Origin of the sequence: Bradyrhizobium sp. SZCCHNRI1029, from assembly GCF_032487555.1 — a bacterium.
Taxonomy (GTDB): Bacteria; Pseudomonadota; Alphaproteobacteria; order Rhizobiales; family Xanthobacteraceae; genus Bradyrhizobium.
The window spans coordinates 396,715-454,385 of record NZ_JAUEUK010000007.1 but is presented as its reverse complement, the minus strand read 5'-3'; the positions used below and the strand labels follow the sequence as shown (position 1 = coordinate 454,385).

Genomic DNA, 57,671 nt, shown 5'->3' with positions numbered 1-57,671 from the left:
GCGCCTCCGCCTCGTCGGGCTCGTAGTCATGCGAGAGGGTGCGATAGGCCAGCGCCCAGCCGCTGCGCACCAGCCATTTCTGGATGTCCTCGCCATCGACGTCGCAGCGCGCGACCTGGCGGCCGCGGCGGTCGATCGAGCGCGGATGGCAGGTCCAGCTCTTGCCGTCGACGTACTTGATCAGCTCGTCACGCGCCGCAACGCCGCAGGTCCAGCGCTCGCCGTTCTTGTTGAGGCAGAGCTGATCCACGGAGGGCGCGTCGATGCCGCCGAGCCGGATGCGGGTGGTCCCGATCGTGATCCCATCGGCCTCACGGATCTTGGGAATCCCGGTGATGTCGGCCGCGGACGCGACGGAGGGCAGCAGCAGGAGGAGCGCAAGCAAAGCTGGTTTCATCGACATCAACGGGCGCGGGTCGTCCTTGGGGATGGGAAGGCTGGAGCAATTGTGCGGCGGATCGGCCCGCGGTTCCAGCGCCGTGATTGGCTGAGCCGCTCAACTTCGCGCGATGGCGGGCTGAGAGAAGGGCGACTCGAGCTATCACCTCGACGGCAGTGCGCTCCCTTTCCCGCAAGGGGGAGGGGAGCCGACCGCCATCACTCCCTCACCGCACGACGACCCGCCGCGCCAGCGCCAGGCCCATCAGCACGAAGGCAGATGTCACCTCAGGGCCGCCGACCAGGATCCGGGTCGGGGTCTTCATCTTGTTCCACTCATAGGCGCGGTACGGATGCCGCCGGCCACCCTCGCCGAACGACGTCACGATGCAATGCACTGCGGGCGCGAAGCTCGCCGCAGCGCCGCCGAGATGGCCGAGCGCGATCAGCGCCAGCGCGGCGTCGAACGGGTTCATCTCGCGGCCGACCAGCTCGTCCTCGACATAGGCCAGCACGCGCAGACGAATGAGCTCGAACGCGCCGTCGGGATCGATCGCCTGCCGCGCCGCCGGCGGCAGCGCCATGAAGGCGTGGTAGCAGCGGCCGAAATAGGCGCAGTACAGCTCCGGCAGATAATAGATGTGCGAGCGGGGGTCGGCGAAGGCGCCGCTCAGCACCAGCCGCTGCTGGAAGCCGACGATCCGCCTGACGACGTCGAGCCGGGCTTGCGTCTCCAGGATCTGCCAGCGCCCGAGATTGCGGAACGATACCTCGAGCACGTCGAGGTTCAACGTCGGATCGAGATCATTGCCGTAGGGCCGCTCGCCGGCCAGGCTGTCGATCCAGGTCGCGACACCGCCTTCATAGTCGATGTTGTCGTTGATCGGCACCGTCACGCGCGGCTCGTTGCCGCCGGCGCGCACCTGGTAGCCCGCATAGAAATCCAGCAGCGGCTGGCTCAACATCGGATCCTCCGAGCCGGCCTGCGTCGCCGCCGAGAACGAGCACGCCGTGGTGTCGCAATCCGGCACGTAGATGCCGAAGCCGAGGTCCTGCTTGATCTGGGTGAAGAAGCGCGAGAAGCGCGGATGCGGCGGCGGCGCCAGCGCGGTGACGACATTGTAGCTCTTGCCGTCGGCGCCGCGCACCTCCTCGCGGCTGATGGTCAGGCAGAACTCGACCATGGCGGCGATGGCGCTGCGCGCCGCGCTTGTCTGCTCCGATGACGCAAGGCCCGTCTCCAGATAACTCAGCAGCGCCTCGGTGAAGAACGCGTCGTAATAGGCCGAGCGGTGGCGGATCTGCACCGGCTCCCACATCGGCTCGGCGATGCCGCGCCACGGCGGATTGATCACCGCGGCCGCCGGCGATCGCGCGATGAAGACGCGGGCGAGGTTGAACAGCAAGGTCGAGTTCTTGTAGCCGCGGGCGTCGAGCCCCTGCAGCGCCATCTTGACCTCGCGGCCCTTCATGTCGGGATCGCCGATCAGGTTGAAGGCGGCATAGGTCGGGATGAAGCCATTGCGGCTGAACGAGCCGAGCAGGTCGGCGCCACAGGCCCGGATCACGCGATCGACCTCGCCGGCCGGCGGCATGGCCGCCGCCGCAGTCCGGCGCGGCGGGGCAGGGTGGTGCAAGGCGACGCTGTCGACCAGATCGGCGACGGGGCGGCCGACCTGCTCCCAGTCTGGCGTCGGATTGTCGCGGGCAAGGACCAGCGCGTCGCGCAGCGCATTGAGAACAGCGGGATCGTTCAACTCGGGCAGGCCGGCACGGCGCAGCAATGCGCGCAGCGCCGGGTTCCCGAGCGCGGTCCGGTAGAATTTCGACAGATGCGGGTCGCCGCTGCCGGGCCGGCGCAGGATGGGATCGCAGACCTCGTACAGCGAGGGCCCATCCTTCCGGGCCGTCAGTGCGCGACAGGCCGCGCCGGCGAAATACTGGAAACTCAAGCGAGGACTCGCGGGTTGTCGAAGGCAGGACGAGCGGCATGCGTTGCTCGAGACGCCCGGCAAACGGCGCGTCACGCGCATGCATTGGGCAAACTGACACGCTGGACGGCCAAAGACAACGTGACGGCGGTCACGGCGCGGGAGGCGGATTTGGCGGCAATGTGGTCTCCCGGCGGTCCGTCCGGGGCCGTTTGGAGATCGCCGTCATGGTTAAATTTGCGTTTCTCTTCAAGTGCTTGAAAAGTCAATGGTGTTCCGATGTTGCTTGGGACGCGGGTTCGGGTTAAGCCTTTCTTCGTTGCGGCGCCGCAATTTGCGCGCATTGAGACGACACATCGTCTCGCAACCCCTCAAACCTCAGAGGCGCCAGCGCGACCAAAGGGTGCACCCCTTTGGCATCGATGGGCAGGCTCGGACCAGGATTGACGTGATGACCGCAAGGCAGCCTTCTCTTTCCCGCCGATCGGCCGTGATCGCCGCCGCGCTTCTCTGCACGGTGTCGCTCGCGATCGGCGCGCATGCTGCCCTGAACAAGCGTTCGCTCGAGGCGCCCAAGGCCGCGGCCTCCGAGCAGAGCAGCGTGGCGACCGGCAACGGCGCGCGCCTCGCGCTCGTGATCGGCAATGGTCACTATCCCGACGCGAACGCGCCACTCGTCCAGCCGATCAACGATGCCCGTGCGCTGACCGGCGCGCTGCGGCGCGACGGCTTCGACGTCGATGTCGTCGAGGATGCCAACAAGGACGACATGGCCCGCGCGGTCGAGCGCCTGAAGGCCAGGATCAAGCCCGACTCGGTCGTGATGCTGTTCTTCGGTGGCTACGCCATCCAGGCCGGACGCGAGAGCTACATGATCCCGGTCGACGCCAAGATCTGGCGGGAAGCCGACGTGCGCCGCGACGGCACCAGCATCGAGCGCCTGCTCGACACCGTCCGCGAGCAGGGCGCGCGCGCCAAGCTGGTGGTGATCGACGCCGCCCGCCGCAATCCCTATGAGCGCCGCTTCCGCGCCTATTCGCACGGCCTGGCGCCGATCAATGCGCCGGCCAACGCCCTGATCCTGTCGTCGGCGACGCCGGGCAAGGTGCTGGACGATCCGAAGGGCCAGAACAGCGTGCTGGTCACCGAGCTGCTGAACCAGCTCGGCAAGAGCCCGAGCGCCGAGACCGTGTTCAACAAGACCCGCAACGCCATCGCCCGCAGCTCCGACGGCGAGCAGGTGCCGACCGTGTCGTCCTCGCTGGTCGAGGACATCCGTTTCAGCGCCGACGTCGCCAACGCCGGCAGCTGAGCTTAGCCTGTCCCGCGCCTGAGATGCTCCGCCCTCTCGGCGGCCTCCCACCCTCCCCTGGAGGGGGAGGGTCGCCTCACGGCGAGCGAAGCGAACCGTGGGGCGGGGTGGGGTGATCTCTCCACTTGCACCGTCATCCCTGGCTCCGCCCCACCCCGCCGCACGACGCTGGCGCGCCGCGCGACGACCCTCCCCCTCCAGGGGAGGGTGGGGCCGCGTGCCCCTCAGACCCCTGCGGCGTCGCGTCTTTCAATTGCTCGCCATCACCGGCCGCACCGGGTCGCCCTCGCGCAGCAGCGCGCCGGCGCGGGTGACGACGACGTCGCCCTCGGCGAGGCCGTCGCGGATCTCGACCTGGCCGCCGGCCATCAGGCCGATCTCGACCCGCTTGGTCTCGATCCGCTGAGCCCGGACCACCTGCACCACCGTGCCGTCGGGATCGTACAGCACGGCGGTCAGCGGCACCGCGACGCCGCAGCTCTGGCCGATCTTGATCACGGCGCGGCCGAACGAATTGACCAGCAACCGCGCCGTGCCGGTGATGCCGATGAAGGCCTGGCCGAGCTGGCTGTTCGGCTCGACGGTCGGCGCCACCCTTCGGATCTTGCCCTCGACCTCGCCGGCCCCGACGATGCGGATCCGCGCCGTCTGGTTGACCGCGAGCTTGCCGAGCTGGGCTGATGGCACCAGGCCGACGAGATCATATTCGTTGCGGGCGAGAATCGAGAACAGCGCCTCGCCGCGACCGGAGGCGAACGCCCCGATGGTGGCGCTCGACGACAGGATGGTGCCCGCGACCGGCGCCTGGATCATGATCGTGCCGCCCTCCGGCGGCGTCAGCCGCGCCAGGTTCTGTCCGGCCGTGACGGTGTCGCCGGCATCGACCAGCACCTCTGCGACCTTCAGGCCGGGACGATCGGGCCTGACGGCCGTCTCGTCGCGCGCCAGCACCATGCCGGACACCTCGACCGTGTTGTCGAAGCAGGCCTTGGTCGCCTTGAGCACGCTGACCGCGGCGCCCTTCGGCGCGCCGTCATCGGCTGCCGCAGCCTGGATCATCGCCAGCAGGCCGGCGGCGGCGAGCATCGGCATCCGGCGCATCGTGGCGGCAATTGCGGCATGTCCCATCCGAAACCGATCCTCGCGAACCCAATTCATTGCACGGCTGTCGCCGGGATAGCAGACGCACCGCCGCCGGGCCAGCCGACCCGCGTCCCTGGTAGTCGCGCCAGGATGCCGCGACGTTCAGCCGATGGTGCCGAACTTCTCGGCCGGGTCCACGTTGACGCTGCCGAATGTCAGCCGTCTTTCACCTGGGACTCACGACCATGCTTCGGCTCTGGATACCGCTTCTGCTCTGCGCCGTCGTCGTCACGCCTGCGCTCTCCGCCGAGCTCACCGCCGACGCCGTCAACAGCGCCGAGCTGCGCAAGCGGCCGCCTGCCGAGGAGAAGATGGATCCGGTGGCGATCCGCGCCCAGGTGCTGCTCGATCGCGCGCATGTCTCTCCCGGCGAGATCGACGGCCGCTTCGGCGACAATGCGCGCAAGGCGCTCGCCGCGTTCGCGCGCACCAAGGAGCTTGCCGGTGATGCGAAGCTGACGCCCGAGCTGTGGGAGGCGCTGCTGCGCGGCGACCAGGCGCCGGCGATCGTCTCCTACACGATCACCCGCGACGATGTGAAAGGGCCGTTCCTGAAGAAGCTGCCGCAGCACATGGAGGACATGAAGGACCTCCCGGCGCTCGGTTACACCTCGCCGCGCGAGGCGCTGGCCGAGAAATTCCACATGAGCGAGGCGTTGCTGTCGGCGCTCAATCCGAAAGCCAGCTTCGACAAGGAGGGCGAGCAGATCGCCGTCGCCAATGTGATCAGGCCGGACGAGAAGGCGCCGGAGATCATGCGGCTCGACATCAGCAAGGACGCCGGCACGGTGCAGGCGTTCGACCGGGACGGCAAGCTGGTGGCGGTGTTTCCCGCTACGGTCGGCAGCGACGAAAAGCCGACGCCCGACGGCACCTTCAAGGTCACCTCGCGGGATGCCGACCCCAACTACCGCTACAATCCGCACTACGAGTTCAAGGGCGTCAAGTCGCGCAAGCCGTTCACCATCAAGCCCGGCCCGAACAACCCGGTCGGCGCCTATTGGATCGGCCTGTCGGTCGGCAACGGCTACGGCATCCACGGCACGGCCGAACCGTCCAAGGTCGGCAAGTCGGAGTCGCATGGCTGCGTGCGGCTGACCAATTGGGACGTGCGATTCCTCGGCGACCACCTGGCGAAGAAGGCGAAGGTGGAGCTGCATTGAATGTTCACAATCATTCCGGGGCGGTTGGATTGCTTCGTCGCTTCGCTCCTCGCAATGACGGAGCACGTCAATCTGCATCTGCGCGTAGCGGCCAATTTATTCAGTCATCTCAACTTGATCTGGGCTGTCCAGATGTTCGGTAAAAAAGAAATCGCTTGTGCCGTCGGGCAAATCAGGTGGAGACTTCCGCCCGTCCCGCCTCGTTGAAGAGGGGCGCTTTCGCGAACGTCACGACGCGTTGAGGTGGGATGCGATGGCCGCGGCGGGGCGCAGCGTGAGAGCACGCGGACGTACGCCATGCTGCGGACGGTGAAGTCGCAGGGTCCTGGCCTCCCGACGCTGAGGTCCGCGCGGCGCGCGTGATGCGCGCGTCGTCGCCACGGTGACAAACAAGCCGGTCACCGAGGAGACTGCGTATAAATCGTAAAGCCATCGCGCAGGGAGGGCCGGGTCATTCCGGCTGTACCTGTGGTTCTGCCGCCTGCATTTTTTCTCGCAGGCGGACCGCAGGCCTCAGCCGAGGCCTGGCTCTCCCTGCGCCCTCTGTTCAGAAGAGGGTGTCTCGATGAGTAAAGCTCGGACGCGAAACGCGCCGCGAGACCGAAGTGTCATGTTCGCGCGGCGCTTCGTCGATTCAGGTGTCATCACCCGCTTCGGGCTAAACATCGAGCCGGGCGATGACGGCGAAGAAAATCAGCACCGCCTCGGGATGGCGGAAACGATGCTCATTCCTGTCACGTCACTTGGTCCTGCCGCGCCGCTATCTCGCAAACGACCGAGACGGCGCCACATGCAGTGCGTAGGCATCGGCCGCCTCGCTCACGCGCGGATAGAGTTCGGTCACCAGCGGATCGTGGCCCGGAATGAAGCGATCCGGATGCCCGGCGAGGCGCTCGATGATCTCCCAGCCCTGGATCATGTCGCCGATGTTGAGCACGATCGGAAACGGGCTGCGGCGCTGCAGGTTGGCGTAGTAATGCGCGGCGTCGGAGGCGAGCACGACCGGGCCGCGCGCGGTGTCGACGCGCACCACCTGCAGCCCGTCGGAATGGCCGCCGACCCGGTGCACGGTGACGCCCGGCGCGACCTCACCGTCGCCGTTGTGGAAGGTGACGCGCTCGCCATAGACGTGGCGCACCATCGTGGTGACGTGCTCGACCGTGAACGGGTAGCGCAGCATGCCGTTGCACATGCAGCGTCCGGTCGCATACGCCATCTCGCGCTCCTGCAGGTGAAAGCGCGCGTTCGGGAAGCGGTCGAGATTGCCGGCGTGATCGTAGTGCAGATGGGTCACGATGATGTCGCGGATGTCGGCCGCCGCGACGCCGAAGGAAGCGAGCGCATCGATCGGATCGCGCGTCAGGGTGCGATGGCGGATCTCGGCCTCCGCGGCGTTGAAGCCGGTGTCGACCAGGATGTCGCGCCCGTCACGGCGGATCAGCCACACGAAATAGTCGAGGTCCTGCGCCGTGCTGTCGTGCGGATCGGGCTGCAGGAAGTTCATGTGCGGCGTGCGCGGCGACATCGTCGCGTAGCGCAGCGCGTAGATCTCGGCGGCGTTCCCCATGATGGCCTTCTCGTTGGTTGGGCGCGGCAACCATCGAGCCATCGGCACGGATCGAGGTCAATCGCATCGAGGTCAATCGCGGTGCTCGTCGAACCGGACGCTGCGCTGCCGCGACACAGCGTGAGGCATCTCACATTTCAAGCCATTGGGATCGTTGCATGGTCCGCTCGTGTCATGGCCCGCAGCTCGCAAGAGGCTCCTGCGGGCGGTCGCCGCCTCAGACGATTCGTCAACCTCTGCAAGCGGTTGACGTGCCGTCACGGCGATTTGATAATGCCTGACGCGTGGGATATGGTCGCCGCGGCGCAAGCTGGACGGCGCCTGATTGCTGACCGCTGGACCGCCATCGTGATGACTTTCCGCCTGCTGTTGCCGCTCGGCCTGATGTTCTCCGTCGCGTTTTCGGCCGTTGTCTCCGGGCCCGCGCACGCGGCCGGCGACCGCTTCGCCCTGGTGATTGGCAATGCGAAATATCCGGATGCCGAGGCGCCGCTCAAGGAACCGGTCAACGATGCCCGCGATCTCACCGACGAGTTGAAGCGTGACGGTTTCAGCGTCGAGACGCTGGAAAATGCCGGCGGCGACGCGATGCGCCGCGGCCTCGATCGGCTCTATGGCAAGATCAAGCCGGGCTCGGTGGCGCTGCTGTTCTTCTCCGGCTACGGCATCCAGTCGAGCCGGCAGAGCTACATGATCCCGGTCGATGCGCAGATCTGGCAGGAGGCCGACGTGCGGCGCGACGGCATCGGCCTCGAGCAGGTGCTGCAGGAGATCAACAGCCGCGGCGCCGGCGTGAAGATCGCGCTGCTCGATGCCTCCCGGCGCAATCCCTATGAGCGCAGGTTCCGCACCGCCTCGGCCGGCCTCGCGCCGGTCATCGCACCGAGCGGTACTTTGGTGATGTACTCGGCGGCGCTGTCCGCTGTCGTGACGGATGGCGGGCGCGATCGCAGCCTGTTCGTGCAGGAGCTCCTGAAGGAGATCCGCGTTCCCGACCTCACCGCCGAGGAGACGCTGAACCGCACCCGCGTCGGCGTCACCCGCGCCTCGCGCAGCGAGCAGGTGCCGTGGATCTCGTCGTCGTTGGCGGAGGACTTCTCCTTCGTGCCGGGCAATGGCGGCGTCAGGCCGCCGCCGGCCGAGAGTAATGCCGCGCCGGCGCCTGCACCTGTACCTGCGCCGACCCCGACGCAGGTCGTGGTGGCGCCGCCGGTGCCGTCGCCGCTGCCGCCGGCTCCGCCCGCGCCGCAGCCGACGCCGGTGCAGAAGGTGGACACCCCGTCGCCCGCGCCGGTTGCTCCGGCGCCGCCGGCGCCCGCGCCATCTCCCGTGATCGCGAACGTCGCGCCCGCCGCGCCTGCTGCGCCCGCGGCCCCAGCAGCGCCCGCGCAGGATCCGTTCGCCGACGATCCGACGATCAAGAGCCTGAGCGCCAAGATCGCGGCCAATCCGGAGGATGCCGGCGCGCTGTACCGGCGCGGCCAGGTGTATGCGAGCAAGGGCGCCTACGCGCAGGCGATCCGCGATTTCGACGACACCATCCGAATCAATCCAAAGGACGTCGAGGCGCTCAACAACCGCTGCTGGGCGCGCACCGTCGTCGGCGAGCTGCAACCTGCGCTGCGCGACTGCAACGAGGCGCTGCGGCTGCGGCCGAATTTCGTCGACGCGCTCGATAGCCGCGGGCTGGTCAACCTCAAGAGCGGCGCGGTCAAGAACGCCATCGCCGATTTCGATGCGGCGCTGAAGATCAACCCGCGGCTGACGTCGTCATTGTACGGCCGCGGTCTCGCCAAACAGCGTAACGGCGCCGCGCAGGAGGGGGCGCTCGACATCGCCAACGCCAAGGCGATGGACCCCAACATCGTCCGCGAGTTCGAAGCCTACGGCGTGCGCTGATTTGTTGCGCGCGTCGGCCGGCCGGCTCGAACCATGCGGCAGGCCGGACCGACATAACAGCGAACAGCCGGGTGTCGCGCCGGGCGCGGCGGAGACCGGGACGATCAGTTCGCGTGAGGAGGGATTGGCAATGACCGCACCGAAAACGAATTCGACCATGACCGCCGGCCTGACGGCTCTCCTGGCCGCGACGGTCCTGAGCGCGGCCGCGTCGCTGAGCGCGATGCCGGCCTTCGCCGCCGATGATGTCAGTGAGGATCAGATCGTCCGCGCCCTGGCCGGGCCGAAGAGGCCGCTGACCCGGGGACTGTCGATGTCGCCGCCGTCGGAGGCCACACCCGCGGTCGCGCCGGAGCAGGACAAGTTCCTGCAGAGCATTCGCGGCCGCTCGACGCGGTCGCTGTCCACTGCCGAGCGCGAGGAGATCGCGGCGGTCGCCAAGACCAAGCCGAACATCGACCTCGAGATCACCTTCGACTACAACTCCGCCAACATCAGCCAGAAGTCGCTGCCGTCGGTGCAGGCGCTCGGCCGGGCGCTGACCAACGCCGAGCTGAAAGGGTCGACCTTCGTCGTCGCCGGTCATACCGATGCCGCCGGTGGCGAGGCCTACAATCAGGATCTCTCCGAGCGCCGCGCCGATTCGATCAAGCGCTATCTGGTCGAGAAGTTCGGCATCGCCGGCGCCGACCTAGTGACGGTGGGCTATGGCAAGAGCAAGCTGAAGGATCCGAGCCAGCCGCTGGCCGAGGTGAATCGCCGCGTTCAGGTCGTCAACATGCAGAGCAAGACGGCGGCGGCCAAGTAGCGCCGCGTCCATCGAGCGCCGTCGGAGGTCGCGTGGCCGGAGATCGAGGTGGCCGGATGCGTCCCGCAGGATTGCGGGGCGCATCGCCTTGTCGGAGCGCGCCGTGCCAAATTCGCAGCATCCATAACCCGCATCTCGCGCCGACCGGATCCCCCTGCCGATGAAGCTGCCAAAATCCCTCAAGTCCGCGGCCAGTGCGGTCGTCTTCGTGGCCCTGTTCGCCGGCTATTACTGGTATGAGCATCGTCCCCATCACACCGCCGAGGAGCCGCCAATGCAGGCCCAGGTGCTGGTGACCAAGGCGGTGAAGGCCTGCTTCTCAGATCTCGTGCGCGTCACCGGCTTCGTCGTGGCCCGCCGCGAGGCGGTGGTCGGCGCCGATCAGGAAGGCTCGCGGGTCATCGACGTTCTGGTCAAGGAGGGCGACACCGTTACCGAGAACCAGGAGCTGGCGCGCCTGACGCCGTCACCGCCGCAGCCGGGAGCGCCGGCGGCGGCCGCGAACCGGCCCGTGTCGCTGCGTGCGCCGGCCGCAGGACTCGTCACCGAGGTCCGCACGATCGCCGGTGCGCCGGCCTCGCCGCAGGCCGGTCCGATGTTCCGCATCGCCGTGAACAACGAGCTGGAGCTCGACGCCGAAGTTCCGAGCGTTCATCTCCTGAAGCTCGGCACGGGCGCGCCGGTGCGCATCACTCGCGACAACCTACCTGACATTGTCGGCCGCCTGCGCGTAGTGGCGCCGCAGGTCGACCGGACCACCCAGCTGGGCCATGTGCGCATCGCGCTGACCAGCAATCCGTCGCTCAAGCCCGGCATGTTCGCGCGCGCCAATATCGATGCCCGGCGGAGCTGCGGCGTCGCCGTGCCCAATACGGCGATCGATCATCTCACCATCCAGGTCGTGAAGGGCAACACGATCGAGACCCGCCGGGTGCGGGTCGGCCTGGTGTCGGATACGTCGACTGAAATCCTCGACGGATTGACGGAGGGTGAAATCGTGGTGGCCGACGCCGGCAGCTCGCTGCACGATGGCGACCAGATCAAGACCATGTTTGCCGAAGACATCGATCGCACGCGGGTACGCTGATGGCACTGAACATTTCGGCATGGTCGATCAGGAACCCGCTGCCGTCGATCCTCTTCTCCATCATCCTGCTGATCCTGGGCTGGATGAGCTTCACCAAGCTCGCGGTCACCCGGCTGCCGAACGCCGACATTCCGGTGATCTCGGTCGCGGTGGCGCAGTTCGGCGCGGCGCCGTCGGAGCTTGAATCCCAGGTCACCAAGATCATCGAGGACGGCGTCTCCGGCGTCGAGGGCGCGCGCCACATCCAGTCGCTGATCACCGACGGCCTGTCGGTGACGACGATTACGTTCGCGCTCGAGACCAACACCGATCGCGCCATCAACGACGTCAAGGACGCGGTCACCCGGGTCCGTTCCGACCTGCCGCAGAACGTCACCGAGCCGCTGATCTCGCGCGTCGACAAGATCGGCCTGCCGATCGTCACCTATGCGGCGATCTCACCGGGCAAGACCCCGGAGCAGCTGTCGTTCTTCGTCGACGACGTGGTCAAGCGCGAGCTGCAGGGCGTGCGCGGCGTCAGCCAGGTCGAGCGCATCGGCGGCGTCGAGCGCGAGATTCTGGTCTCGCTCGATCCCGACCGGCTGCAGGCCATGGGTCTCACCGCCGTCAATGTCAGCCAGAGTCTGCGCGGCACCAATGTCGACGTCGCCGGCGGCCGCGCCGAGATCGGCAAGAACGACCAGGCGATCCGCACGCTTGCCGGCGCCAAGACGCTGAACGAGCTGTCCAACACGATGATTCCCTTGTTCGGCGGCGGCGAGGTCCGGCTCGCCGATCTCGGGACGGTCACCGACACGATTGCCGATCGGCGCACCTTTGCGCGCTTCAACGGCGAGCCGGTGGTCGCGCTCGGCATCAAGCGCGCCAAGGGCGCCAGCGACGTGGTCGTCGCCGCCGCGGTCCAGAAGCGCATCGACCAGGTCAGAGCCGCCCATCCCGATGTCGAGCTGAAGCTGATCGATACGTCGGTCGATTTCACCAAGGGCAATTACGAAGCGGCGATCTCGACCCTGTTCGAGGGCGCGATCCTGGCCGTCATCATCGTGCTCTTGTTCCTGCGCGACTTCAGGGCCACGGTGATCGCGGCGATCTCGCTACCGCTGTCGATCTTTCCGGCCTTCTGGGCGATGGATATTCTCGGCTTCTCGCTGAACATGGTGTCGTTCCTGGCGATCACGTTGTCGACCGGTATTCTCGTCGACGACGCCATCGTCGAGATCGAGAACATCGTGCGCCACATGCGGATGGGGAAGTCGCCCTATCGCGCGGCGCTCGATGCCGCCGACGAGATCGGGCTCGCGGTCATCGCGATCAGCCTCACCATCATCGCGATCTTTGCGCCGGCGAGCTTCATGTCCGGCATCGCCGGACAGTTCTTCAAGCAGTTCGGCATCACCGTCTCGGTGCAGGTGTTCTTCTCGCTGCTGGCGGCGCGCTTCGTCACGCCGATGCTGGCGGCCTACTTCCTCAAGGACCACAAGCACGACGATCCGCCGCCGGGGTTCATCCTGCGTGCCTATCAGCGCATCGTGACCTGGTCGGTAAAGCACTACTTCGTCACGGTGCTGCTCGGCATCGGGATCTTCGCTGCCTCGATCTGGAGCACGACGCTGCTGTCGCAAGGGTTCTTGCCGGCGCAGGACGCGGCGCGATCGCTGCTCGCGATCGAGCTGCCGCCAGGCGCGCAGCTCGCCTACACCGAGAAGGTCACCGAGGACATCGTCGCGCGCCTGCGCAAGCGGCCCGAGGTCCGCAGCGTGTTCGTCGACGGCGGCCGGCTTCAGGGCGCGATGGAGGTTCGTCGCGCCGGAATGATCGTCAACTACACGCCGAAGACCGAGCGCAAGATCACCCAGAAAGAGCTCGAGCTCGAGATGACCAAGGATCTCGAAACCATTCCGGACATCCGTTTCTGGTTCACCGACGAAAATGGTCTGCGCCCGATCAAGCTGGTGCTGACGGGCTCGGATCCCAAGCTGGTCGACAACGTTGCGAGCGAGCTCGCCTCGCAGATGAAGCGGATTCCGATCATCTCCAACGTGGTGTCGGACACTTCGCTCGACCGGCCGGAGTTGCGGGTGCAGCCGCGCGCGGATCTGGCGGCACGTCTGGGCGTGTCGACCGAAAGCCTGTCGCAGACGATCCGCGTCGCCACGATCGGAGATGTTGGACCTGCGCTGGCGAAGTATGACGCCGGCGGCCGGCTGGTCCCGATCCGGGTACAACTCGAGGACGCGGCGCGCAGCGACGTGAAGATCCTCGAACAGTTGCGGGTGCCGCTCGGGCAGTACGGCGAAAAAGGCGGCGTGCCGCTGGCCGTCGTCGCCGACATCAAGCTCGACCAGGGCCCGACCAGCATCAGTCGCTACGATCGCGGGCGGCAGGCCACCGTCGCCGCCGACCTCGTCGGACTTGCGGCGCTCGGCGATGCAACCAAGCAGATCGACGAGCTGCCGGTCAGAAAGAGCATGCCGGCCAGCGTCAAGCTGATCCCGTCCGATGATGCCGAAAGCTTGAACGAGCTGGCGTCGGGCTTCATCACGGCGATCACGGCGGGCCTGATGATCGTCTACGCCGTGCTGGTGCTGCTGTTCGGCACCTTCCTGCAGCCGATCACGATCCTGTTCTCGCTGCCGTTGTCGATCGGCGGTGCGATCGCCGCGCTGATGCTGACGGGCAAGCAGCTCACCATCCCCGTCTATATCGGCATGATGATGCTCATGGGCATCGTCACCAAGAACGCGATCATGCTGGTCGAGTTCGCGGTCGAGGCGATCCATGCCGGCGTCAGGCGTGACGAGGCGATCATCGATGCCGGCATGAAGCGGGCCCGTCCGATCGTGATGACCACGATCGCGATGGTCGCCGGCATGATGCCGAGCGCGCTCGCGGTCGGTGCCGGCGGCGAATTCCGCTCGCCGATGGCGCTCGCGGTGATCGGCGGGCTGGTGTTCTCGACCGTGCTGTCGCTGTTGTTCGTGCCGGCGATGTTCCTGGTGATGGACGATGTCGGCGCGTTGTTCGCCCGCCTTGGCCGCAAGCTGATCGTCTCTTCCGGCGATGCCGCCGACGAGGCGCAGTCCGGCCATGGGCCGGAGGCGGCGCATCAGCCAAAGCCGCCGCCGTCGGCGATGTCGCCGGCTGCGGAATGAGATGACGTGCCGGAACGAGCTGTTTCAGTTCGCGGTCGAGGGCATGCGGCGGCGTGCGCTGAGATCGAGACCCCCGCTCGGGGCGCCGTCGACTGGCGCGGCGGTCTCAGGCGGCACGATCAGGGCAACGAAGCCCTGGCTGGCGCCTTCCAGGCCGAACAGCTTGGTCCGGAGCGTGAAATCGGCCCGCACCGAACGCCGCGCCTGCGCCGCCGCGGCTTGCATGCCGGAGATGCAGGAGATGTCGGTGTCGTAGCACAGCGCCGCCCAGCCCTGCGCAGTCAGCGCTTCGGACGGAGGTTGCAGCTCATGCGGGTGCACCAGCGCCATTTCATAGTGCGGATGGTCGGGACTGTAGAACGCTGCGGCAAAGGCGAGGCCGTCATCGCCGCCGACGGAGACAAGGGCGCCGTTCGATGCCGTCTGCCACAGGCGGTCCAGCTCGGTCACGGCCGGCTCGTAGAAGTTGCGGCCCTCGTTCAACGGAACGTAGTTCCGGTACACTGCATGGAGGGGCGCCACGACGGTGGCCGCGAATGCGGCGATCGCGATCGTCGCCACGGCGAGATTGATAGTGATGTCGCGGGGGGCGTGATAGCTCGCGCCACACACGATCACGATGACGAACAGGAAGACGCCCTGCAGGCCCCACAGCGGCGGCATGTCGGTGCCGAACACGATCGAGACCAGTGCGGGGAACACCACGGTCCCGATGCTGATCATCGCCAGCAGCCGGAGTCCGGAGTCGAGGCTGAGCGCATCGTTCAGCACGCGGGTGGGGCGAGGCCGCGTCATGGCGAGCCATATGAGGCCGGGGATACCGGCGATGCCGGCCATCGCCAACAGGAAGCCGCTGCCCTCGACCAGGGCGGCCACGGCGGTCTTGCCGACGTGATGCTCGATTGCATGCGAGAACGGCTGGGCGCCGGTCGTGGCCAGCCAATAGATATGAGGCGCCAGCGCGACCAGGCCGGACAGCGCCGCGATCCACGGCGCGGGCGAGGTGAAATAGGCCCGACGCTCGCCGTGGCACAACGCTGCGACCGCAAAGCTCGCGATCAGGAAGACCGAGTAGTACTTGCCGAGCATCGCGAGCGCCCCGGTCAGGCCGACCGCGATGGCCCAGCCGACGTGACGCGTCTCGAACGAGCGCAGGAAACACCAGGTCGCCAGCGGCCAGCTCGACAGCAGCACGGCGTTGGCGTTGAAGCGCTGCGCATGCAGTTGATAGACCGGCAGCAGCATGAGCAACAGCAGCACGACCAGCCGCTTGTCACCGCGCGCGAAACGCCGGGTGATGAGGTCGACGGCGAAGAGGCCGACGGCTGCGTTGGTCAGCGCCAGCAGGTTGAACGACCAGTTGGTCAGCGGAAACACGGTGGTCCAGGCCCACGCCGCCCAGCCCATCAGCGGCGGATGCTTGGTCGAACCCCAGTCGAAGCTGCGTCCAAGCGACCAGGTCTCGATCACGTCCTGGTGGAGATCGCCCCCGAGATAGGCGATCGAGAAATACACCATCCAGACCGCGACGAACCCGATGATCAAGGCCGGAACGGCCCAGCCGTCCTCCACGGCGTCGATCCAGACCGCGAGAGCTCTGCGCCAACGGCCAACAGAACCACTGGCCTCGATGGCGATTGCCGGCAACGCAAGACTCATGACGTCACTTCCAACCACGCTTGCCTGGCGCGCAAAGCTCCACCCCGCGCGCCGCCGCGCGCGAGCAAATGGAACTCTCCGCTGCCGGATTGAACCCTGTTAGAATTGTTAAAAAGAGTTCATGTCGCAAATTGTGAGGCGTGGTGGCCCAATTGCGATCATGTTTGGCCGATGCTGATACGAAACGATGCATGGCGGGCGGTTCCCGCCATGGACCGGACCCGCAATCGACAAATTTGCGGTGAGCGACGCTGCGCGCTCGGCCAATTAGTCGTTGCGTGCGATCGTGTTCAGCTTGGTCAGGTCATGCAGAAGGATGCGGCCGCGTTGCAGATCCAGGATCTTGTCCTTGCGCCAGGCCTGCAACTGGCGGTTCACGCTTTCACGCGCCGCGCCAACGAAGACGCCAAGCTGTTCCTGCGAGATATGAACCTCGGAGCCGAAATCCTCCGCCAGGGCGCACAGCCGGCGTGCCAGCCGGACCGGCAGCGGCTGCAGCACCGATTCCTCCATTCGCTCGCTCTGCCAGCGGATGCGCTGGCACAGCAGCTGAATGATCCTGATCGCCACCTTGGGCTCGCGTTCCAGGAAGCTGAGGAAATCCTCGCGGCGAAGCACGAACAGTTCGGTCGCTTCACCGGCGGTGGCGTCGGCCGTGCGCTCCTGCCCGTCGAGCACGGCGACCTCGCCGAACAGATCGCCGGGCCCCATGAAGTTGAGCGTCAGCCGGCTGCCGTCGGTGGCACCGGTCTCGATGCGAATCTGGCCGCGCCGCACCCCGAACAGGGCATTGCCGGGGTCGCCCTTCTGGAACAGCACCTCGCCCGACGACAGATGCTGGGTGTGGCACAGGCTCGAGATTCGCTGCAGCTCGTCCGCGCCGAGGTCGGCGAACATCGGGTTCATCTTCAGAATGACCGCAAATTCGGCCTGCTTGCTCATCACTATACCTTCGGCAACGGTTCAAAGCCTCAGTTACAGAAACCCCCCGGGCGGAAGTGTGTCATAAGTCACATAATGACGCACGGGCTTCCGACTATTTTGGTCGCGCTGGGAGCGGTCTTCGTTCCGAGAAAATTTCGGATTGAACCGGGTCGGCATTGCCGCACGCTAACCCGTGGAGACCGCTCGCGCCTCGCGCTTGGGACATCGACATGAAGGCATTGAAGATCGCAGGCGGTTTGATTGGCGCCGTCATCGTCGTGCTGGCTCTGGCGCTGGCTTTTGGACTTCCGGCGAGCTTCCTCACGGTGGCCATCCAGGACCGCGTCGAGCGTGACACCGGCTATCGCCTGAGCATCGCCGGCTCGGCGAGCGTCAGCCTGTGGCCGTCGCTGCATGCGACCCTGACGGACATCACCCTGCAGGATCCGAAGGAGCGTGACGGCAACAATCGGCTGACGATCGGCAAGCTGCAGGCCGACGTGGCGCTGTCGAGCCTGTGGTCCGGCCGGCCCGACATCAGCGAGATCATCATCGACAAGCCCACACTTTATCTGCCGTTGCTGCGCGAACGGCTGCGGGACAATGGGCCCCGCAGCCGTGCCTCGGCGAAGCCGGAAGCGGCGCTTGCGGCCCGGATCGAACGGGTCACCGTCAGGGACGGCGCCGTCGTCCTCTCCAACCCGCGCGACCGCGTCGAGAATCGGCTCGAGGGCATCGGCGCGACGGCGTCTCTGTCCGATGGCAAGGTCAAGATCACGGGTACGGCCCGGGCCGGCGACCGTCCGGTGACCTTCGACCTCACAGCGGCCGCGCCCGCGCTGCCTATTGAGCGCCAGACGCTGCCGGTCGATTTCAAGATCGACATGGCTTCTGCATTCCGCGGGAGTCTTGCCGGCCGCGCCGACGTTCGGCTGAATGGCCCGGTGGTGATGATCAACGGCCTCAGCGGCACGCTTGGCGACGGCGATTTCAACGGCTGGGCCTCGGTCGATCTGGCGAGCAAGCCGCTGGTGAAGGTCGATCTCGACGTTCGCCGGCTCGACTTGGGAGCGCCTGCCGCGCAGGGCTCTGCCGGCGCGTCGGGATGGAGCACGGCGGCAATCGACTTGCGGGGTCTGAACTACGTCGATGCGCGCGTGAAGCTGTCGGCGACGGATGTCGTTCTCTCCGGGGCTCGCCTCGGTCCGCTCGATCTCGAAGCCTCGCTGGCCGGCGGCCTGCTGAAGGCGACCGTCGCCAATCTCGGCGCCTATGAGGGGCAGGCCAGTGGCGAGGTCGTGATCGACGCCTCCACGGGCAATCCGGCCTATGCGATGCACTGTGATCTCGTCGGCATCCGGGCGCTGCCGCTGCTCTCGAGCGTCGCCGGATTCGACAAGCTCGATGCGCGGATGCAGGGCAAGCTGGCCTTGCGCTCCAGCGGCGCCAGCCAGCAGGCTCTCATGAGCAACCTGAGCGGCTCGGCGTTCCTGCTGTTCCAGGACGGCGCGATCCGCGGCATCAACGTTGCGCAGATGATCCGCTCATTGACGTCCAATCCGCTGTCGGGATGGCAGGATTCGAAGGAACTGACGACCGATCTCACGCAGCTCTCGGCCTCGTTTCAGGTCGAGCGCGGGCAGGCCGCCACCAGTGACCTCAACTTGGTCGGACCGCTGGTCAAAGTCACCGGTACGGGGACGATCGATCTGGGGAATCGGGCGCTGGCGATGCGGGTCGAGCCGAAGCTCGTGATGACGACCGAGGGGCAGGGCCGCACCTCGGAGCCGATAGGCCTCGGGATTCCCGTCGTCATCGACGGCCCCTGGAGTCAGCCGCGCTTCTACCCCGACATGGCCGGCATCCTCGACAATCCGGATGCTGCCTACGCCAGGCTCAAGCAGATGGGCCAGGGCCTGTTCGGCAAGGACGGGGTCGGGCTGAACAATTTGATCAACGGCATCGGCGGCCTCATCGGAAATTCTGCGCCCACCGGTGCTGCTGGTCCGAACGGCGCGCCGTCAACGGCAGCCCCGAATGCGCAGGCCCCGGCGGCCGGCCAATCCGACCTGCTCGGCGGCGATCTCGGATCGGCGATCGGCAATCTGATTCAGCAAGGACTGCAGGCCGCGCAGCCGCCAGCCAAGAGCCGCGGCCGTACGCTGGTTGCGCCTCAGGACGGCGCTGTTTCTCGGCCTCCGGGCGACGACGGCCGGGGCGCGGCGGAGGCAGCTCCCGCCGAGCCCTTGCAGGAGGGTGTGCAGGACAGCCAGCCGATGAACGACGTTCTGAAGCGCATCTTCAATAGGTAATATATAGCCGCGATCGACCGAGCCCGCGGAGAATCTCCTCGAGCGGTGCATGCGATTCAGGACCAGCCGAGCAATAACGAGTTGGCGCGGGGCGCCGGCATGGTCGCCGCTGTGCATGCCATTCTGTGCTAAACGGGTGCCGGCGACGGACCGTCTCGCACCCGAGCGGTCCCGCCTCCAAAGTGTTGCTGCCGCGAGGACGGCAGCGGACGCGCTTGTCCGAGGCTGACCTCGGCGATGATGCGCGTGAGGGGTCCGGATGAACGAGGTCGAGAACAGAGGCTGGTCGTTGCGGCAGGGCCTGTTCGCCAAATACGTCGTGTCGCTGGTCGGGCTCGTCGTGTTCGTCCTGGCCGTGAATGGCGCGACCGAAACCTGGATCAGCTATCAGTCCACCAAGGCGAGCCTGACCGCCGCCATGGCCGAAAAGGCCAACGCCAGCGCCCGGCGGATCGATCAGGCGCTCTCGGATCTGCAGCGACAGATCAGCTGGGTGACGCGGGCGAGCGCCAATACGCTGGAGCTCCGCCGCGCCGACTATGTACAACTGCTGAGTCAGGCGCCGGCTGTGCGGCAGCTGTATCAGCTCGACGGCCAGGGCCGGGAACAGCTCCGCGTGTCGCGCACCTCGATCTCGTTTGCCTCGGGCAACGACTTGTCACGCGATCTGCGCTTCACCGACACCGTCACGCACGGAAGCAATTTCTCCGCCGTGACCTTCAAGGGCGCGCAGCCGATGATGTCGATCTCGGTCGCGCATTCCGGCTTCAATGCCGGTGTGACCGTGGCCGACATCGACCTCGACTTTCTCGAAGACTTCATGACCGAGGCGCAGATCGGCAAGGTCGGCACCGCCTACGTGGTCGATCCGCGGGGCCAGGTGTTGGCGAGCTCGGCGAGGGGACCGGCGGTCGGTCAGGACCTCTCCAAGCTGCCGCAGGTCGCGGCGGTGCTCACGCCGGATGGCGAGCCGCTGGCCTCCGGCACCGACGGCGAGGGGCACGCGGTGCTCTCGGCGGCCGCGACGCTGCCCAAGCTCGGCTGGGCCGTGTTCTTCGAGCAGTCCACGGCTCACGCGCTGGCGCCGATCCGCGATCAGCTGTTGCGCGGTGCGCTGTTGATCGCGCTCGGCCTTGCGGTTGCGATCCTCGCGGGCTCGGTGCTGGCGCGACGCATGCTCATCCCGATCACCGCGTTGCGCGCCGGCGCGCGCAAGCTCGGCGCCGGCGATTTCGCCCAGCGCATCGAGGTGAGGACGCATGACGAACTGGAGGAGCTCGCCGATCAGTTCAACAGCATGGCCGGCCAGCTCGCGCAGTCCTATGCCGTGCTGGAAGCCAAGGTCGAGGAACGCACGCGGGATCTGGCCCAGTCGATCAATGAGCTGAAGGTGCTCGAGGAGGTTGGCCGCGCGGTGGCCTCCTCGCTCGATCTCAATGCGGTGCTGCCGACGGTGGCGGCCCGGGCGCTGGAGATCACCAAGACCGACGCCGTGCTGATCTATTCCTATGAGGCCGCCGAACGCCGCTTCAGGCTGGTGGAGGCCAAGGGCGTCGACCGGGACGGCCCGCACAATGTGCTGGACGAGCGGACGAGCCTGCTCTCCGACTCCGTGCGCAGCGGCGAGCCGATCGCGATCGCCGAGCTGGAAAACGCGCCCGATCACCCGCTGCGCGACGTCGCGGTCGCCGCCGGCTTTCACGCCGTGCTGTTCACGCCGCTGGTCGATCAGCAGGGCGTGCTCGGCGCGCTCGTGGTGCTCCGCCGGTCGGCCGGTACGTTCCCGCCGAACCTGATCGGACTGATGCGAACGTTCGCCAACCAGGCCGTGCTGGCGATGCGCAACGCACGACTGTTCACCGAGGTCGATCAGAAGGGCCGCGAGCTGGCGCTGACCCACGCGACGGTGCAGCAGCAGGCCGAAAAGCTCACCGAGCAGACCGAGCAGCTGCGCGAATGGAACAAGTCGCTCGAGGAGCGCGTCGAGAAGCAACTGGCGGAGATCGAGCGGATCAGGCGGCTGGAGCGCTTCCTGGCGCCGCAGGTGGCGCAGATCATCGCGTCGTCGGACGGCCATGATGCGCTGCTGGAAAGCCACCGCCGCGAGGTCACGGTGGTGTTCTGCGATCTGCGCGGCTTCACAGCGTTTACCGAGACGACCGAGCCCGAAGAGGCGATGAACGTGCTCCGTGAATATCACGCCGCGCTGGGCAAGCTCATCTTCAAATATGAGGGCACGCTCGATCGCTATGCCGGCGACGGCGTGATGATCCTGTTCAATGCGCCAATCCCGTTCGAGGACCACACGACGCGCGCGGTGAAGATGGCGCTCGAAATGCGCGACGAGATCGGCCAATTGACGGAGCGCTGGAAAAATCGCGGCCACAGCCTGGGGTTCGGCGTCGGCATCGCACTGGGATATGCGACGCTCGGCCAGGTCGGCTTCGAGCACCGGCTCGAATACGCCGCGATCGGCAGCGTCACCAATCTCGCCTCGCGGCTGTGCGACGAGGCCAAGGCAGGCCAAGTGATCGTGTCGCGCCGGGTGTTCGGCGTCGTCGAACAGTCGGTCGATGCCAGGCCGATCGATGACCTGCATCTCAAGGGCTTCAATCACCCGGTGCTGGCGATGGAGATCTTGCGCTGGCGGGGGGAGGGCGCCGACGTGGTCGAAGTCGAGGAGCGGCGGCGATCGTCGGCGACTAACAAGTAGGGCCGGCAAAGGCGCGTGGCGCCTTGCTCGTCGTCGACGGCAGTCTCGCGCGCCCCCGTGCCCATCGCTGTCATTTGACGAAGGATGGTGGGCACCGGTCGCCTTCGGCGCTTTACCCACCCGACGAAGCTCGGCTCAATAGGCCTGCTTCGCATCGGCCTCCTCGCTGGTCTGGATCAGATCGAGGCTTGCCTCGATCTTGCCGATCAGGCGGTCGAACGTCTTGCGCTCGTCGGCGGACAGGCATGCCATGATTTCGCGCTCGCGCTGCTGCAAACGCGGGATCAGCTCCTCGTACAGCGTCTTGCCCTTACGTGTCAGGCGCAGACGGAACTCGCGGCGATCCTCGGCGTTCTCGACGCGCTCGATCAGCCGCCGCTCCAGCAACGACGTCACGGCCCGGCTGATGGTCGATTTGTGCGTGCGGGTGCACGCTGCGACATATTGCGCGCTGCAGGCCTCGCGGCGGAAGCCGAGCGTCGCCAGCACGCGCCATTCCGGAATGTCGAGCCCGTAGCGCTCCCGATATTCGACGGCGAGCGCCGCGCTGACCTCGGCGGCCAGACGGTTGAGCCGGAATGGCGCGAACTTGAACAGGTCGAGCCGCTCGTCGTCCTGCGGCACTGCGGCATTTCGGTCATCCTCGACCGGCTTCGCCTGCCGCCTGGACGCCGCGGTAGATGGCTTCGCCAAGATCGCGCTCCGATTTTTGAGTTGACGCGGCCGAAGCCGTCGGCTTTAGAATAGTTGCAGGTGAGACTATCTGGCAAGACGGCCAGATGCCTCGCCCGAGGAAATGTCGGTCGCTTCGAAAGTCGTCGCTTCGAAAGTCCAAGAAAACCACAAGGCGAGCAAGCCATGGTGCAGGCCAATCCGGGGCAGGGCGCGAGCCAGGCGAAGGTTCAGTTCGGCTATCATCGGCACGAAGACCAGGATCAGGCCACGCCGGCCGCGCATCCGGTCGTCGTCGTGGGTGCGGGTCCCGTCGGGCTGTCGTTTGCCATCGATCTTGCGCAGCGCGGCCATGCGGTCGTGGTGCTCGATGATGCCGACCGGATCGGCGAGGGCTCGCGCGCGATCTGCTTCTCCAAGCGCTCGCTGGAATATTGGGATCGCCTCGGCGTTGGCGACCGGATGGTCGACAAGGGCGTGGTGTGGAACGTCGGCCGCATCTTTCACGGTCCGTCCGAGCTCTATCAGTTCAACCTGCTGCCGGAGCCCGGGCACAAGCGGCCGGCCTTCATCAACCTGCAGCAGTTCTACGCCGAGGCCTATCTGGTCGATCGCGTCAACGCGCTGCCGGCGATCTCGCTGCGCTGGCGCAACAAGGTCACCGCGCTCGAACAGCGCAACGATCATGTCGTGCTGACGATCGAGACGCCGGACGGCCCCTATCGGCTGTCGGCGCAATATGTGATCGCCTGCGACGGCGCGCGCTCGTCGCTGCGCCAGATGGTCGGCGCGGGTTTTTCCGGCAAGGTGTTCGAGGATCAGTTCCTGATCGCCGACGTCAGGATGACGGCCGAATTCCCCACCGAGCGCTGGTTCTGGTTCGATCCGCCGTTCCATGCCGGGCGCTCGGCGCTGTTGCACCGGCAGCCGGACAATGTCTGGCGCATCGACCTGCAGCTCAGCCGCTATGCCGATCCCAACGTCGAGAAGCAGCCGGAGAATGTGCGGCCCCGGATCGCGCGCATGCTCGGCCATGATCAGTTCGAATTCGAATGGATCTCGCTCTACAAATTCCAGTGCCGGCGCATGGAGCGCTTCATTCATGGTCGCGTCGTCTTCGCTGGCGATTCCGCCCATCAGGTCTCGCCGTTCGGCGCGCGCGGTGCCAATTCGGGGCTCGAGGATGCCGAGAATCTGGCCTGGAAGCTCGATCGCGTGCTGCGCGGAACCTCGCCCGCGACGCTGCTCGAAACCTACCATCTGGAGCGAAGCGCGGCCGCCGACGAAAACATTCGCGAATCCACGCGGGCGACGGATTTCATGGCGCCGAATTCGCACCAGGAAGCGCGGCTGCGCAAGGTGGTGCTCGCGCTCGCCAGGGACACCGAATTCGGCAAGCGCATGGTCAATGGCGGCCGGCTGTCGGTTCCCTCGGTCTACCAGACGCCGTTGTCGACCGAAGACGACGAGGCCTGGCACAGTGGCCCTCGTCCGGGAACATCGATGCCGGATGCGCCCCTCGAGACGGCAGACGGACGGCACCTTCACCTTACCGATGCATTCAATGCTCAGGGCCGGCGCTTCACCCTGCTGTCTTTTGCCAATGGTGAGGCGATCGATGTACCCGACGATGTCGGTGTCGTCAGCATCGGCGGTCCGAATGGACTTGCCGATAGCGAGGGCTTCGCGGGCAGGCGTTACGGTGCCGAACCCGGCACCTCCTATCTGCTGCGTCCGGATGGCTATGTCGCGGCGCGCTTCCGCCACCCGCGCCGCGCCGCGATCGCGGCGGCGGTCGCCCGCGCCTCCGGCCTGAACTGAGGAAGCCGCAACGATGACGCTCTCGACCGCCTCCAATTTCGCCAAGCCCGACGATGCCTTCCGCGCCATTGTCGAAGCGCATCGGGGCCTCTCGGACCTCGAAAGCGCCGATCTCGATGCGGCATTGGTCCTGATCCTCGCCAATCACATCGGTGACATCGGTGTGCTGGGCGAGGCGATCGCGCTGGCGAAACGCAGCATGGCGGATGCCGGCCAACAGCAACAACAGCAGCAGCAATAGGCTGCTGCGCACACAAGGAATGAAGTGATGGCGAAGGGTTTCGCATCGACCACGGATCTCGCCGAGAAGAAGGTCACCTTCTCGGAGATCGGCCCGGATCTCTATGCTTTCACGGCGGAGGGCGATCCGAACTCTGCGGTGATCGTCGGCGACGACGGCTGCATCGTGTTCGACGCGCAGGCGACGCCGGCGATGGCCAACAAGGTGATCGAGCGGGTCAAGACCGTCACCGACAAGCCGATCAAATATGTCGTGCTGTCGCACTACCACGCCGTGCGCGTGCTCGGCGCCTCGGCCTATCATGCGCAGGGCATCGTCGCCTCGCAGGAGACGCACCGGCTGATCGTCGAGCGCGGCCAGCAGGATTGGGACTCCGAATACGGCCGTTTCCCGCGCCTGTTCCAGGACGCCGAGAGCATTCCCGGCCTGACCTGGCCGACCCTGACCTTCGAGGGCGAGATGACGATCCATCTCGGCAAGCGCGAGGTGCAGCTGATCCAACTCGGCGCGGGCCACACCTCCGGCGACATCGTCGCCTGGGTGCCGGACGCCGAGGTGATGTTCTCCGGCGATCTCATCGAATATCACTCGGCCTGTTATTGCGGCGATGCCTATTTGCGCGAATGGCCGTCGACCTTGAACGAGATCCGCGACTTCAATCCCAAGGCGATCGCGCCCGGTCGCGGCGATGCGCTGAAGGGCGAGGCCACCGTGCGCGAGGCGATCGCCATGACGCGCGACTTCGTCACGTCGCTGTATGGCGCGGCCGAGATGTCGGTCGCGAAGGGACGCAGCCTGAAGGAGTCGATGGCGGCGACGCGCGAGGTGATGGATCCGAAATTCTCGAGCTTCGCCATCTACGAGCACTGCCTGCCGTTCAACGTGTCGCGCGCCTATGACGAGGCCAGCGGCATCGACGATCCCGTGATCTGGACCGCCGAGCGCGACCGCGAGATGTGGGCCCGCCTGCAAGGAGAAGGATGATGAACGTCAACACATCGCCTGACCAGCTCAACCGCGCCACCGGGCAGGTGACGCCGGGCTACATGTCCGGCTTCGGCAATTCGTTCGAGACCGAGGCGCTGCCCGGCGCGCTGCCGATCGGGCGCAACTCGCCGCAGCGCTGCGCCTACGGGCTCTATGCCGAGCAACTCTCGGGTTCGCCGTTCACCGCGCCGCGCGGGTCCAACGAGCGCTCCTGGCTGTATCGCATCCGTCCGTCGGTGAAGCATTCCGGCCGCTTCGCCAAGGTCGATGCCGGGCTGTGGCGCACCGCGCCCTGCCACGAGCAGGAGATCACGGTGCAGCAACTGCGCTGGGATCCGACACCGTTGCCATCGGGCGATGTGACGTTCCTGCAGGGCGTGCAGACCATGACGACGGCCGGCGACGCCGCGACGCAGGCCGGCATGGCCGCGCATGTCTACGTCATCACCAAGTCGATGGTCGACCAGCATTTCTACAATGCCGACGGCGAGCTGATGTTCGTCCTGCAGCAGGGGCGCCTCAAGCTCGTCACCGAGTTCGGCCGCATCGATGCGGAGCCCGGCGAGATCGTCGTGATCCCGCGCGGCGTCAAGTTCCGGGTCGAGATCCCGGCGGGGCCGGCGCGCGGCTATCTCTGCGAGAACTATGGCGGCGCCTTCACGCTGCCGGAGCGCGGACCGATCGGCGCCAACTGCCTCGCCAATGCCCGCGACTTCCTGACGCCGGTCGCCTCCTACGAGGACAAGGACACCCCGACCGAGCTCTACGTCAAGTGGGGCGGCGCGCTGTTCAAGACCGAGCTCGAACATTCTCCGATCGACGTCGTCGCCTGGCACGGCAACTACGCGCCCTACAAATACGACCTGCGCACCTTCTCGCCGGTCGGCGCCATCGGCTTCGACCATCCCGATCCGTCCATCTTCACCGTGCTGACCTCGCCGTCGGAGACGGCCGGCACCGCCAACATCGACTTCGTGATCTTCCCCGAGCGCTGGATGGTGGCCGACAACACCTTCCGTCCGCCGTGGTATCACATGAACATCATGTCGGAGTTCATGGGGCTGATCTACGGCGTCTACGACGCCAAGCCGCAGGGCTTTGTGCCGGGTGGCATGAGCCTGCACAACTGCATGCTGCCGCACGGGCCGGATCGCGAGGCGTTCGATCACGCCAGCAATGGCGAGTTGAAGCCGGTCAAGCTCACAGGCACCATGGCCTTCATGTTCGAAACTCGCTTTCCCCAGCGCATCACGAAGCATGCGGCGGAGTCCGGCACCTTGCAGCCGGACTATGCCGATTGCTGGAACGGGCTCGAAAAGCGCTTCGATCCGAACCGGCCGTAGCCACGACCTCCGCCGTCATTCCGGGGCGCCGCGCAGCGGCGAGCCCGGAATCCATAACCACGATCGGCCGTGGGGATGCAAAGCTCGGCCACAACCACTGTGCCCCACACATCTGCCCGTTGCTATGGATTCCGGGCTCGCGCTGCGCGCGCCCCGGAATGACGAGCGGAGACATGGTCCGAACTCAGGAAGACAACTGTGCCCCACCCCAACGATCCCTCGCTCCGCTCCTTCATCCCGGTCGATCCGTCTTCCGACTTCCCGATCCAGAACCTGCCCTACGGCGTGTTCTCCGCCGCCGACTCGCCGAAGCCGCGCGTCGGCGTGGCGATCGGCGACGTCGTCCTCGACCTCGCGGTGCTCGAGGACGAAGGCCTGCTCGATCTGGCGCCGGCCTATGAGGTGTTCGCGCAATCCTCGCTGAATGCCTTCATGGCGCTCGGCCCCGCCGTGTGGTCGAAGACGCGGGCTGCGATCAGCGCCCTCTTGCGCCAGGACAATCCGCGGCTGCGCGACGACAAGCCGTTGCGTAGCCGGGCGCTGCTGCCGCGCTCCGACGTTACGCTGCATCTGCCGTTCCATGTCGCCGGCTACACGGATTTCTATTCGTCGAAGGAGCACGCCACCAATGTCGGCGTCATGTTCCGCGGCAAGGACAATGCGCTGCAGCCGAACTGGCTGCACATGCCGATCGGCTATAACGGCCGCGCGTCGACCGTGGTCGTGTCGGGCACCCGAGTGCGTCGGCCGCGCGGACAGCTGAAGCCGCCGGGCGCCGACGTGCCGAGCTTCGGTCCATGCAAGCGGCTCGATTTCGAGCTGGAGATGGGCGTCGTCATCGGCCAGTCCTCGCCGCTCGGCGAGATGCTGACCGAGGCGCAGGCGGGGGCGATGATCTTCGGCTTCGTGCTGCTCAACGACTGGAGCGCGCGCGACATCCAGCAATGGGAATATGTGCCCCTCGGCCCGTTCCAGGCCAAGGCGTTTGCGACGTCGATCAGCCCGTGGGTGGTGACGCGGGAGGCGCTGGAGCCGTTCCGCGTGTCGGGGCCAACGCAGGATCCAACGCCGCTGCCCTACCTGCAGCAGAAGGAGGCGCAGAACTACGATCTCTCCCTCGACGTGGCCTTGCGCGCCTCCGGCAGCAACGCCGCGCAGACCATCGCGCAGACCAATTTCAAGTACATGTACTGGTCGAGCGTGCAGCAGCTGATGCACCATGCCTCGTCCGGCTGTGCCATGAGTGTCGGCGATCTCCTGGGGAGCGGCACCATCTCCGGTCCGGAAAAGCACCAGCGCGGCAGCCTGCTGGAGATCAGTTGGAACGGCACCGAGCCGGTCGAGCTCGCCGGTGGCGTGAAGCGCTCGTTCTTGGAGGACGGTGACTCCCTCATCATGCACGGCTGGTGCCAGGGGCAGGGCTATCGCGTCGGCTTCGGCGAGGTCGAAGGCACGATCGTGGCGGCGGAGTAGGCGTCACTGCGAGCGTAGCGAAGCAATCCAGAGTCGTGTCCGCAGCCCTGGATTGCTTCGCTGCGCTCGCTATGACGAAGATCTAGCGGTCCTCTGGCATAACGTCCTTCACACCAGCCACGAATGCCGCAACGTCCTCCGCCGCATATTTCAGATGCACGCGCGTGTCGGACGGCCGTTGCTTCGTCACGCAAGCTCCCGACCGCCACTCGCGGCTGGGCCGGATCGGCCTGGGCGCAAAGCCGCCGCCGCAGTTCGGGCAGACATTGAACAGCTTGGTCTCGACGCAGTCGGCGCAGAACGTGCATTCGTAGGAGCAGATGCGCGCATCTGTTGCCGAGGGCGGCAGGTCCTTGTCGCAATATTCGCAATTGGGCCGAAGCTGCAGGGCCATGGTCGTCTCGCAGATCAGGGGACACGGTCACTGTCGCAAAAGCGCTGGCGATGTTGAAGGACGCATTTCCCTCGATTTGCGCCGCAGACGCTCAGTCGGTCGATAGCGAAGCCAGCGGCAGCTTCGCGCTCTCCTTGAGGCGGTCGAGCACGATCGAGGAGCGGACATGCGCCACGCTCTGGTGCGGCATCAGCACGTTGTTGACGATGTCGGACAAGCTCTTGAGATCGCGCAGCACCACCTTGAGCAGATAGTCGGAATCGCCGGTCAGCGCGTAGGCCTCCTGGATGTCGTCGACGCGGTTGACCAGCGTGCGAAACTTCTGCGCGTTGTCGGGCGAATGCGTCGCCAGGGTGATCTGGATGAAGGCAATCAGCTCGAAGCCGAGCGCCTGGCTGGCGAGCTGCGCGCGATACCCCGCGATCACGCCGTCCTGCTCCAGCCGCATCCGGCGCCGCGAGCACTGCGAGGCCGACAGGCCGGCGATGTCGGCCAGCTCCTGGTTTGTGAGCCGGCCGTCGTCCTGCAGCGCGGCCAGGATACGGAGATCGAAGCTGTCGACCGAAATCATGCGCCATTTCCTCTGGTCGTGCATGGATCGTGCATATCCAGGCGAAAATGACAATGGTTTGCATGCCCTGTGCGCGGAATTCGGGAGATGATCGGTCCATCAAGCTGAAGGAGCTTCCCCCGATGGGTCCATTTCCGCACGATGCGCCTCCTGCCACCATCTCCGCCGACAACCCGATGGGCACGGACGGCTTCGAGTTCGTCGAATATGCGCACCCCGAAGCAAGCGAGCTGCACGCGCTGTTCAAGCTGATGGGCTTCGCCGCGGTCGCGCGCCACAAGACCAAGGCGATCACGCTGTATCGCCAGGGCGACATCAACTATCTCGTCAACGAGGAGCCCGGCAGCCACGGCCACGACTTCGTCGCCGCGCACGGGCCGTGTGCGCCGTCGATGGCGTTCCGCGTCGTCGATGCGAAGAAGGCCTATGCGCGGGCGATCGCGCTCGGTGCCGAGCCGGCCGATCTGCCGCCGGCTCAGAAGACGCTCGACGTGCCCGCGCTCAAGGGCATCGGCGGCAGCCTGCTGTATCTGGTCGATCGCTACGGCGCCAAGGGCTCGGCCTATGATCTCGAATTCGAGTGGACCGGCGCGCGCGACCCGCGCCCCGCAGGCTCCGGCCTGTACTACATCGATCATCTGACCCACAATGTACATCGCGGCCGCATGGACGTCTGGGCCGGCTTCTACGAAAAACTGTTCAACTTCCGCCAGATCCGCTTCTTCGACATCGAGGGCCGCGCCTCTGGCCTGTTCTCGCGCGCGCTGACCAGCCCCGACGGCAAGATTCGGATTCCGATCAACGAGGATGCCGGCGATTCCGGGCAGATCGAGGAGTATCTCAAGATCTATCGCGGTGAAGGCATCCAGCACATTGCTTGCGGCGCCCGCGACATCTACGCCACCGTCGAGGGCCTGCGCGCATCAGGCCTGCCGTTCATGCCGTCGCCGCCCGACACCTATTTCGAGCGCATCGAGTCTCGCCTGCCCAAACATGGCGAGGACCTCGCCCGGCTGCAGAGAAACGGCATCCTGATCGATGGCGAAGGAGTCGTCGCCGGTGGTCACACCAAGGTGTTGCTGCAGATCTTCTCGGCCAATGCGGTCGGGCCGATCTTCTTCGAGTTCATCCAGCGCAAGGGCGACGACGGCTTTGGCGAAGGCAACTTCAAGGCGCTGTTCGAGTCGATCGAGGAAGACCAGATCCGCCGCGGCGTGCTGAAGGTGGAGGCGGCGGAGTAGGCGAAGGAAGCAGGCCGTCATTGCGGGAAGCGGAGCGACGAGCAATCCAGACTTCCGTCTGTCCCTGGAATGCTTGGCTTCGCTGGCAATGACGGCGTGATTGGAGGCAGTTTGCCGCCAAACTCTCAACTGTCGTTCCGGGCAAGCCCGACGGCGCGTAAGCGGCGTTGGGCACCGACTCGGGACCCATACCGCAGGGTGCGTCGATGAGGCACGGCGACAGATAATCGTCGTCTCAGGACGGCCGGTGGTTATGGGTCCCCGCGTTCGCGGGGACGACACTGAGATTGAGGCGACGGCGTAGCCAACTCGTTGACATCGGAACAGTCGAGCAGCGCTCGATCGGCGCTGCTGCAGCGATCGAGCTTTACCGCCCTGCCTGCCAAGCGCTTACCACAGCGCCGATCTCCGTCACCTCCGGCTCGCGGATATTCGACGGCGTCCGCGAGAACCTTGGCGCCGGCGCGGGCTGCGTCACGCCGTGCCGCTCGACGAACACGCCACGCGCGGCCATGTGCGCATGCTTCGGCGCCTCCGACATCGTCAGCACCGGCGCGAAGCAGATGTCGGTGCCCTCCATGATCGCGCACCATTCCTCGCGCGTCTTGCTCTTGAACACCGCGACCAGCTTCTCCTTCAGCGCCGGCCAGGCGCGCGGGTCCATCTGCGCGTCGAAGGCGGGATCGGAGAGGTCGGCATGCTGCCGCAGCAGCGCGTAGAACTGTGGCTCGATCGAGCCGATGGAGATGAAGTTGCCACAGGCGCATTCGTAGACGCCGTAGAAGTGCGCGCCGCCGTCGAGGAAGTTGCGCTCGCGCCCCTCGGTCCAGCGGCCCATCGCGGTGAGGTCGAAGAACATCGCGAGCAGCGAGGCCGCGCCGTCGCACATCGCGGTATCCACCACCTGCCCCTTACCGGACTTCGAGGCTTCGAGCAGTGCGGCAAGCACACCGACGACCAGATAGAGCGCGCCGCCGCCGAAATCCCCGACCAGGTTGAGCGGCGGCACCGGCCGCTCCCTGGGTCCGATCGCGGCCAGCGCGCCGGTAATCGAGATGTAGTTGATGTCGTGACCGGCCGCATGCGCCAGCGGTCCGTCCTGGCCCCAGCCGGTCATGCGGCCGTAGACGAGCCTCGGATTACGCGCGAGCACGACCTCGGGGCCGAGGCCGAGCCGCTCCATCACGCCGGGCCGGAAACCCTCGATCAGCGCGTCGGCACCGGCGAGCAGATCGAGCACCTGGGGGATGACCCCCTTGTCCTTGAGATCGAGCTCGATCACCTTGCGGCCGCGGCCGGCGACCGACTTCATGGTCTTGCGCGCACCGACGCGATCGAGCGTCACCACCTCCGCGCCCATGTCGGCCAGCAGCATACAGGCGAACGGACCCGGTCCAATGCCGGCGAACTCGACGATGCGGAAGCCCGCGAGCGGTCCGGTGGCGCGGGTCTCGGTCTGTGGTGCGGTCTTGTCGAGCACGTTTGTCTTGTCCCTGCGGTGCTTCGGCGCGTGATGAGGTCGATCGGACAAAGATGGTCGCCGTGACCTTCACCCTCCGCCTCTAGGGGAGGGTGGGTGTGCTTGGCTGCTGTCCGCATCAATCAAACATCATCACGCGCGCGATGCGTTTCCTGATCCTTTGATTGTCCCGCGTGCATCAGGCCAACGCAAGCGCGCCGTATGTCGCAAAGCAAAACGGCGCGCATCGCTGCGCGCCGCATGGAATTTGTCGTGCCGTTGCGCGGAATGATCCGCGTCGTGAGGTCAGCCCGCGGCTTGCACCGCGCGCTGCGCCATCACCTTCACCAGATTGGCACGGTAATCGGCGGAGCCGTGGATGTCGCTCAAGAGGCCTGACGCCGACACCGTGACCCCGTCGATCGCCGAGGCCGACCAGTTCGACTTCAGCGCCGCCTCGATCGCCGGCACCCGCATCACGCCGCTCTGCGAAGCGCCGGTGGCCGCAACGCGGACGTCGCCGCCCTTCGTCTTTGTGGCGAACACGCCAGTGAGCGCGAAACGCGACGCCGGGTGGCGCATCTTGGCGTAGCCGGCCTTTTCCGGCACCGGGAACGACACCTCTGTGATGATCTCGCCGTCCTCCAGCGCCGTCGTGAACAGGCCCTTGAAGAAATCATCCGCCGAGATCGACCGCTTGTTCGTCTTCACGGTGGCGCCGAGCGAGATCAGCGCCGCCGGGAAATCCGCCGCCGGATCGTTGTTCGCGATCGAGCCGCCAATCGTGCCGCGGGCGCGCACCGCGGGATCGCCGAGCACCGAGGTGAGATGGGCGATCGCGGGGATCGCCTTCTTCACATCGGCATTGGTCATGATGTCGTAGTAGGTCGTCGCGGCCTTGATGACGAGCGTGTCGCCCGACAACTGCACCCCGATCAGGTCCTTGATCTTGCCGATGTCGATGACATCGGACGGAGCAGCAAGGCGCTGCTTCATCACCGGGATCAAGGTGTGACCGCCGGCAAGGAACTTGGCTTCGCTGCCCTTGGCGAACAGCGCCGCCGCCTCGTCGACCGAGGAGGCACGATGATAAGTCGTCTGATACATGGTTGCTCCTCCGTTCGATCAGGCGTTGCCGTGGATCGCGTGCCAGACGCGGTCCGGCGTCGCCGGCATTTCCAGCTTGTTGTTGCCGATCGCATCCGTGATCGCGTTGATCACGGCGGCGGATGCGCCGATCGCGCCGGCCTCGCCGCAGCCCTTCACGCCGAGCGGATTACCCGGGCACAGGGTCGTGGTGTGGCTCAGCTTGAAGGACGGCACGTCGTCGGCACGCGGCATCGCGTAGTCCATGAACGATGCCGTCACCGGCTGGCCGTTGCTGTCATAGATCGCGTGCTCGAGCAGCGCCTGGCCGATGCCCTGGACCAGACCGCCATGGACCTGGCCCTCGACGATCATCGGGTTGATCAGCCGGCCGAAATCGTCCGCCGCGACGAAGTTGACGAACGACGTCTTGCCGGTGGCCTCGTCGACCTCGAGCTCGCAGATATAGGTGCCGGCCGGGAAGGTGAAGTTGGTCGGATCGTAGAACGCAGTCTCCTTCAATCCGGGCTCCATGCCGTCCGGCAGGTTGTGCGCGGTGTAGGCAGCGAGCGCGACCATCGGCAGCGCGATCGACTTGTCGGTGCCGGTCACCTTGAACTCGCCGTTCTCGATGACGATGTCGCCTTCCGAGGCCTCCAGCGCATGCGCTGCGATCTTCTTGGCCTTGGCCTCGACCTTCTCCATCGCCTTGAGGATCGCGGTGAGGCCGACTGCGGCCGAGCGCGAGCCGTAGGTGCCCATGCCGAACTGCACCTTGTCGGTGTCGCCATGAACGATCGAGACTTGGCTGATCGGCACGCCCAGGCGCTCGGCGATCAGCTGGCAGAAGGTGGTCTCGTGGCCCTGGCCGTGGCTGTGTGATCCGGTGAGCACCTCGATGGTGCCGACCGGGTTGACGCGGATCTCGGCCGATTCCCACAGACCGACGCCGGCGCCAAGGCTGCCGACTGCCTTCGACGGCGCGATGCCGCAGGCCTCGATGTAGCAGGAGAAGCCGAGGCCGCGCAGCTTGCCCTGCGCCTTGGCGGCCGCCTTGCGCGCCGGGAAGCCGGCGTAGTCGATCGCCTTCAGCGCCGCGTCGAGCGAGGCGTTGAAGTCGCCGGTGTCGTAGGCCATGATCACGGGGGTCTGGTGCGGGAACTGGGTGATGAAGTTCTTGCGCCGCAGCTCGGCCGGATCGACCTTGAGCTGACGCGCTGCGGTCTCCATCAGCCGCTCCAGCAGGTAGCTCGCCTCAGGGCGTCCGGCGCCACGATAGGCGTCGACCGGCGTGGTGTTGGTGTAGACGCCCATCACCTCGGCATAGATCGCCGGGATGTTGTACTGGCCCGACAGCAGGGTCGCGTACAGATAGGTCGGCACCGAGGACGAGAACAGCGACATGTAGGCGCCGAAATTGGCGTGGGTCTTGACCCGCAGCCCCAGGATCTTGTTGTCGGCATCGAGCGCCATCTCGGCCTTGGAGATGTGGTCGCGGCCGTGCGCGTCGGTCAGGAACGCCTCGGTGCGATCGCCGGTCCACTTCACCGGACGGCCGACCTTCTTGGAGGCCCACAGCGCCACCATCTCCTCGGGATAGATGAAGATCTTGGAGCCGAAGCCGCCGCCGACGTCGGGCGCGATGACGCGCAGCTTGTGTTCTGGTGCGATGTTGTAGAACGCCGACAGCACCAGGCGAGCGACGTGCGGGTTCTGCGACGTCGTATAGAGCGTGAAATGCTCCTCGGCCGCATCGTACTCGGCGATCGCCGCGCGCGGCTCCATCGCGTTCGGCGCCAGCCGGTTGTTGGTCAATTCCAGGGTGACGACGTTGGCGGCCTTGGCGAAGGCGGCGTTGACCGCCCCCTCGTCGCCAATATGCCAGTCATAGACGACGTTGCCGGGGGCCTCCGGGTGAAGCTGCGGCGCGCCGGGCTTCAGCGCGGAGGGCATGTCGGCGACCGCCGGCAGCTCCTCATATTCGACCACGACGGCCTCGGCGGCGTCGCGGGCGAGGTTCTTGCTCTCGGCGATCACGACCGCCACGGCCTGGCCGACGAATCGCACGGTCTCCGGCGCCATCGCCGGCCATGCGCCCATCCTCATCGGCGAGCCGTCCTTCGAGGTGATGGCCCAGCCGCAGATCAGGTTGCCGACCTTGTCGTCGACGATCTGCCTGCCCGTGAGCACCGCGACCACGCCGGGCATTGCCTCGGCGGCCGAGGAGTCGATGCTCTTGACCTTGGCGTGCGCGTGCGGGCTGCGGATGAAATGGGCAAAGGTCATGCCCAACAGCTTGACGTCGTCGACGTAACGGCCCTTGCCGGTGATGAAACGCTTGTCCTCCTTGCGGACGACGCTGGCGCCAATGCCTTCCATACCCATGCGAATCTCTCCCCTACCGGAGTTCTATTGTCCCGCCGCGGCCATCGCGCGCAGCGGTCGTGGTCTCGGTATTGCGGTAAACGGCGGCTCTCGCCGGCCTCATTCGGCAGCTTGCGCGACCTTCATCCGTCCGGCAGCGTCGAGCACGGCCTTGACGATGTTGTGATAGCCGGTGCAGCGGCAGATGTTGCCTTCCAGCTCCTCGCGCACCGTGCTCTCGTCGAGCTCGCCTCCGTGGCGGTGCACAATGTCGATGGCCGACATGATCATCCCCGGCGTGCAATAACCGCATTGCAGGCCGTGATTGTCGCGGAAGGCCGCCTGCATCGGGTGCAGCTCGTCACCCTTGGCGATGCCTTCGATGGTGGTGACGTTGGCGCCCGCGGCCTGGCCGGCCAGCACGGTGCAGGATTTCACGGCACGGCCGTCGATATGGACGACGCAGGCGCCGCATTGGCTGGTGTCACAGCCGACATGGGTGCCGGTGAGGTTCAGATGATCCCGCAGGAGGTGAACGAGCAGGGTGCGATCCTCGGCCTCGACCGAGACCGCCTTGCCGTTCACCGTCAGTTTGACTGTCGACACGAGTAACCTCCCGATGAATTTTTCTTATTCTGATTAGAAACAGCGCCCTCAGGACTTTGCAACTCGAATTTTCGTCTCTGATGTCATTGCGACGTCTTGCGCGCGGCCCCGGCGATTCGGTCGCATGTGGCACGCCATGCGAGGCGGCACCGGCGCGGGTGAGCGCAGGCCGCAGGCCGATGCCGCCCATTTACCGCCCCTTAGCCATTGTGACGTAGTTTTGATCACGCTCTGGTGCGTTGCTGCCGGGCAGTTGGTTTCTGGCCAATATAAAGAATGGCGTGTCGGGGGTGGGAATGTCTGCGCAGCTTGCGCCGCAGTCGCGGCGTGCCAATTTTCTGACCCTGCGATTTCGCGGCAAGATCTTCCTGGGCTTTGCCGTGGTGCTGGCCATCTCCGCCGTCAGCATCGGCTTCTCCTATCTGGGGTTCGAGCGGGTCGCCGCAGCGGTGGCGGCCTATCGCAGCAGCGTTGCGGAAGCCGACACCACCCGCACCATCGATCGCGAGCTGGTCTCGTACCAGGCTCTCGCCCGATACTATGCCCTGACCGGCAAAGCCGACGACGAGGCGGCGGCCACCGCTGCCCAGCAGGCGCTCCAGGCCGCGATCGACAAATCGATGGCTGCGACCGGTGCCGAGCGGCGGGCCCAGGTCGGCAAGCTGCAGGCGCAGTTTCAGGCCTTCGCCAAGACATTCTCGAGCATCGTTGCCCTGACCCGCGAGAACGCGAAGCTGGCGACCGACCAGATCGGCATCATCGGCAACAAGATCCGCTTCAAGTTCGATGATCTGGCGGACACCGCCGCGCTCGCCGGCCTGCCGTCCGTGCAGACGACGGCCAAGGACCTCACCGGCCAGTACCTGACCGTGTCCGCGCTGGTCGGGACCTACATCGCCAAGCCCGATGCCAAGACGGCCGACGGCGCCATCGCGCGCACGCGCTTCCTGGAAACCTCGCTGGTGACGATCTATGCCAATGACGAGAAGATCACCCAGCGCGTCGCCGAGCTCGGCGACCTGATCAAGCAGTACCGCGCCGCCTTCATCAAGCTGTCGGAGAACATGAAAGCGCTCGGCAAGCTCGAACAGGAGATGGGCGTCGTCGGGACCGAGATCATCGCGCTGTCGAACGGGCTGAAATCCGAGGTCGCCTCCGACCAGCAGCGCATCGAGGCCGCCGCCAACACCACCATCGCGGACATCGAGCGGCTGATCGCGATGCTGGCGATCGGCGGGCTGACGCTCGGCGCCGTGCTGGCGCTGATGCTCGGCAACGGCATTTCCAGGCCGATGATCACGATGTGCAAGGCGATGCGCGAGCTCGCCTCGGGCAATTTCGACGTCCGGCTGCCCGGCCTCGGGCGCGCCGATGAGATCGGCGAGATGGCGGCCGCCGTCGAGGAGTTCAAGGTCCAGGCGGTGGCCAAGGCCGAGCGCGACGCCGCGACGCAGGACGCCCAGAACAAGGCTGCGGGCGCCGCGCGCCGGGCCGAGCTCATCCGCTTCGCCGACGAGTTCGAGACCGCCGTCGGCTCGATCGTGTCCAACGTCTCGAGCTCGGCCGAGCACCTCGAGCAGGCGGCTTCGACCCTGACGCGCACCGCCGAGACCACGCAGTCGCTGGCGAGCCGCGTGAGCGGCACCTCCGACCAGGCCACGGGCCGCATCCACTCGGTGGCGAGCGCGACCGACGAGCTGTCGGCCTCGGTCAACGAGATCGGCCGCCAGGTCCGCGAGTCCAGCCGCATCGCGGAGTCAGCCGTGGCCCAGGCCGAGGAGACCGACGGGCGCATCGGCAAGCTGTCGCGCGCGGCGCAGGAGATCGGCGACGTCGTCAAGCTGATCACCGCGATCGCCGAGCAGACCAACCTGCTGGCGCTGAACGCGACCATCGAGGCCGCCCGCGCCGGCGATGCCGGCCGCGGGTTTGCGGTGGTGGCTTCCGAGGTCAAGTCGTTGGCCGAGCAGACCGCCAAGGCGACCGACGACATCTCCAACCACATCTCCGGCATGCAGGCGGCGACCCAGGAGTCGGTGACGGCGATCAAGCAGATCGGCGGCACCATCCGCCAGATCTCGACCATCGCCTCGTCGATCGCGACCGCGGTCGAGCAGCAGGGCGGCGCGACCCAGGAGATCGCCAGGAACGTGCAGAGCGTCGCGGCAGGCACGCAGGCCGCGGCAGCCGATATCACCCAGGTCAATCGCGGCGCGACCCAGACCGGCGAGGCCTCGGAGGAGGTGCTGCGCTCGGCCCAGTCGCTGTCCTCGGAAAGCGCCCGCCTGCGCGCGGAGCTCAACCGCTTCATGGCGAACATCCGCGCGGCGTGAGTTTTGCGGCGACAGGCTGGTCTTCACGCCGCTCGCAGATGCGTTGGCGAGCCCGCGGCCAACCCCTCCGCTGTCATCCCGGCGAACGCCGGGATCCATACGCCGCGGCAGATGTGTCGCGGGCGGTATCGATCGCGTGCCCCAATCTTGCACCACGCGGTATGGATCCCGGATCGCGCTCGCTCCGCCCGCTTGCCCGGGACGACAGCTGAAATGAGGCGCGCCTGGGCCTCACCCAGGAAACGCTGCGCCCCCCCGGGGCGGGTCGAGCGCCGAACCCCGCCCCACTTCCGGGAACCCAGCGCGCGGCGAGACGTTGGGTCGCAGCGGCAGGGTTTCATTGCCGCATTTGCTTCATCCTCTCGGTCGAGCATGCGGTGCGACCCGCGCCGTCGCATTGGGATTCCATGGCACCCCGACAGGCATCCTTTCCGCACCTCCGCGTCATCACGTCAGCGCCGCAATCCAGCGCGCCGCCGGGCGACACGGCTGGCCAGGATCGAATCATCGAAACCAACATCCCCGCCCGGCTCGACGACCTCCGCTGGAGCGCCTTTCACACCCGCGTCGTGCTGGCGCTCGGCATCACCTGGGTGCTCGATGGGCTCGAGGTGACGCTCGCCGGCGCCTTGTCGGGCGCACTCAAGCAGAGCCCGGCGCTGCATTTCTCCAATCTCGAGATCGGGCTTGCCAACAGCGCCTATCTCGCCGGCGCCGTGCTCGGCGCGCTCGGCTTCGGCTGGCTGACCGACCGCATCGGCCGCCGGAAGCTGTTCTTCATCACGCTCGCGCTCTATCTGTCCGCGACGGCCGCCACCGCCTTGTCGTGGAATGTCGCGACCTACGCGCTGTTTCGCTTCCTGACCGGCGCCGGCATCGGCGGTGAGTATACCGCGATCAATTCGACGATCCAGGAGCTGGTGCCGGCGCGCTATCGCGGCTGGACCGATCTCATGATCAACGGCAGCTTCTGGCTGGGGGCCGCGCTCGGCGCCGTCGGCGCCATCGTGCTGCTTGATCCTGATGTCGCCGGCCCGGATGTCGGCTGGCGGCTGGCCTACGGCATCGGCGCCTGTCTCGGCCTGGTCGTGCTGGTCATGCGGATGTGGATTCCGGAAAGTCCGCGCTGGCTGATGATTCACGGCCATCCCGAAGAGGCGCATCGGATCGTGGCGGAGATCGAACGCGACGTCACCGGCCACGACCGCGAGGCGCGCGCTAAGGAATTGCCGAGGATGCGGCTGCGGATGCGTAGCCACACGCCGTTACGAGAGGTCGCGCATACGCTGTTCTCGGTCTATCGTCAGCGCTCGCTGGTCGGGTTGACGCTGATGATCGCCCAGGCGTTCTTCTACAACGCGATCTTCTTCACCTTCGCGCTGGTGCTGACCGACTTCTACGGCATCAAGTCCGATCATGTCGGCTGGTACATCCTGCCCTTCGCGGCCGGCAACGTGCTCGGACCGCTGCTGCTCGGCCGTCTATTCGATACGCTCGGGCGCCGCGCCATGATCACCTTCACCTATGGCGTCTCCGGCGTGCTGCTCGCGCTCACCGGCTATCTGTTCTCGATCGGAGTGCTGAGCGCCGCGACGCAGACCGCGGCCTGGATGGTGATCTTCTTCTTCGCGTCACCGGCGGCGAGCGCCGCCTATCTCACCGTGTCGGAGAATTTTCCGCTGGAAGTGCGCGCGCTCGCGATCGCGCTGTTCTACGCAATCGGCACCGGGATCGGCGGCGTGGCGGGACCCGCGCTGTTCGGCGCGCTGCTCGACAGCGGGGCGCGCGGCGCGGTGTTCGGCGGCTATCTGTTCGGTGCCGCGCTGATGCTGGTGGCGGCGCTCGTCGCTTGGCGCTATGCCATCGCGGCCGAGCGCAAATCGCTCGAGCAGGTGGCGCGCCCGCTCGCTGTCATGGAGTAGATGATGATGTCCGACAACTCCGATCTGATCGGTTCTCCTGCGGCGGAGCCCGCCGAGATCGTTCCGACGCCGGTGAGTCTCGTGCCGCATCTTCGCGAGGTGGCGATCCTGCTCGATATCGACGGCACCCTGCTCGATCTCGCGCCGACACCGCGCGAGGTGTGGGTCCCGCCGGGCCTTGCCGAGGCACTCAACGCGTTGCTGCAACGAACCTCCGGCGCGCTGGCGCTGGTCTCGGGCCGCTCACTCAACGACATCGATCTCATCTTCGCGCCGGAGGTCTACCCCGCCGTCGGCGGTCATGGCGCGGAGATGCGGCTCGGCGGCGGTGGTGAGGCGGATGCGATCAAGGCGCCGCCGCTGGACAAGGAGCTGAAGCGCAGGCTCGCTGCGATCGCCAAGCTCAGCCCCGGCATTCTGCTCGAGGACAAGGGGTACTCGCTGGCGCTGCATTATCGCCTCGCGCCGCAGGCGGAGAAGGCGATCTACGAGGAAGTGTCGCGCATCCGCGCCGAGTTGCCGGAGGCGCCGATCGAGGTGCTGCCCGGAAAATGTGTGTGCGAGATCAAGCATGCCGGCTTCACCAAGGCGAGCGGCGTGCGCGAGCTGATGCGGCACGCGCCCTTCAAGGGACGCAAGCCGTTCTTCATCGGCGACGACGTCACCGACGAGACGGTGTTCGCGATCATGCCGGATTTCGCCGGCCTGTCGTTCTCGGTCGGCCGTCGGGCGCTCGGTGTCGACGGACATTTCGACGCTCCGGACGACGTGCGCGCGTTCCTGGCGCGCCTCGCCGACGGCGGAACTAATTCATCGACCTAGCGGTCCGCGCAGTGGTTCGGTATCGCCGCGTTATTAGTTCCATCCGCCATGCATTCGCATGTTGCATGCGTCGCTCTTGATTAGAAACGTTCTGACTTGATTGACGCTGTGATTACACCGCGCGAATGCCCGAATTTGGTTTCATTTGGTTGAAAGGGTGGCCTGGAACCATATTGATGAACAGCTGTTAACCGACATGACCAACAGGAGGGAGCTGTGAACCTCGTCGTGGTTTCGAATCGGGTGGCACGTGGCAAAGCCAACGAGCCAATGACCGGCGGACTTGCGGCAGCATTGCTGCCCATCGTGGAGAAATCGGGGGCAGTATGGGTGGGATCTTCGGGACGTGTGCGCGACGGCGCGCAGACGGAACCGATCGCGGAGATCGAGCAGATCGGTGAAGGCGCGCTCGCGCTGCTGGATCTGCCGGCTGCGCACTATGCCGGCTACTACGAAGGCTTCGCCAATTCGGCGCTGTGGCCGGCGCTGCATTCACGCAGCGATCTGATCAGCGTCTCGCATGATGACTATCGGTCCTATCGCGAGGTCAACGCCTTCGTGGCGCGCGCGCTGCTCCGGTTCCAGAAGCCGGACACCTTGTTCTGGATCCAGGACTATCACTTCCTGTCGCTCGGCGCGGAGTTGCGCACGCTCGGTGTCAAGAGCCCGATCGGTTTCTTCCTTCACACGCCGTGGCCCGCGCGCAGCGTCATCGACAGCGTGCCGAATCACCGCGATCTCGTCACCGCGATGCTCGCCTATGATCTGATCGGCTTCCAGACCGAGGACGATCGCGAGAACTTCACCGCCTGCATCCGCGCCGATCTCGGCTTGCAGGTGCGTGACGGCGTGGTCAGGTCGCTGCACGGCCGCACCCGTCTGGCGGTGTTCCCGATCGGCATCGATGCCGACAAGTTTGCGCAGCAGGCGGCGAAGGCGGTGGCGCATCCGGACGTGTCGCGGCTGCGCCGCAGCCTGCACGGCGAGAAGCTCGCCATCGGCGTCGATCGGCTCGACTACTCCAAGGGCCTCGTCAACCGCATCAACGCGTTCGACCGGATGTGGACGATGCACCCGAGCCTGCTGCGCGCCGTGTCGCTGCTGCAGATCGCAACGCCGTCGCGCGAATCGATCGAGGCCTATGGCAATCTGCAGAGCGAGGTCGCGCGCCTCGTCAGCGAGGTCAATGGCCGCCACGGCGAGGTCGACTGGACGCCGATCCGCTACCTCAACAAGGGCTATGGTCAGGGCGTGCTGGCCGGCCTCTATCGCAGCGCCCAGGTCGGCGTCGTCACGCCGCTGCACGACGGCATGAACCTGGTGGCGAAGGAGTATGTCGCCGCGCAGAGCCCGGTCGATCCCGGCGTGCTGGTGCTGTCGAAATTCGCCGGCGCCGCCAACGAGCTCGACGCGGCGCTGATCGTCAATCCGCATGACATCGACGGCATGGCGCGGACGATCGCGATGGCGCTGTCGATGCCGCTCAACGAGCGCCGCATGCGCTATGAGATCATGATGACGAAGCTGCGCCGCCATTCGATCCAGCAATGGTTTGCCGACTTCGTCGAGACCCTGCAGGACGGTGACTCGGCCGAGGTCGAGATCGAGCCTCTGCCTGCAGCGCCGGCGGGTTTTCTGGCCGGCCGCATGCTGTCGCCCGGCGCGCGCTATCACTGAACCGGGCGTTACACCTCGCCGCCGCACGGCGGCGAGGCTCAATGGCAGTAGGAGACGCCGTCGAGCACGGCGCAGCGCAGCTTGTTTGGCGAACTCGGATTGTCCATCGGCACCATCCCGTTGCCCTGTCCGACGAACACGCCGGGTCCCACCACCACCGATGCCTTGTTGCCGACGATGACGGACGGGTGCGGCTTCAGGCTGGACTTGGTCCCGTCCGGCCACAGGATCGCATCGCCCTGCCAGATCCCCTTGCGGCCGTCGTCGCAGGTCACGTCGACGCCCTGCTTGGTGCATTGATCGGCGCGCGCCGGGCCGGCGGCAGTCAGGCTGAATGCTGCCGCCAGCAGCACGGCGAGACGGGCAGGGGTGGATGACGGCATCGCGAGGTCCCTCGTGTGCAGCCGGACCGACGGGCTGCAAATCAGTGGTCGTGCCGGCCGGCCGGCCGGTTCATCGATCGGCCGGCGAGCGGCGGCGGCCCCCGGCCGAGCCCGCAACCAGGGCGGATTGATGATTTTTATCAGCGATTTGGGGGAAATTTGCCGCCGAGGCCCCCGCCCGGCTTGCAAAACGCCGCCGACCCCGCCAAGAGAGGGCCGCCGGAGAGATGGCCGAGTGGCTTAAGGCGCACGCTTGGAAAGCGTGTGTGCGGGAAACCGTACCGTGGGTTCGAATCCCACTCTCTCCGCCAGTCACCCATCCCAGCCATTCCATTCAGTTGCGAGAAGATGAAATCGCTGGGCCGTCAGCCCTCCGGCCTCTTCCGCACGAGCGTGCGCGGGGGCACGCCATATCGACGGCGGAAGAGGCGGCTAAAATGCGAGGGGTCGTTGAAGCCCCAGCGCAGGGCGATGTCGGTGATGCTCTCGGTTCGGCGCGCGGCTTGGAGGTCGCGGCGGCAGCGGTTGAGGCGGCGCTGGCGGATGCATTCCGAGGGCGTGGTGCCGTGCTCGGCAAACAACAATTGTACGGAGCGGACGGATAGTCCGAAGTGGGCGGCGATCTCGGCGCTGTCGAGATCGGGGTCGTGCAGCTGTGCGTCGATGTAGCTCATGATGCGCGCGAACCGCGCGGATGAGCGGCGCGGTGCAGCGTCGCGGCGCACGAGGCGCACAGCCCTGGCGACGATCTCGAGCCCGGTATCGACGGCGGCATGGGCCTCGCGGTCGTCCATCTCGGCCAGCGTGCCGGCGAAGCCCTCGAAGTAACCGGACACGGCGGCGCCGAAGCCGTGCCGGCCGGGCAGATGCAGGGGGCCGCGTCCGATCAGGTCGGGGTGAAAATTCCGGATCACGGCTTCAGGGCAGGCGATCATCATCTTGCGCAGCGGACTGAGCGTGGCGAAGGCGAGCGTCTCGCGCGTGTTCCAGACGATCACGTCGCCCGCTTCGAACAGCACCGTGCCCGTTGAGTCCTCGCCGCGCTCCCGGCCTTCGATCACGGTCATCACGACCACCAGACCGGCATCGGAAGCGCGGCGCATCCCGGCGCAGCCCTGTGCGACCTGCGCTTCGATCACGAGAGCATCGCCTAGCTGCCTCAACTGCTGACGGAGCGAGATGGCCTCGTGAATGGTCCAGCCGAGCAGTGGGTCGAGGGACGTCGTGGGCGCGGTCAGCGAGGCAAACCCTTGCACGTTCGGCATCTGCAACGCTTTCCCTTGGCCGCCCGGAGGCCCTCGCTTGCGGCGGCTGCGTCCGCCCGCGTTTCGCCGTCGTCCGGGTTCGCTTTCGCTGCCGTCCGGGACGTCGGTGCCGCGCTTGGACTAGAGCCTAGGCTGTGACCGCCGTGCAGACAAGGCGGAGAGACGAGAGCAAAGGGAGGTTGCAATGGTCGGTTCGGATCTGCGGGCTGGGTTCGAGAAGGTGGCCTTCAAGGCCGACGATGGTACGGTGCTGCGCGGCTGGCACGTGCCGCCGCAGGGGGACGCGCCGACAGCGCCCATCGTCGTGCTTCATCACGGCTTCAGCGGGCTCAAGGAAAGCTATCTCGACAAATATGCCGCCGCGTTCAGCGCAGCCGGTCTCGGCGCGCTGGTCTATGATCCCCGCAATTTTGGCGAGAGCGAAGGGCGCGTCCGGCAGGAGATCGACCCGATGCAGCAGCTGGCCGACTACCGCGATGCCATCACCTTCGCAATGACCCTGCCGCGCGTCGATCCCAGAAGGATCGGCGCTTGGGGCTCCAGTTATGGCGGCGGTGTCGCCATCCAGGCGGCGGCGATCGATCAGCGCATCCGCTGCGTGGCAGTGCAGGTCTCGTTCCTCAGCGGCGGCGCGATCTGGAGCCACATTCCGGCGGAGACGAAGGCGCAGCTGTCGCAGCTGTTCGTAGGCGAGCGATTGGCCCGTGCCGCGGGCGAGCCGCCGATGACCATGCAGGTTGTGGCGCAGGATCCGGCGACGACGCCGTGCATCCTGGGGACATTGGACGCCTACGACTGGTGCATGGAGGCGGCGAAGATCTCGCCGCTGTGGCGCAACGAGGTTACCGTGCGCAGCCTGGAGCTCACCTTCAGCTTCGAGCCGGTCGCCTTCTTGCATCGCATCGCGCCGCGGCCCCTGATGTTGATCGCGGCCGAGGGCGACATGCTGATGCCGATCGAGGCGTCGCGGGAGGCGTTCGCGCGCGCCGGCGAGCCAAAACAGTTTGTCAGTTTGCCTTGCGGGCATTTCGCGCCCTATGTCGAGCACTTCGAACGATCATCCTCGGCTGCGCGTGACTGGTTTCGATCACACCTCCTTCAGACGCGCGAAGCTTGAGCTCCGCCGGTGGGGCGATCGCATATGAGGCAATAAGCTGTGGCGAGCGCTCGTTTCGCGGCCATCCTTCGCGACGGCCGCCTAAGGCGGCCTCTCGGGATGAGGGTCTTTTTCGCGGCCAAATCTAAACCCTCATGGTGAGGAGCGCCGCTCTGCGGCGCGTTAGGCGATGCTCTTGCTTCGCCTTGAGACCCATGGGGGCTGACGATCGGCTGCTCCCGTGCGGCGCTGCTCATGCTGTTCCTGCTCGGGCCGGCGGCCGTGCGTGCAGTTGCCGGCACTGGCACGAGCACCCCGCCGGTGGCGGGGCCGCAATTCCGAAACAGCGGGGCTGATTCGGCGCGAATGCTCTAGAATTAGAGCTGCAACGCGCGCCGCGCGTCACCTCCGTGCAGTGCCCCCGTCCGAAATGCCCTCCGTCATCGCCGACCCCTCCCTCCTGCGCGTACTGATCGTGCTCGCCATCACCCAGCTGATCGCCTGGGGCACGCTCAGCCTGCCGGCGGTGATCGGCCGGGCGATGGCGGCGGATCTGGAGATGGAGCTGACGGCGATCTTCGCCAGCACGACGGTGCTGTACATGTCGATGGGGCTGTGCTCGCCGCTGCTGGCGCGACCGTTCGTCAAGCATGGCGGGCGGCGGGTGATGATCGCGGGCACTCTGCTGGCGGCGCCGGGCTACGCGCTGCTGTCTGCGGCGCAGGGGCCGCTCTCTTATTATGCCGCCTGGCTGCTGCTCGGCGTGGCCGGCAGCGCCACCCTCTCGACCGCCTCCTACATCGTGCTCAACGAGATCGCGGGCCTGCGCGCGCGCAGCGCCATCGGCGCGCTGATGCTGGTCACGGGCCTGTCGAGCAGCATCTTCTGGCCGGTCACCTCGGCCCTCTCCGCGCATATCGGCTGGCGCAGCACCTGTCTCGTCTATGCCGGCCTGCTGCTGCTGGTCTCGCTGCCGCTGTTCGTGTTCCTGCTGCCGCGGCGCGTCCATGATCATCTGCCGCCGTCGTCGGATCCGCCGGCGTCGGCTCCCGCATCGACGCCGTCGCGCGGCACGTTCTATCTGCTGGTCGGCGCCTCCGGCCTCAACGCCTTCGTCGCGTTCGGGATGGGGGCCGTGCTGATCGAGCTCCTGAAGGCCAAAGGCCTGTCGGCGGCCGAGGCGGTCGGTTTCGGCTCGATGCTGGGGGTGATCCAGATCAGCGCCCGCGCCATCGATTTTCTCGGCGGCGGCCGCTGGGACGGCATCACCACCGCGATCGTCGCCGGACTGGCGCTGCCGGTGGCGATGCTGCTGCTGATGCTGAGCGACGGCTCGCACGCCGCGATCGGCGGCTTCATCCTGATCTACGGCCTTGGCAGTGGCGCGCTCGCCGTGGCGCGAGCCACGATGCCGCTGGTGTTCTACGACAAGGCGGCGTTCGCCAAGGCGTCCGCCCAAATCGGACTGCCGCTCAACCTGCTGTCGGCGGTGTCGGCGCCCATCCTCGTCGAGCTCTTGACCCGCTACGGCAGCAAAGCGCCGCTGGCGCTGAGCCTGGCCTGCTCGTGCGCGGCGGTGGTCATCCTGTTGCTGCTGCGGCAGCGCCGGCCGGCGCGCGCGGCGGTCTCTCCCTGAGGCGTTCGACCGAGTCGCCCGTCGGGCCGGACATGGGCTCGCCGGGAGCGCCGCGACATGCCGCATTCCCCCTGCGCCGAAACACGAAGTTCATTCGCCGTCTCAACGACATCGGCGCAATCGCGCCCGCTTGCGCAAATTTTGTTCTTTCGTTTTATCGGAATTCGTGCTTCTCTCTGATTGTCCCGCCTCATCGACGAGGGGCGCTGCGCATCGTCAGGAGCGTTGGGGTGGGATGTGATGGACGGGCAGGCGCCGACTGACGAGCGGCGCCGGCACGGACGGTCAAGTCGCATGGTCCTGGCATCCCGACGCTGATGCCTGCGCGGCGTGCCATTGGCGCGTTGCCGCAAACGGGGGCAAGAACGCCGGTCCCCGGGGAGAGTGCGAAGCAGCCGTAACACCATTGCGCAGGGAAGGCCGGGCAAACCCGGCTGAACCTGTGGTTCCTGCCCCGTGCATTCCTTTCCGCACGGGGGCCGCAGGAATCAGCCGATGCCTGGTCTTCCCTGCGCCCTCGATGAGGTGAGGGCTGAGCTGCACAAAGCTCGGGCGCCTGACGCGTCGCGACGACGAAACTCCGTGGGAACTCGACACCTAACCCACTGGAACTTCGCAGGGAACCGGCCGTCCCCTTGGATGATACCTCGGATTATCGCATGTTAGTTCGAACGATCGCCACCCCAGGTCGGGTTGGTTGTTCTCTGGCTTGAGTTCGCGTGAGTGGACATGATCCGTCCAAAAACTAATTAGTTCGACAGTGTTCGGGCGGCACGGATAGCAAACCATTAATGTACGGTTGGTATCGTGCATACAGTCCACGCAACGAGAACCAGAAAATGCGACACCTGACTGTCTATCAGCGTCTCGCGGCGATCATCGCCGTGATGTCGATCGCACTGTTCGCCGTCTCCGCCATGCAGATCCTGATGCTGCGCGGAACCGTTCTCGAGGAGCGGCAGACCATGGTCCGCAACCTCGTCGAGTCCGCCGTCAAGGTGCTGAGCTATTATGACGCCGCGGCGACCGCCGGCAAGATGGCGCCGGAGCAGGCGCGGCAGCAGGCCTACGCCGCGATCGGCGCAATGCGCTGGGGCCCGTACAACGACTATCTCGGCGTCTACGGAACCGGATCGTCGGATGCCGGCGTGACCTATGTCCACGCCAACCCGAAATACATCAACGTCAACCGCTGGGACTTCAAGGATTCCACCGGCAAGCTCCTGATCCAGGACATCGTGCGCATGGCGCGCGCCGGCGGCGGCTTCGTCGAGTACAAGGTGCCGCGCGCGGGGGGGACGACCGAGCTGCCGAAGATGTCCTATGTCGGCGCCTATGGCAGCGGCGACAAGATGCTGGCGATCCAGGCCGGCGTGTATGTCGACGACGTCGATGCGGTCGTCTATCAGCGCGCGCTGTGGGCCGGCTTCGGCGCGCTCGCAGGTCTGCTGGTGGCCGCGGTCGTCGCCTTCTGGCTCGGACGCAGCGTCGTCGTTCCGCTCGACCGTACCTGCGCCGTGATGGACGAGCTGACCAAGGGCAATCTGGGCCTCGAGGTGCCGTTCACGGATCGCCGGAACGAGATCGGCCGCATGGCGCGCAGCCTGCAGATCTTCAAGGACCATCTCGCCGAGAGCGAGCGTCTCCGGGCCGAGCAGGAGCAGTCCAAGCAGCAGGCCGCCGAGGAGCGCCGCACGGTGCTGGTGCGGATCGCCGACGAGTTCGAGCGCTCGATCGGCGGCGTGATCCAGACCACCGCGACCGCCGCCGGCGAGCTGCAGACCTCGGCGCAATCGATGTCGAGCATCGTCGCCGGCACGACCGACCAGAGCGCGAAGGTGGCCGCGGCCGCCGAGCAGACCGCCAAGAACGTGCAGACGGTGTCGGCCTCCGCCGAGCAGCTGTCGTCATCGATCCAGGAGATCGCCAAGCAGGTCACGCAGTCGTCCTCGATCGCTCAGAACGCGGTCGGGCAGGCGACGCGGACGGAGGCGATGGTCGACCGGCTGGTCCACGCGTCGCAGAAGATCGGCGAGGTCATGGCGCTGATCCAGACCATCGCCGGCCAGACCAACCTGCTGGCGCTGAACGCCACCATCGAATCGGCGCGTGCCGGCGAGGCCGGCAAGGGCTTCGCGGTGGTCGCCAACGAGGTCAAGGCGCTGTCGGCGCAGACCGCCAAGGCGACCGAGGAGATCACCAGCCAGATCGAAGCCATCCGCGACGCCACCGGCTCCACCGTCAACGCCATCCGCGAGATCGGCGCGACCATCGGCCAGATGAACGAGATCACCGACGCGATCGCAGCCGCGGTCGAGGAGCAGGGTGCCGCGACCAAGGAAATTGCCCGCAGCGTCCAGCAGGCGGCGCAGGGCACCCAGGGGGTCATGCAGCACATCGTCGGCGTGCGCGAGGCGTCCGGCCAGGTCGGCGCCGCGGCGGCGCAGGTGCTGAGCGCGGCCTCCCAGCTTGGCAGCCAGTCGGATCAGCTCAAGACCCAGACCGGGCGATTCCTCGGCAACGTCCGCGCGGCGTGACGTCGGCGGCGGATGGTGACAGTTCACCCTCCGCCGATCGCCACGACACGGTCGAGCAGCGCGGCCTGGGCTGGATTGATCCGGACCCTCGCCTCGGCGAGGTCGAACCAGGCGGCGCGGTCCACCTCGGGAAAACGCCTGACGTGGCCGCTACGCGGCGGCCATTCGAGCTCGAACGCGTTGCTGGTGATGCTGCCGGCATCGAGATCGATTTCGGCGGCGAATGCCTCGACCACCTTGCCGCCGCGCTGCTTGATCTCGCCGAGCGGCACGAGCGGCGCCGTCAGCGTCGTGCCGAGCTCCTCGGCGAATTCGCGCCGCGCCACCGCCTCGGCCGCCTCGCCGGCACCGAACTCGCCCTTCGGGATCGACCAGGCGCCGAGATCCTTGTTGCGCCAGAACGGGCCGCCGGGATGCACCAGCAGCACCTCGAGTCCATCGGCGGTGCGGCGAAAGGCGAGCACGCCCGCGCTGCGCGCCGGCATGCCGCTACGCCTCGCCGGTGCGCTGGATGAGGTCACGCTCCCAGCCGAACACCGAACGGCCGTCGAGCTCTGGCGAGGCGGCGCGCTCGGTCGCGATGTAGGCATCGAGCGAGGGGCCGGTCGCGCTGCGCTCCAGCCGGCGGGCCTGGTCGTCGAGCCGCTTCAGCGCCGACAGCGCCTCGTCGCGGCCGAGCTTGGCGTTGCCGACGGCCGATTTGAGCACGCGGATGGTCTCGTCATAGACCTTGATCGGCACCGGATAGGGATGCCGGTCCTTGCCGCCATGCGCCAGCGAGAACCGCGCCGGGTCGCCGAATCGATACGGCGCGCCGTGCACGACCTCGGCGACCATGGCGAGCGAGCGCACGGTACGGGCGCCGACGCCCGGCGTCAGCAGCAGGTCGGGGAAGTCGACCGGCCCGCGCTCGGCCGCGGCCGCCAGCGTGCCGTGGAGGCGGCGGGCGAATACGTCCTTCGGCCTGACGTCGTGATGCGCCGGCATGACGAGATGCGGCAGCAGGCCCTGCGCCGGCTCCGGCGTGCTCAGCCGTGCGAACTCGGAGACGACGCGGTCGGGGCCGAGCTCGGCGAGCAGCTCGAGCTGCGCGTCGCGCGACGGCGCGGCGCGCTTGTCGGTGAGGTTGACGATCTCGCCCTGGACCGGACCGTCGATGGCGCTGTGCGGAGCGTCGACGAAGCTCGCGAGCTGTTGCGAGTGCCAGTGATAGCGCCGGGCCTGGCGGGCGTCGCCATTCATGCCCTGCTGCACGACGGTCCATTTGCCGTCGGCGGTGACGAAGAAGCCGTGCAGATAGAGGTCGAAGCCGTCCTGCACCGCGGCGCTGTCGACCTTGGCGACGAGCTTGCTGGTCCGCACCAGCTCCTCGCCGTCGAGGCCGAGCCGGTCGCCGAGCAGGCGCAGCTCGTCGGGCGTCTTGCGCGAATGCTCGCCGCGGCCGCCGCAGACGTAGATGCCGAGCTCGCCGGACAGCGGCTTCAGCCCGCGCTTCAGCGCGCCGATCACGCTCGTGGTGATGCCGGAGGAATGCCAGTCCATGCCCATGACGGCGCCGAACGACTGGAACCAGAACGGATGCGACATCCGCGCCAGGAATTCGTCGCGGCTGTAATGATGCACGATCGCCTGGGTGATGATGGCGCCGAGCGAGGCCATGCGCGTGCCGAGCCAGGCCGGGACGCGTCCGGAATGGAGCGGAAGATCGGCGCTGCCGGTGCGTCGGGCCATCGGAACCTTGCAAGCGAAGTGTGCCGTGCCAATCTAACAGACGGCGCGCGATCGCGCGATCGCTGCGATGGGACGCGGGCCTTGGCGCTATCCGGTTTGCCCGAGATGGCCGATCCAGTTCCTGAACAGCGTCTGGGCGGCGCCTTCTGCGGCGAGATCGGGCCGCAGCGTCAATCCCGGGAGCTCGGCCGCCAGCGTCGGGTCGCGCCTTTCCTTGGCCCGCCACTCGAACGCGTTGAGCACCGCCTCGCTCTCGGCGCTGAAATAGGATTTCGGCAGCCGTGGGTAGTCGTCGCGCTGCCCGGCGAGAAAGCGCGCGATGTCGCGCATGTATTCGCGCTGCAGGGAGAGCGCGTCATACTCGGGATGGCCTTGAAAGAACACGAACCGGCTCGGCGTCGAGCGCGCGAAAATGTCGACGCCGACTTCGTCCGAGCGGGTCAGGATGTCGTAGCCGCGCTCCGCCAGCAGCGGCTCGTTGACGGCGTTGAGGCGGGAGTGCGGTACCTGAAGCGGCAAATGGATGCCGTGCGTGAGCCAGTCGTCCTGGACCTTCACGCAGTCGAAGATGCCGGAGCATTTGCTCGCCAGCCGCTGCCGCTCGATGTCGTCGAGATGCAGCACGGCCGCGTGGGCCGCGAGACACGACCAGATGGTCGAGCGCGTGTTGGTTCTGGCCCAGTCGATCACGGAGGCGAGGTCCGACCAATAGGGCTCGTCGCGCAAGGCCGCGGCGACAGGCTCGGCGCCGGTCACGATCAGGCCGTCGATGCCGAGCCGATCGAGCGACCCGATGTCGGCGTAGGACTGGGCGACGTGGCTCCTGGCCGCCTGCGAGCGAGAGATGGAGGGCAGCGAGAAGCAGTGCAGGCGGATGCGGACGTGCCGCGGCGCGCACTGCCGCAGCAGGCGGCCGATCTGGAGATCAGTCGCCTTCAGGGCGCTGTCCGGCATGTTGTTGACGAGGCCGATCGAAAGCTCGATCGGGCGTCGGCCGCGGTCGTCGAATTCAGCGGGCGCGAGGGCAGGGCTCGCGATCCTGCGATGTCGGTCGAACAGCAGGGTCATCGGCTGATCGCTCTACTCCGCCGCATCCAGCTGACGCGTGCGAGGGCAGGCCTGGGCGAGCGCCTGGTCGAGATCCTCGATGATGTCGCTGACGTGCTCGATGCCGATCGACAGCCGGATCGTCTCCGGGAGGACGCCCGCCTTGCGCTGGTCGTCCGGCGGCATCTGCCGATGCGTGGTCGATGCGGGATGGCAGGCCAGCGACTTCGCATCGCCGATATTGACCAGCCGTGTGACGAGCTTCAGGGCGTCGTAGAACGCCTTGCCCGCCTCCATGCCGCCCTTGATCCCGAATGTGAACAGCGACGACGCCCGGCCGTCGAGATATTTCTGGACCAGGGGATAATGGCGGCTGTCGGCGAAACCGGCGTAGTTGACCCACGCTACGCGCGGATCGTTGCGCAGGAATTCGGCGACCTTGCGCGCATTCTCGACGTGGCGCTCCATGCGCAGGGCGACCGTTTCGATGCCCTGCAGCAGCAGGAAGGCATTGAACGGCGACAGCACCGCGCCCATGGTCCGCTGATAGACGCTGCGCGCGCGCTGGATATAGGCGCTGCGGCCGAAATGATCGGTGTAGACCATCCCGTGATAGGACGCGTCGGGCTGGGTGAAGGCGGGAAAGCGGTCGGCGTGATCCTTCCAGGGGAAGTTGCCGCTGTCGACCAGCATTCCGCCCAGCGTCGTGCCGTGACCGCCGAGAAACTTGGTCAGCGAATGCACCGCGATGTCGGCGCCGTAATCGAACGGCCGCAGCAGGATCGGTGTTGCGACGGTGTTGTCGACGATCAGCGGCACGCCGTTGCGATGCGCGACGTTCGCCAGCGCCTCGATGTCGCAGACATTGCCGGCGGGATTGCCGATCGTCTCCGCGAACACCGCCTTGGTGTTTTCGTCGATGAGACGCTCGATGGCGTCGGACGCATCGCTTTCGGCAAAGCGTCCAGTGATGCCCTGGCGCGGCAGGATGTGACCGAGCAGCGTGTGCGTGGTGCCGTAGAGCTGCGGCACCGAGACGATATTGCCGCCGCCATCGGCAAGATTGACGAATGCGAAGTGAAGCGCCGCCTGCCCGGTGCCGACGGCGAGCGCGCCAACGCCGCCCTCGAGCTCGGTGACGCGCTTCTCGAGCACCGCCGTGGTCGGGTTCGAGATCCGGCTGTAGCGATAGCCCTCGGCTTCGAGATTGAACAGCGCGGCGCCGTGATCGGCGCTGTCGAAGGCGTAGGCGGCGGTCTGATAGATCGGAACCGCGACGGCCTTGGTGGTCGCCTCCGGCTCATAGCCGGCGTGGATTGCAATCGTCTCGTTGCGCATCGGCGATCTCCCCGCTCGCTTCGATCAATGCGGCGAGCTGCTCGTATTCCGCGAGTGGTGTCGTTGTAGGAGCGCAGGCGTAAAGCGGGCAATAATTCGCGACAAGAACGACGAAATAACCCTAACGATATGTGGCCGAAGAGCTTCGAATTAGCGCGCAACAGGGACACGCAGGAGCGACCGGATCTGCTGCCCGACCAGATCCAGTGCGACCTTCGCCTGCGGCAGGATCGCACCGAGGGCGTGGAAATTGTGAACCATGCCGTCGTGACAGACATGCGCGACGGTGACGCCGGCCTCCGTGAGCCGTGCCGCATAGGCATTGCCCTCGTCGCGCATCGGATCGAACTCCGCGGTGTGGATCACGGCGGGGGGAAGCCCAGCCAGCGTCTCGCGGCACAAGGGCGATATCAGGGGATTGGCGACATCGGACTCGCCGGCCAGATAGTCGGCGAGGTCGGCCTGCCAGGTCGCCCTGTCGATCAGATAGCCGGTCCCGAACAACTCGCGCGACGGCCAGGGGTTGGAAAAATCAAGCACCGGGCAGATCAGGCATTGCAGCGCGATCCTGAGACCGGTGCTGCCGGCAGCCTGCTGACAAACCGCGGCGGCGAGCGTGGCGCCCGCGGAATCGCCGCCGATCACAATGCGATTGCCGTCGATGCCGAGCGCGGCCGCGTGATCGATGGCGAAGTGAACCGCAGCGATCGCATCCTCGATTGCTGCGGGGAACGTGTGCTCGGGAGCGAGACGGTAGTCGATCGAGAGCAGCCGGCAGCCGGCGGCGGCGGCAAGCGCGGCGGCGACCTTGTCGTGCGTGTCGATGCTGCCTGCCACGAGACCGCCGCCGTGAAAGTATACGAAGCCGGGCGGCATCCCGGTATCGTCCAGGCCTGCTGCAGGCGTATACAGGCGATAACGAAGCAGCCCGGAGGGACCGGAGAAATCGCCGTCCCGCGTGATGGCGGCGCCGCAGTCGTTGCGCGCGAACTGCATCAGTTTCGCCAGCGACTGCCGGCGTTGCCGGGGACTCGGAGGCTCCCGGCTTTCCGTCACAACGGCCGCCACCATCGAAAGCAGGCGCTGGGCGCGAGGGTCGAGCGGCATGACAGCTCCAGTTAACCAAGGCATCGGGCATTGTGCCCATCAGCAGTGAATCGATCATGAGCGGCAGGTCGCGACCGGGAAATCCTTAAAATATTCACGCCAGAAGTGCAGATACGATCGATGCCGAACGGGAGCGCCGCCATGACCCACATCGTCAAGCCTGTCAGTTACTCGCAGACCTGGACCTTCTTCGACGGCGAATGGCGCGAGGGCAATGCGCCGATCATGGGCGTCCGGACCCACGCGACGTGGCTGGCATCGACCGTGTTCGACGGGGCGCGCGCATTCGAAGGCGTGACGCCTGATCTCGATCGCCACTGCGCGCGCGTGAATCAGTCCGCGATCAATTTCCGGCTCAAGCCCGTGGTGGACGTCGAGACCTGGATGGGGCTGGCGCGGGAGGGCGTCGCGCGCTTCGCAGCAAGAGCCGAGCTCTACATCCGCCCGATGTACTGGGCGCAGCACGGCGCCGGCGGTGGTGTCCTGTTCGATCCCGAGACCACCAATTGGTGCCTGTGCATCTATGAGGCGCCGATGCCGCAGCCGACGGGCAACGCCATCACGCTGTCGCCGTTCCGGCGGCCGACGGCCGAATGCGCGCCGGTCGATGCCAAGGCGGCGTGCCTCTATCCGAACAATTCGCGCGCGCTGATCGAGGCGGCCTCGCGCGGCTTCAACAATTGCCTGATGCTGGATCTGCTCGGCAACGTCGCCGAGTTCGGCAATGCCAACGTGTTCATGGTCAAGGATGGCGTTGTCTTTACGCCGGTGCCGAACGGAACCTTCCTCAACGGGATCACGCGACAGCGCGTGATCGAATTGCTGCGAGGCGACGGCGTCAGTGTGGTCGAGACGACGCTTCGATATGACGATTTTCTGAACGCCGACGAGATATTCTCATCGGGCAACTTCGCCAAGGTCGCGCCGGTGATCCGCATCGACGAGCGGACGATGCCGATCGGTCCGGTGTTCAGCCGTGCGCGCAGGCTGTACTGGGACTATGCGCACCAGGCCAGGGCGGCGGCATAGGTCAGGACCCGTAGATCGGAAGCTCGGTGTCGCTGAGATCGCCGAGCCGCGCCGGCTGCGGCCCCTTGATGTACTTGCGGCCGCGGCGTTCGGTGTAGACGCCGTACAGCCCGGCGACCGGTCCGTTGGCGTCGACGATGACGGACACGCGGCCCCGCAGCAGCAGGAAACGGCCGACGGCGCCGGCGCAGGCGACATAGTCTGAGATGTCGCGGCAATAGATCAGCTGCATGGCGGGCAGTGCGAACCGTCCTTGCCGGATGCGCGCCTGCTGCAGCACCAGGGGAATGCTGCTCTGCTTCGACCTGACCACGATGCTGAGACAGCCATGGCCGGCGTGGCGGATCAGCAGATCCGCTTCGTCGGATGGAATGCCGTCTACAGCGTGCGCATCTGCCGCGACCTGTTGGACTCGAGCGCCCTGGCCCGCAGCCGAGAGTACCGGAATGGAAAACAACAGGCCGCGACAATAGGCACGAAACCCCTGAGCCTCGATGATCGGCCAGGTCCGGCGCGCGGCGCTGATGTTGACGTAGGTGACCTCGGGCCGCCGCTGGGCGATCGCGGTGAGCATCGTCGCGTAGTTGCGGAACGCCGGCTCGACATACCAGCTCGAGAGATTGCACCAGATCCGGGGCTGCGCTGGTGTGCCTCGATTGCTGTAGATCAGCAGCAGGACGCCGACCGCATTGCCGCCCTGCTCGAGCAGGTAGCCGTAGCGTGGATAGCCCTCGGGCGTCGGGCGCGCGGCCTGTCGCTGCAGGCCGCTCGACCAATAGCGGCAGGGGCGCCGGGGAAAGCCGCGCGCCAAGAGATCGGCGACCGCGTCCAGATCGGAGGCTCCGATCTCGCGGCACCGGATCGGTGGCTGGAGCGCGCTCATGAGATGGTCTGCCGATCCCTCGCCGGCGGCTTGGTGGCGTCAGCCGACGGTGCTTGCCTGGCGCTCGAATTGCAGCGCTTCCCGCACGCGCGACGGCCAGCGCGTCGGATCGATGCCGTGGGTGTGGAACAGCGCGACTGCCAGGCGGTCCATGCCGAAGGCCACGCAACCGGTGTGCGCCGGCGCACCGTCGGCATCGTCGATGCCCCAGGTGGTGCCGAAATGCTCGCGATGATAGTTGAAGCTCATGCAGGCGGTGGGCTGCTCCTCCGAGCGCAACGGCACCAGCAGCTCGAATTTCAGCGCCTGCTGCTTCTGGCTGACCGCCTTCATCTGGCCGACGCGGCCGAAGAACGGGTCGCTGGCATGATCGACGCGGAACGACAGGCCGAGATCGCGCGCAATCGCCTGTGCCTTTACCATCCAGCGGTCGCGGAATGCCGAGACGTCGTCGGGCGTGCCGATACAGACATATTCGCGCATCCGGAACGACTGCAGGCGGTCGAGATGACGCGACGGCTCGCGGCGGAAGCAATCGGCCGCGACGTCGAAGCGCAGG

General features: G+C 66.6%; 44 protein-coding genes and 1 tRNA gene (2 of these 45 only partly in view). 23 read left to right on the top strand and 22 right to left on the bottom strand.

Going from position 1 to position 57,671, the window contains the following annotated elements; all coding sequences use genetic code 11:
* Positions 1-403, bottom strand: the 5' portion of a protein-coding gene (locus tag QW861_RS22115; RefSeq protein WP_315716988.1) for a thermonuclease family protein. Its footprint begins 323 nt before the window's first position; only the first 403 of its 726 coding nucleotides appear in the window; its start codon is at positions 401-403; its stop codon lies off the left edge, out of view.
* A 202-nt stretch (positions 404-605) separates the two neighbouring features.
* A complete protein-coding gene (locus QW861_RS22110; RefSeq protein WP_315750740.1) occupies positions 606-2,330 on the bottom strand; it encodes a hypothetical protein in 1,725 nt (574 codons plus the stop codon).
* A gap of 430 nt (positions 2,331-2,760) precedes the next feature.
* Between QW861_RS22110 and QW861_RS22105 the strand changes: the two genes are divergently transcribed.
* On the top strand, positions 2,761-3,621 hold the full coding sequence (locus QW861_RS22105; protein ID WP_315750742.1) for a caspase family protein: 861 nt from the start codon (positions 2,761-2,763) through the stop codon (positions 3,619-3,621).
* A gap of 249 nt (positions 3,622-3,870) precedes the next feature.
* Here QW861_RS22105 and QW861_RS22100 read toward each other — a convergent pair whose 3' ends face one another.
* Entirely contained in the window at positions 3,871-4,749 is an 879-nt protein-coding gene (locus tag QW861_RS22100) for an efflux RND transporter periplasmic adaptor subunit (RefSeq protein ID WP_315716991.1), read from the bottom strand.
* A 200-nt stretch (positions 4,750-4,949) separates the two neighbouring features.
* Between QW861_RS22100 and QW861_RS22095 the strand changes: the two genes are divergently transcribed.
* Positions 4,950-5,927: a L,D-transpeptidase gene (locus QW861_RS22095; protein ID WP_315750744.1), complete on the top strand. Its 978-nt coding sequence runs from the start codon at positions 4,950-4,952 to the stop codon at positions 5,925-5,927.
* Positions 5,928-6,687: 760 nt separating this feature from the next.
* Here the strand turns inward: QW861_RS22095 and QW861_RS22090 are convergent.
* Complete coding sequence (locus QW861_RS22090; protein WP_315750746.1) at positions 6,688-7,494, bottom strand: N-acyl homoserine lactonase family protein; 807 nt, start codon at positions 7,492-7,494, stop codon at positions 6,688-6,690.
* A 351-nt stretch (positions 7,495-7,845) separates the two neighbouring features.
* On the opposite strand from QW861_RS22090, the gene QW861_RS22085 reads away from it, so the two are divergent.
* The 4 genes from QW861_RS22085 to QW861_RS22070 all read left to right on the top strand — a co-directional run bounded on the left by QW861_RS22085 (position 7,846) and on the right by QW861_RS22070 (position 14,440).
* Positions 7,846-9,393 carry a caspase family protein gene (locus tag QW861_RS22085; protein ID WP_315750848.1) on the top strand — a complete coding sequence of 516 codons (1,548 nt, stop codon included), beginning with the start codon at positions 7,846-7,848 and terminating at the stop codon, positions 9,391-9,393.
* Positions 9,394-9,523: 130 nt separating this feature from the next.
* A complete protein-coding gene (locus tag QW861_RS22080) occupies positions 9,524-10,201 on the top strand; it encodes an OmpA family protein (protein WP_315750748.1) in 678 nt (225 codons plus the stop codon).
* 160 nt (positions 10,202-10,361) lie between these two features.
* A complete protein-coding gene (locus tag QW861_RS22075) occupies positions 10,362-11,288 on the top strand; it encodes an efflux RND transporter periplasmic adaptor subunit (RefSeq protein WP_315750750.1) in 927 nt (308 codons plus the stop codon).
* Positions 11,288-14,440: an efflux RND transporter permease subunit gene (locus QW861_RS22070; RefSeq protein ID WP_316193485.1), complete on the top strand. Its 3,153-nt coding sequence runs from the start codon at positions 11,288-11,290 to the stop codon at positions 14,438-14,440. Before QW861_RS22075 ends, QW861_RS22070 begins: the two co-directional genes overlap by 1 nt.
* A 24-nt stretch (positions 14,441-14,464) precedes the next feature.
* Here the strand turns inward: QW861_RS22070 and QW861_RS22065 are convergent, their stop codons facing one another.
* The gene (locus QW861_RS22065) at positions 14,465-16,099 is read right to left on the bottom strand and encodes a glycosyltransferase family 39 protein (protein ID WP_316193484.1); all 1,635 of its coding nucleotides are present in this window, start codon (positions 16,097-16,099) and stop codon (positions 14,465-14,467) included.
* 267 nt (positions 16,100-16,366) lie between these two features.
* Positions 16,367-17,041 carry a Crp/Fnr family transcriptional regulator gene (locus tag QW861_RS22060; RefSeq protein ID WP_315717001.1) on the bottom strand — a complete coding sequence of 225 codons (675 nt, stop codon included), beginning with the start codon at positions 17,039-17,041 and terminating at the stop codon, positions 16,367-16,369.
* A 212-nt stretch (positions 17,042-17,253) separates the two neighbouring features.
* On the opposite strand from QW861_RS22060, the gene QW861_RS22055 reads away from it, so the two are divergent.
* Together QW861_RS22055 and QW861_RS22050 are read left to right on the top strand one after the other, a co-directional pair.
* The gene (locus QW861_RS22055) at positions 17,254-19,335 is read left to right on the top strand and encodes an AsmA family protein (protein WP_315750756.1); all 2,082 of its coding nucleotides are present in this window, start codon (positions 17,254-17,256) and stop codon (positions 19,333-19,335) included.
* A 259-nt stretch (positions 19,336-19,594) separates the two neighbouring features.
* Complete coding sequence (locus QW861_RS22050; RefSeq protein WP_315750758.1) at positions 19,595-22,048, top strand: adenylate/guanylate cyclase domain-containing protein; 2,454 nt, start codon at positions 19,595-19,597, stop codon at positions 22,046-22,048.
* 135 nt (positions 22,049-22,183) lie between these two features.
* On the opposite strand, the gene QW861_RS22045 is transcribed toward QW861_RS22050, so the two are convergent.
* Positions 22,184-22,741, bottom strand: coding sequence for a MarR family transcriptional regulator (locus QW861_RS22045; RefSeq protein ID WP_315750760.1), 558 nt, complete (start codon positions 22,739-22,741; stop codon positions 22,184-22,186).
* A 165-nt stretch (positions 22,742-22,906) separates the two neighbouring features.
* On the opposite strand from QW861_RS22045, the gene QW861_RS22040 reads away from it, so the two are divergent.
* The 5 genes from QW861_RS22040 to fahA all read left to right on the top strand — a co-directional run bounded on the left by QW861_RS22040 (position 22,907) and on the right by fahA (position 28,585).
* Positions 22,907-24,541 (top strand): FAD-dependent oxidoreductase, encoded by a 1,635-nt coding sequence (locus tag QW861_RS22040; RefSeq protein ID WP_315750762.1) that lies wholly within the window; start codon positions 22,907-22,909, stop codon positions 24,539-24,541.
* Positions 24,542-24,554: 13 nt separating this feature from the next.
* A complete protein-coding gene (locus QW861_RS22035) occupies positions 24,555-24,782 on the top strand; it encodes a DUF2783 domain-containing protein (protein ID WP_315750764.1) in 228 nt (75 codons plus the stop codon).
* A gap of 27 nt (positions 24,783-24,809) precedes the next feature.
* Complete coding sequence (locus QW861_RS22030) at positions 24,810-25,766, top strand: MBL fold metallo-hydrolase (protein WP_315750766.1); 957 nt, start codon at positions 24,810-24,812, stop codon at positions 25,764-25,766.
* A complete protein-coding gene (gene hmgA / locus QW861_RS22025; protein WP_315750768.1) occupies positions 25,766-27,112 on the top strand; it encodes a homogentisate 1,2-dioxygenase in 1,347 nt (448 codons plus the stop codon). Before QW861_RS22030 ends, hmgA begins: the two co-directional genes overlap by 1 nt.
* Before the next feature lie 198 nt (positions 27,113-27,310).
* Entirely contained in the window at positions 27,311-28,585 is a 1,275-nt protein-coding gene (fahA, locus tag QW861_RS22020; protein ID WP_315750770.1) for a fumarylacetoacetase, read from the top strand.
* Between the two features lie 82 nt (positions 28,586-28,667).
* Here fahA and QW861_RS22015 read toward each other — a convergent pair whose 3' ends face one another.
* Positions 28,668-28,979: a DUF1272 domain-containing protein gene (locus QW861_RS22015; RefSeq protein WP_315750772.1), complete on the bottom strand. Its 312-nt coding sequence runs from the start codon at positions 28,977-28,979 to the stop codon at positions 28,668-28,670.
* 91 nt (positions 28,980-29,070) lie between these two features.
* Entirely contained in the window at positions 29,071-29,550 is a 480-nt protein-coding gene (locus QW861_RS22010; RefSeq protein ID WP_316172909.1) for an Lrp/AsnC family transcriptional regulator, read from the bottom strand.
* Positions 29,551-29,672: 122 nt separating this feature from the next.
* Between QW861_RS22010 and hppD the strand changes: the two genes are divergently transcribed.
* Positions 29,673-30,791 carry a 4-hydroxyphenylpyruvate dioxygenase gene (gene hppD, locus QW861_RS22005; protein WP_316172908.1) on the top strand — a complete coding sequence of 373 codons (1,119 nt, stop codon included), beginning with the start codon at positions 29,673-29,675 and terminating at the stop codon, positions 30,789-30,791.
* A 367-nt stretch (positions 30,792-31,158) separates the two neighbouring features.
* On the opposite strand, the gene QW861_RS22000 is transcribed toward hppD, so the two are convergent.
* From QW861_RS22000 to QW861_RS21985, 4 genes are all read right to left on the bottom strand, one after another.
* Positions 31,159-32,271, bottom strand: coding sequence for a CaiB/BaiF CoA-transferase family protein (locus tag QW861_RS22000; protein WP_316172906.1), 1,113 nt, complete (start codon positions 32,269-32,271; stop codon positions 31,159-31,161).
* A gap of 285 nt (positions 32,272-32,556) precedes the next feature.
* Positions 32,557-33,357 carry a xanthine dehydrogenase family protein subunit M gene (locus QW861_RS21995; RefSeq protein ID WP_316172905.1) on the bottom strand — a complete coding sequence of 267 codons (801 nt, stop codon included), beginning with the start codon at positions 33,355-33,357 and terminating at the stop codon, positions 32,557-32,559.
* Positions 33,358-33,375: 18 nt separating this feature from the next.
* A complete protein-coding gene (locus QW861_RS21990) occupies positions 33,376-35,721 on the bottom strand; it encodes a xanthine dehydrogenase family protein molybdopterin-binding subunit (protein WP_316165694.1) in 2,346 nt (781 codons plus the stop codon).
* A 99-nt stretch (positions 35,722-35,820) separates the two neighbouring features.
* Positions 35,821-36,306, bottom strand: coding sequence for a (2Fe-2S)-binding protein (locus QW861_RS21985; RefSeq protein ID WP_315717018.1), 486 nt, complete (start codon positions 36,304-36,306; stop codon positions 35,821-35,823).
* A gap of 296 nt (positions 36,307-36,602) precedes the next feature.
* On the opposite strand from QW861_RS21985, the gene QW861_RS21980 reads away from it, so the two are divergent.
* The 4 genes from QW861_RS21980 to QW861_RS21965 all read left to right on the top strand — a co-directional run bounded on the left by QW861_RS21980 (position 36,603) and on the right by QW861_RS21965 (position 43,060).
* Entirely contained in the window at positions 36,603-38,639 is a 2,037-nt protein-coding gene (locus QW861_RS21980) for a HAMP domain-containing methyl-accepting chemotaxis protein (RefSeq protein ID WP_316172904.1), read from the top strand.
* 407 nt (positions 38,640-39,046) lie between these two features.
* The gene (locus QW861_RS21975; RefSeq protein ID WP_316172903.1) at positions 39,047-40,561 is read left to right on the top strand and encodes an MFS transporter; all 1,515 of its coding nucleotides are present in this window, start codon (positions 39,047-39,049) and stop codon (positions 40,559-40,561) included.
* Positions 40,562-41,383 carry a trehalose-phosphatase gene (otsB, locus tag QW861_RS21970; protein ID WP_315750788.1) on the top strand — a complete coding sequence of 274 codons (822 nt, stop codon included), beginning with the start codon at positions 40,562-40,564 and terminating at the stop codon, positions 41,381-41,383.
* A 216-nt stretch (positions 41,384-41,599) separates the two neighbouring features.
* Positions 41,600-43,060 carry a trehalose-6-phosphate synthase gene (locus QW861_RS21965; RefSeq protein ID WP_315750791.1) on the top strand — a complete coding sequence of 487 codons (1,461 nt, stop codon included), beginning with the start codon at positions 41,600-41,602 and terminating at the stop codon, positions 43,058-43,060.
* 38 nt (positions 43,061-43,098) lie between these two features.
* Here QW861_RS21965 and QW861_RS21960 read toward each other — a convergent pair whose 3' ends face one another.
* Complete coding sequence (locus QW861_RS21960) at positions 43,099-43,443, bottom strand: hypothetical protein (protein ID WP_315717023.1); 345 nt, start codon at positions 43,441-43,443, stop codon at positions 43,099-43,101.
* Between the two features lie 221 nt (positions 43,444-43,664).
* Between QW861_RS21960 and QW861_RS21955 the strand changes: the two genes are divergently transcribed.
* Positions 43,665-43,754 (top strand) — tRNA-Ser (locus tag QW861_RS21955).
* 54 nt (positions 43,755-43,808) lie between these two features.
* On the opposite strand, the gene QW861_RS21950 is transcribed toward QW861_RS21955, so the two are convergent.
* The gene (locus QW861_RS21950; protein ID WP_316193483.1) at positions 43,809-44,708 is read right to left on the bottom strand and encodes a helix-turn-helix domain-containing protein; all 900 of its coding nucleotides are present in this window, start codon (positions 44,706-44,708) and stop codon (positions 43,809-43,811) included.
* 184 nt (positions 44,709-44,892) lie between these two features.
* Between QW861_RS21950 and QW861_RS21945 the strand changes: the two genes are divergently transcribed.
* The 3 genes from QW861_RS21945 (at position 44,893) to QW861_RS21935 (ending at position 49,977) form a co-directional block, all read left to right on the top strand.
* Entirely contained in the window at positions 44,893-45,825 is a 933-nt protein-coding gene (locus QW861_RS21945) for an alpha/beta hydrolase (protein ID WP_316193482.1), read from the top strand.
* A gap of 409 nt (positions 45,826-46,234) precedes the next feature.
* Complete coding sequence (locus QW861_RS21940; RefSeq protein WP_315827898.1) at positions 46,235-47,440, top strand: MFS transporter; 1,206 nt, start codon at positions 46,235-46,237, stop codon at positions 47,438-47,440.
* 839 nt (positions 47,441-48,279) lie between these two features.
* Entirely contained in the window at positions 48,280-49,977 is a 1,698-nt protein-coding gene (locus QW861_RS21935; RefSeq protein WP_315750799.1) for a methyl-accepting chemotaxis protein, read from the top strand.
* Between the two features lie 23 nt (positions 49,978-50,000).
* Here QW861_RS21935 and QW861_RS21930 read toward each other — a convergent pair whose 3' ends face one another.
* From QW861_RS21930 to QW861_RS21910, 5 genes are all read right to left on the bottom strand, one after another.
* Positions 50,001-50,462, bottom strand: a complete 462-nt coding sequence (locus QW861_RS21930; RefSeq protein ID WP_316193481.1) for an NUDIX domain-containing protein — start codon at positions 50,460-50,462, stop codon at positions 50,001-50,003.
* Between the two features lie 4 nt (positions 50,463-50,466).
* Positions 50,467-51,708: a DUF763 domain-containing protein gene (locus QW861_RS21925; RefSeq protein WP_315750803.1), complete on the bottom strand. Its 1,242-nt coding sequence runs from the start codon at positions 51,706-51,708 to the stop codon at positions 50,467-50,469.
* A gap of 87 nt (positions 51,709-51,795) precedes the next feature.
* Positions 51,796-52,776 (bottom strand): homoserine O-succinyltransferase, encoded by a 981-nt coding sequence (locus QW861_RS21920; RefSeq protein ID WP_315750805.1) that lies wholly within the window; start codon positions 52,774-52,776, stop codon positions 51,796-51,798.
* A gap of 12 nt (positions 52,777-52,788) precedes the next feature.
* Positions 52,789-54,093: an O-acetylhomoserine aminocarboxypropyltransferase/cysteine synthase family protein gene (locus QW861_RS21915; RefSeq protein WP_316193480.1), complete on the bottom strand. Its 1,305-nt coding sequence runs from the start codon at positions 54,091-54,093 to the stop codon at positions 52,789-52,791.
* 150 nt (positions 54,094-54,243) lie between these two features.
* A complete protein-coding gene (locus tag QW861_RS21910; protein WP_315750809.1) occupies positions 54,244-55,200 on the bottom strand; it encodes an alpha/beta hydrolase in 957 nt (318 codons plus the stop codon).
* 141 nt (positions 55,201-55,341) lie between these two features.
* On the opposite strand from QW861_RS21910, the gene QW861_RS21905 reads away from it, so the two are divergent.
* Positions 55,342-56,229: a branched-chain amino acid aminotransferase gene (locus tag QW861_RS21905; RefSeq protein WP_315750810.1), complete on the top strand. Its 888-nt coding sequence runs from the start codon at positions 55,342-55,344 to the stop codon at positions 56,227-56,229.
* 1 nt (position 56,230) lies between these two features.
* Here the strand turns inward: QW861_RS21905 and QW861_RS21900 are convergent, their stop codons facing one another.
* Both QW861_RS21900 and QW861_RS21895 read right to left on the bottom strand, forming a co-directional pair.
* On the bottom strand, positions 56,231-57,112 hold the full coding sequence (locus QW861_RS21900; protein ID WP_315750812.1) for an acyl-CoA acyltransferase: 882 nt from the start codon (positions 57,110-57,112) through the stop codon (positions 56,231-56,233).
* A 39-nt stretch (positions 57,113-57,151) separates the two neighbouring features.
* Positions 57,152-57,671, bottom strand: the 3' portion of a protein-coding gene (locus tag QW861_RS21895; protein ID WP_315717036.1) for an amino acid--[acyl-carrier-protein] ligase. It continues 443 nt past the right edge of the window; 520 of the gene's 963 nt are visible here — the last part of the coding sequence; its start codon lies beyond the right edge, outside the window; it ends in the stop codon at positions 57,152-57,154.

Excerpts from the sequence above, each read along its gene's own strand:
- QW861_RS22105 (WP_315750742.1), top strand. The coding sequence starts at position 2,761 with ATGACCGCAAGGCAGCCTTCTCTTTCCCGCCGATCGGCCGTGATCGCC.
- QW861_RS22100 (WP_315716991.1), bottom strand. The coding sequence starts at position 4,749 with ATGGGACATGCCGCAATTGCCGCCACGATGCGCCGGATGCCGATGCTC.
- QW861_RS22095 (WP_315750744.1), top strand. The coding sequence starts at position 4,950 with ATGCTTCGGCTCTGGATACCGCTTCTGCTCTGCGCCGTCGTCGTCACG.
- QW861_RS22090 (WP_315750746.1), bottom strand. The coding sequence starts at position 7,494 with ATGGGGAACGCCGCCGAGATCTACGCGCTGCGCTACGCGACGATGTCG.
- QW861_RS22085 (WP_315750848.1), top strand. The coding sequence starts at position 7,846 with ATGACTTTCCGCCTGCTGTTGCCGCTCGGCCTGATGTTCTCCGTCGCG.
- QW861_RS22080 (WP_315750748.1), top strand. The coding sequence starts at position 9,524 with ATGACCGCACCGAAAACGAATTCGACCATGACCGCCGGCCTGACGGCT.
- QW861_RS22075 (WP_315750750.1), top strand. The coding sequence starts at position 10,362 with ATGAAGCTGCCAAAATCCCTCAAGTCCGCGGCCAGTGCGGTCGTCTTC.
- QW861_RS22070 (WP_316193485.1), top strand. The coding sequence starts at position 11,288 with ATGGCACTGAACATTTCGGCATGGTCGATCAGGAACCCGCTGCCGTCG.
- QW861_RS22065 (WP_316193484.1), bottom strand. The coding sequence starts at position 16,099 with ATGAGTCTTGCGTTGCCGGCAATCGCCATCGAGGCCAGTGGTTCTGTT.
- QW861_RS22060 (WP_315717001.1), bottom strand. The coding sequence starts at position 17,041 with ATGAGCAAGCAGGCCGAATTTGCGGTCATTCTGAAGATGAACCCGATG.
- QW861_RS22055 (WP_315750756.1), top strand. The coding sequence starts at position 17,254 with ATGAAGGCATTGAAGATCGCAGGCGGTTTGATTGGCGCCGTCATCGTC.
- QW861_RS22050 (WP_315750758.1), top strand. The coding sequence starts at position 19,595 with ATGAACGAGGTCGAGAACAGAGGCTGGTCGTTGCGGCAGGGCCTGTTC.
- QW861_RS22040 (WP_315750762.1), top strand. The coding sequence starts at position 22,907 with ATGGTGCAGGCCAATCCGGGGCAGGGCGCGAGCCAGGCGAAGGTTCAG.
- QW861_RS22035 (WP_315750764.1), top strand. The coding sequence starts at position 24,555 with ATGACGCTCTCGACCGCCTCCAATTTCGCCAAGCCCGACGATGCCTTC.
- QW861_RS22030 (WP_315750766.1), top strand. The coding sequence starts at position 24,810 with ATGGCGAAGGGTTTCGCATCGACCACGGATCTCGCCGAGAAGAAGGTC.
- hmgA (WP_315750768.1), top strand. The coding sequence starts at position 25,766 with ATGAACGTCAACACATCGCCTGACCAGCTCAACCGCGCCACCGGGCAG.
- QW861_RS22015 (WP_315750772.1), bottom strand. The coding sequence starts at position 28,979 with ATGGCCCTGCAGCTTCGGCCCAATTGCGAATATTGCGACAAGGACCTG.
- QW861_RS22010 (WP_316172909.1), bottom strand. The coding sequence starts at position 29,550 with ATGATTTCGGTCGACAGCTTCGATCTCCGTATCCTGGCCGCGCTGCAG.
- hppD (WP_316172908.1), top strand. The coding sequence starts at position 29,673 with ATGGGTCCATTTCCGCACGATGCGCCTCCTGCCACCATCTCCGCCGAC.
- QW861_RS21995 (WP_316172905.1), bottom strand. The coding sequence starts at position 33,357 with ATGTATCAGACGACTTATCATCGTGCCTCCTCGGTCGACGAGGCGGCG.
- QW861_RS21990 (WP_316165694.1), bottom strand. The coding sequence starts at position 35,721 with ATGGGTATGGAAGGCATTGGCGCCAGCGTCGTCCGCAAGGAGGACAAG.
- QW861_RS21980 (WP_316172904.1), top strand. The coding sequence starts at position 36,603 with ATGTCTGCGCAGCTTGCGCCGCAGTCGCGGCGTGCCAATTTTCTGACC.
- QW861_RS21975 (WP_316172903.1), top strand. The coding sequence starts at position 39,047 with ATGGCACCCCGACAGGCATCCTTTCCGCACCTCCGCGTCATCACGTCA.
- otsB (WP_315750788.1), top strand. The coding sequence starts at position 40,562 with ATGATGATGTCCGACAACTCCGATCTGATCGGTTCTCCTGCGGCGGAG.
- QW861_RS21960 (WP_315717023.1), bottom strand. The coding sequence starts at position 43,443 with ATGCCGTCATCCACCCCTGCCCGTCTCGCCGTGCTGCTGGCGGCAGCA.
- QW861_RS21950 (WP_316193483.1), bottom strand. The coding sequence starts at position 44,708 with ATGCCGAACGTGCAAGGGTTTGCCTCGCTGACCGCGCCCACGACGTCC.
- QW861_RS21945 (WP_316193482.1), top strand. The coding sequence starts at position 44,893 with ATGGTCGGTTCGGATCTGCGGGCTGGGTTCGAGAAGGTGGCCTTCAAG.
- QW861_RS21940 (WP_315827898.1), top strand. The coding sequence starts at position 46,235 with ATGCCCTCCGTCATCGCCGACCCCTCCCTCCTGCGCGTACTGATCGTG.
- QW861_RS21935 (WP_315750799.1), top strand. The coding sequence starts at position 48,280 with ATGCGACACCTGACTGTCTATCAGCGTCTCGCGGCGATCATCGCCGTG.
- QW861_RS21930 (WP_316193481.1), bottom strand. The coding sequence starts at position 50,462 with ATGCCGGCGCGCAGCGCGGGCGTGCTCGCCTTTCGCCGCACCGCCGAT.
- QW861_RS21925 (WP_315750803.1), bottom strand. The coding sequence starts at position 51,708 with ATGGCCCGACGCACCGGCAGCGCCGATCTTCCGCTCCATTCCGGACGC.
- QW861_RS21920 (WP_315750805.1), bottom strand. The coding sequence starts at position 52,776 with ATGACCCTGCTGTTCGACCGACATCGCAGGATCGCGAGCCCTGCCCTC.
- QW861_RS21915 (WP_316193480.1), bottom strand. The coding sequence starts at position 54,093 with ATGCGCAACGAGACGATTGCAATCCACGCCGGCTATGAGCCGGAGGCG.
- QW861_RS21910 (WP_315750809.1), bottom strand. The coding sequence starts at position 55,200 with ATGCCGCTCGACCCTCGCGCCCAGCGCCTGCTTTCGATGGTGGCGGCC.
- QW861_RS21905 (WP_315750810.1), top strand. The coding sequence starts at position 55,342 with ATGACCCACATCGTCAAGCCTGTCAGTTACTCGCAGACCTGGACCTTC.
- QW861_RS21900 (WP_315750812.1), bottom strand. The coding sequence starts at position 57,112 with ATGAGCGCGCTCCAGCCACCGATCCGGTGCCGCGAGATCGGAGCCTCC.